Origin of the sequence: Sphingobacterium puteale (genome assembly GCF_003627955.1) — a bacterium.
GTDB lineage: Bacteria > Bacteroidota > Bacteroidia > Sphingobacteriales > Sphingobacteriaceae > Sphingobacterium > Sphingobacterium puteale.
Genome location: NZ_RBWS01000010.1, coordinates 1 through 57671, shown reverse-complemented (window position 1 = coordinate 57671; position 57671 = coordinate 1). Strand labels below are relative to the sequence as shown.

At 40.6% G+C, this 57671-nt stretch carries 54 protein-coding genes, 3 tRNA genes and 1 pseudogene (1 of these 58 running past the window's edge); 20 read left to right on the top strand and 38 right to left on the bottom strand.

Going from position 1 to position 57671, the window contains the following annotated elements; all coding sequences use genetic code 11:
* A protein-coding gene (gene glmM, locus D7322_RS14270; protein WP_121124963.1) for a phosphoglucosamine mutase crosses the window boundary here: on the bottom strand, positions 1–1176 show its 5' portion. 207 nt of this gene lie to the left of the window's left edge; the window shows 1176 of its 1383 coding nt (coding positions 1–1176); the start codon lies at positions 1174–1176; its stop codon lies beyond the left edge, outside the window.
* Positions 1177–1377: 201 nt separating this feature from the next.
* Between glmM and D7322_RS14265 the strand changes: the two genes are divergently transcribed.
* The gene (locus D7322_RS14265; protein ID WP_121124962.1) at positions 1378–1959 is read left to right on the top strand and encodes a phosphatase PAP2 family protein; all 582 of its coding nucleotides are present in this window, start codon (positions 1378–1380) and stop codon (positions 1957–1959) included.
* Positions 1959–2780 carry a ZIP family metal transporter gene (locus D7322_RS14260; protein ID WP_121124961.1) on the top strand — a complete coding sequence of 274 codons (822 nt, stop codon included), beginning with the start codon at positions 1959–1961 and terminating at the stop codon, positions 2778–2780. The genes D7322_RS14265 and D7322_RS14260 overlap by 1 nt, the downstream gene beginning before the upstream one ends.
* Here the strand turns inward: D7322_RS14260 and D7322_RS14255 are convergent, their stop codons facing one another.
* Positions 2781–3230 carry a MarR family winged helix-turn-helix transcriptional regulator gene (locus D7322_RS14255; protein WP_121124960.1) on the bottom strand — a complete coding sequence of 150 codons (450 nt, stop codon included), beginning with the start codon at positions 3228–3230 and terminating at the stop codon, positions 2781–2783.
* 131 nt (positions 3231–3361) lie between these two features.
* Here D7322_RS14255 and D7322_RS14250 point away from each other — a divergent pair, with 131 nt between their 5' ends.
* The 4 genes from D7322_RS14250 to D7322_RS14235 all read left to right on the top strand — a co-directional run bounded on the left by D7322_RS14250 (position 3362) and on the right by D7322_RS14235 (position 7722).
* Positions 3362–3601 carry a FeoA family protein gene (locus D7322_RS14250; RefSeq protein WP_121124959.1) on the top strand — a complete coding sequence of 80 codons (240 nt, stop codon included), beginning with the start codon at positions 3362–3364 and terminating at the stop codon, positions 3599–3601.
* Complete coding sequence (gene feoB / locus D7322_RS14245; protein WP_121124958.1) at positions 3601–5703, top strand: ferrous iron transport protein B; 2103 nt, start codon at positions 3601–3603, stop codon at positions 5701–5703. Before D7322_RS14250 ends, feoB begins: the two co-directional genes overlap by 1 nt.
* 59 nt (positions 5704–5762) lie before the next feature.
* Complete coding sequence (locus D7322_RS29265; protein WP_121124957.1) at positions 5763–5927, top strand: FeoB-associated Cys-rich membrane protein; 165 nt, start codon at positions 5763–5765, stop codon at positions 5925–5927.
* Between the two features lie 373 nt (positions 5928–6300).
* A complete protein-coding gene (locus D7322_RS14235) occupies positions 6301–7722 on the top strand; it encodes an amino acid permease (RefSeq protein ID WP_121124956.1) in 1422 nt (473 codons plus the stop codon).
* Between the two features lie 115 nt (positions 7723–7837).
* Here D7322_RS14235 and D7322_RS14230 read toward each other — a convergent pair whose 3' ends face one another.
* The 5 genes from D7322_RS14230 to mnmA form a co-directional block, all read right to left on the bottom strand.
* Positions 7838–8407: a GNAT family N-acetyltransferase gene (locus D7322_RS14230; protein WP_121124955.1), complete on the bottom strand. Its 570-nt coding sequence runs from the start codon at positions 8405–8407 to the stop codon at positions 7838–7840.
* A gap of 53 nt (positions 8408–8460) precedes the next feature.
* Positions 8461–9525: a PA0069 family radical SAM protein gene (locus D7322_RS14225; protein ID WP_121124954.1), complete on the bottom strand. Its 1065-nt coding sequence runs from the start codon at positions 9523–9525 to the stop codon at positions 8461–8463.
* Between the two features lie 100 nt (positions 9526–9625).
* On the bottom strand, positions 9626–10816 hold the full coding sequence (locus tag D7322_RS14220) for an ATP-binding protein (protein ID WP_121124953.1): 1191 nt from the start codon (positions 10814–10816) through the stop codon (positions 9626–9628).
* A gap of 144 nt (positions 10817–10960) precedes the next feature.
* The gene (locus tag D7322_RS14215; protein WP_121124952.1) at positions 10961–11626 is read right to left on the bottom strand and encodes a hypothetical protein; all 666 of its coding nucleotides are present in this window, start codon (positions 11624–11626) and stop codon (positions 10961–10963) included.
* Between the two features lie 866 nt (positions 11627–12492).
* Positions 12493–13584: a tRNA 2-thiouridine(34) synthase MnmA gene (gene mnmA, locus D7322_RS14210; protein WP_046672147.1), complete on the bottom strand. Its 1092-nt coding sequence runs from the start codon at positions 13582–13584 to the stop codon at positions 12493–12495.
* Positions 13585–13771: 187 nt separating this feature from the next.
* Between mnmA and D7322_RS14205 the strand changes: the two genes are divergently transcribed.
* Positions 13772–13844: transfer RNA gene (locus D7322_RS14205), tRNA-Phe, on the top strand.
* A 42-nt stretch (positions 13845–13886) separates the two neighbouring features.
* Positions 13887–13959, top strand: a tRNA-Phe gene (locus tag D7322_RS14200).
* A gap of 112 nt (positions 13960–14071) precedes the next feature.
* On the opposite strand, the gene D7322_RS14195 is transcribed toward D7322_RS14200, so the two are convergent.
* The 9 genes from D7322_RS14195 to fucP all read right to left on the bottom strand — a co-directional run bounded on the left by D7322_RS14195 (position 14072) and on the right by fucP (position 24097).
* The gene (locus D7322_RS14195) at positions 14072–15220 is read right to left on the bottom strand and encodes a glycoside hydrolase family 172 protein (RefSeq protein ID WP_121124951.1); all 1149 of its coding nucleotides are present in this window, start codon (positions 15218–15220) and stop codon (positions 14072–14074) included.
* A 511-nt stretch (positions 15221–15731) separates the two neighbouring features.
* On the bottom strand, positions 15732–16523 hold the full coding sequence (locus D7322_RS14190) for an L-fucose dehydrogenase (RefSeq protein WP_121124950.1): 792 nt from the start codon (positions 16521–16523) through the stop codon (positions 15732–15734).
* A gap of 179 nt (positions 16524–16702) precedes the next feature.
* A complete protein-coding gene (locus D7322_RS14185) occupies positions 16703–17530 on the bottom strand; it encodes an amidohydrolase family protein (protein WP_121124949.1) in 828 nt (275 codons plus the stop codon).
* Positions 17531–17555: 25 nt separating this feature from the next.
* Complete coding sequence (locus tag D7322_RS14180; RefSeq protein ID WP_104383188.1) at positions 17556–18413, bottom strand: fumarylacetoacetate hydrolase family protein; 858 nt, start codon at positions 18411–18413, stop codon at positions 17556–17558.
* Positions 18414–18450: 37 nt separating this feature from the next.
* On the bottom strand, positions 18451–19215 hold the full coding sequence (locus D7322_RS14175) for an SDR family NAD(P)-dependent oxidoreductase (RefSeq protein ID WP_121124948.1): 765 nt from the start codon (positions 19213–19215) through the stop codon (positions 18451–18453).
* A 2-nt stretch (positions 19216–19217) separates the two neighbouring features.
* Positions 19218–20531, bottom strand: coding sequence for an alpha-L-fucosidase (locus D7322_RS14170; protein WP_121124946.1), 1314 nt, complete (start codon positions 20529–20531; stop codon positions 19218–19220).
* Between the two features lie 109 nt (positions 20532–20640).
* On the bottom strand, positions 20641–22299 hold the full coding sequence (locus D7322_RS14165; protein ID WP_121124945.1) for a UxaA family hydrolase: 1659 nt from the start codon (positions 22297–22299) through the stop codon (positions 20641–20643).
* A gap of 3 nt (positions 22300–22302) precedes the next feature.
* Positions 22303–22635 carry an L-rhamnose mutarotase gene (locus D7322_RS14160; RefSeq protein ID WP_121124943.1) on the bottom strand — a complete coding sequence of 111 codons (333 nt, stop codon included), beginning with the start codon at positions 22633–22635 and terminating at the stop codon, positions 22303–22305.
* A 196-nt stretch (positions 22636–22831) separates the two neighbouring features.
* Positions 22832–24097 (bottom strand): L-fucose:H+ symporter permease, encoded by a 1266-nt coding sequence (fucP, locus tag D7322_RS14155; RefSeq protein ID WP_121124941.1) that lies wholly within the window; start codon positions 24095–24097, stop codon positions 22832–22834.
* Positions 24098–24240: 143 nt separating this feature from the next.
* Between fucP and D7322_RS14150 the strand changes: the two genes are divergently transcribed.
* On the top strand, positions 24241–25104 hold the full coding sequence (locus D7322_RS14150; protein WP_121124939.1) for an AraC family transcriptional regulator: 864 nt from the start codon (positions 24241–24243) through the stop codon (positions 25102–25104).
* On the opposite strand, the gene D7322_RS14145 is transcribed toward D7322_RS14150, so the two are convergent.
* The 8 genes from D7322_RS14145 to D7322_RS14110 all read right to left on the bottom strand — a co-directional run bounded on the left by D7322_RS14145 (position 25093) and on the right by D7322_RS14110 (position 32919).
* Positions 25093–26061 carry an NAD(P)H-quinone oxidoreductase gene (locus D7322_RS14145; protein WP_121124937.1) on the bottom strand — a complete coding sequence of 323 codons (969 nt, stop codon included), beginning with the start codon at positions 26059–26061 and terminating at the stop codon, positions 25093–25095. The two genes, D7322_RS14150 and D7322_RS14145, sit on opposite strands and share 12 nt — an antisense overlap.
* A gap of 140 nt (positions 26062–26201) precedes the next feature.
* A complete protein-coding gene (locus tag D7322_RS14140) occupies positions 26202–28955 on the bottom strand; it encodes a TonB-dependent receptor (protein ID WP_121124936.1) in 2754 nt (917 codons plus the stop codon).
* Between the two features lie 134 nt (positions 28956–29089).
* Positions 29090–29617, bottom strand: coding sequence for a ferritin (locus D7322_RS14135; protein ID WP_108637070.1), 528 nt, complete (start codon positions 29615–29617; stop codon positions 29090–29092).
* 378 nt (positions 29618–29995) lie between these two features.
* A complete protein-coding gene (locus D7322_RS14130) occupies positions 29996–30400 on the bottom strand; it encodes a DUF6686 family protein (RefSeq protein WP_245971345.1) in 405 nt (134 codons plus the stop codon).
* A gap of 242 nt (positions 30401–30642) precedes the next feature.
* A complete protein-coding gene (gene hpf / locus D7322_RS14125; protein WP_108637072.1) occupies positions 30643–31002 on the bottom strand; it encodes a ribosome hibernation-promoting factor, HPF/YfiA family in 360 nt (119 codons plus the stop codon).
* Between the two features lie 14 nt (positions 31003–31016).
* Positions 31017–31898 (bottom strand): tyrosine-type recombinase/integrase, encoded by an 882-nt coding sequence (locus D7322_RS14120; RefSeq protein WP_121124933.1) that lies wholly within the window; start codon positions 31896–31898, stop codon positions 31017–31019.
* 103 nt (positions 31899–32001) lie between these two features.
* Positions 32002–32196 carry a 30S ribosomal protein S21 gene (gene rpsU, locus D7322_RS14115; RefSeq protein ID WP_046672133.1) on the bottom strand — a complete coding sequence of 65 codons (195 nt, stop codon included), beginning with the start codon at positions 32194–32196 and terminating at the stop codon, positions 32002–32004.
* Positions 32197–32286: 90 nt separating this feature from the next.
* Positions 32287–32919 carry an HAD family hydrolase gene (locus D7322_RS14110; RefSeq protein ID WP_183078708.1) on the bottom strand — a complete coding sequence of 211 codons (633 nt, stop codon included), beginning with the start codon at positions 32917–32919 and terminating at the stop codon, positions 32287–32289.
* A gap of 89 nt (positions 32920–33008) precedes the next feature.
* Between D7322_RS14110 and D7322_RS14105 the strand changes: the two genes are divergently transcribed.
* Positions 33009–33082: transfer RNA gene (locus tag D7322_RS14105), tRNA-Ile, on the top strand.
* A gap of 176 nt (positions 33083–33258) precedes the next feature.
* Here the strand turns inward: D7322_RS14105 and D7322_RS14100 are convergent.
* The 7 genes from D7322_RS14100 to D7322_RS14070 all read right to left on the bottom strand — a co-directional run bounded on the left by D7322_RS14100 (position 33259) and on the right by D7322_RS14070 (position 40477).
* Positions 33259–36903 carry a M1 family aminopeptidase gene (locus D7322_RS14100; RefSeq protein ID WP_121124930.1) on the bottom strand — a complete coding sequence of 1215 codons (3645 nt, stop codon included), beginning with the start codon at positions 36901–36903 and terminating at the stop codon, positions 33259–33261.
* A complete protein-coding gene (locus D7322_RS14095; RefSeq protein WP_121124928.1) occupies positions 36896–37780 on the bottom strand; it encodes an ABC transporter ATP-binding protein in 885 nt (294 codons plus the stop codon). Before D7322_RS14095 ends, D7322_RS14100 begins: the two co-directional genes overlap by 8 nt.
* 187 nt (positions 37781–37967) lie before the next feature.
* Entirely contained in the window at positions 37968–38480 is a 513-nt protein-coding gene (locus D7322_RS14090) for a GNAT family N-acetyltransferase (RefSeq protein ID WP_121124926.1), read from the bottom strand.
* Positions 38481–38648: 168 nt separating this feature from the next.
* The gene (locus D7322_RS14085) at positions 38649–39041 is read right to left on the bottom strand and encodes a VOC family protein (RefSeq protein WP_108637078.1); all 393 of its coding nucleotides are present in this window, start codon (positions 39039–39041) and stop codon (positions 38649–38651) included.
* Positions 39042–39063: 22 nt separating this feature from the next.
* Complete coding sequence (locus D7322_RS14080) at positions 39064–39513, bottom strand: SRPBCC family protein (protein ID WP_121124924.1); 450 nt, start codon at positions 39511–39513, stop codon at positions 39064–39066.
* A 100-nt stretch (positions 39514–39613) separates the two neighbouring features.
* Positions 39614–40033, bottom strand: a complete 420-nt coding sequence (locus D7322_RS14075) for a DoxX family protein (protein WP_121124923.1) — start codon at positions 40031–40033, stop codon at positions 39614–39616.
* 21 nt (positions 40034–40054) lie between these two features.
* Positions 40055–40477, bottom strand: a complete 423-nt coding sequence (locus D7322_RS14070) for an SRPBCC family protein (RefSeq protein ID WP_121124921.1) — start codon at positions 40475–40477, stop codon at positions 40055–40057.
* A gap of 137 nt (positions 40478–40614) precedes the next feature.
* Between D7322_RS14070 and D7322_RS14065 the strand changes: the two genes are divergently transcribed.
* A complete protein-coding gene (locus tag D7322_RS14065; protein WP_121124919.1) occupies positions 40615–41583 on the top strand; it encodes a GlxA family transcriptional regulator in 969 nt (322 codons plus the stop codon).
* Positions 41584–41681: 98 nt separating this feature from the next.
* Here the strand turns inward: D7322_RS14065 and D7322_RS14060 are convergent.
* Positions 41682–43439 (bottom strand): annotated as a pseudogene (locus D7322_RS14060) (DUF885 domain-containing protein).
* Between the two features lie 260 nt (positions 43440–43699).
* On the opposite strand from D7322_RS14060, the gene D7322_RS14055 reads away from it, so the two are divergent.
* The 3 genes from D7322_RS14055 to D7322_RS14045 are packed head-to-tail and all read left to right on the top strand — an operon-like array spanning position 43700 to position 45838.
* Entirely contained in the window at positions 43700–44173 is a 474-nt protein-coding gene (locus tag D7322_RS14055; protein WP_121124917.1) for a carboxymuconolactone decarboxylase family protein, read from the top strand.
* Between the two features lie 50 nt (positions 44174–44223).
* Complete coding sequence (locus D7322_RS14050) at positions 44224–44562, top strand: YciI family protein (protein WP_121124915.1); 339 nt, start codon at positions 44224–44226, stop codon at positions 44560–44562.
* Positions 44563–44608: 46 nt separating this feature from the next.
* The gene (locus D7322_RS14045) at positions 44609–45838 is read left to right on the top strand and encodes an RNA polymerase sigma factor (RefSeq protein WP_245971344.1); all 1230 of its coding nucleotides are present in this window, start codon (positions 44609–44611) and stop codon (positions 45836–45838) included.
* Positions 45839–45892: 54 nt separating this feature from the next.
* Here the strand turns inward: D7322_RS14045 and D7322_RS14040 are convergent, their stop codons facing one another.
* Positions 45893–46456 carry a hypothetical protein gene (locus tag D7322_RS14040; RefSeq protein ID WP_147430425.1) on the bottom strand — a complete coding sequence of 188 codons (564 nt, stop codon included), beginning with the start codon at positions 46454–46456 and terminating at the stop codon, positions 45893–45895.
* The gene (locus tag D7322_RS14035; RefSeq protein WP_147430424.1) at positions 46437–46970 is read right to left on the bottom strand and encodes a hypothetical protein; all 534 of its coding nucleotides are present in this window, start codon (positions 46968–46970) and stop codon (positions 46437–46439) included. The genes D7322_RS14040 and D7322_RS14035 overlap by 20 nt, the downstream gene beginning before the upstream one ends.
* Before the next feature lie 198 nt (positions 46971–47168).
* Here D7322_RS14035 and D7322_RS14030 point away from each other — a divergent pair, with 198 nt between their 5' ends.
* The 3 genes from D7322_RS14030 (at position 47169) to D7322_RS14020 (ending at position 49875) form a co-directional block, all read left to right on the top strand.
* Positions 47169–47981: a hypothetical protein gene (locus tag D7322_RS14030; protein ID WP_121124909.1), complete on the top strand. Its 813-nt coding sequence runs from the start codon at positions 47169–47171 to the stop codon at positions 47979–47981.
* 166 nt (positions 47982–48147) lie between these two features.
* On the top strand, positions 48148–49236 hold the full coding sequence (locus D7322_RS14025) for a DUF6688 domain-containing protein (protein WP_121124907.1): 1089 nt from the start codon (positions 48148–48150) through the stop codon (positions 49234–49236).
* A gap of 72 nt (positions 49237–49308) precedes the next feature.
* Complete coding sequence (locus tag D7322_RS14020; RefSeq protein WP_121125102.1) at positions 49309–49875, top strand: AAA family ATPase; 567 nt, start codon at positions 49309–49311, stop codon at positions 49873–49875.
* Here the strand turns inward: D7322_RS14020 and D7322_RS14015 are convergent.
* Together D7322_RS14015 and D7322_RS14010 are read right to left on the bottom strand one after the other, a co-directional pair.
* Complete coding sequence (locus D7322_RS14015) at positions 49869–50447, bottom strand: TMEM175 family protein (protein ID WP_108637092.1); 579 nt, start codon at positions 50445–50447, stop codon at positions 49869–49871. The genes D7322_RS14020 and D7322_RS14015 overlap by 7 nt on opposite strands.
* The gene (locus D7322_RS14010; RefSeq protein ID WP_121124906.1) at positions 50440–51159 is read right to left on the bottom strand and encodes an outer membrane beta-barrel protein; all 720 of its coding nucleotides are present in this window, start codon (positions 51157–51159) and stop codon (positions 50440–50442) included. Before D7322_RS14010 ends, D7322_RS14015 begins: the two co-directional genes overlap by 8 nt.
* 219 nt (positions 51160–51378) lie before the next feature.
* Here D7322_RS14010 and D7322_RS14005 point away from each other — a divergent pair, with 219 nt between their 5' ends.
* From D7322_RS14005 to D7322_RS13995, 3 genes are all read left to right on the top strand, one after another.
* Entirely contained in the window at positions 51379–51801 is a 423-nt protein-coding gene (locus tag D7322_RS14005) for an OsmC family protein (RefSeq protein WP_121124903.1), read from the top strand.
* Positions 51802–52119 carry a hypothetical protein gene (locus D7322_RS14000; RefSeq protein ID WP_121124901.1) on the top strand — a complete coding sequence of 106 codons (318 nt, stop codon included), beginning with the start codon at positions 51802–51804 and terminating at the stop codon, positions 52117–52119.
* 100 nt (positions 52120–52219) lie between these two features.
* The gene (locus tag D7322_RS13995) at positions 52220–53098 is read left to right on the top strand and encodes a pirin family protein (protein WP_121124899.1); all 879 of its coding nucleotides are present in this window, start codon (positions 52220–52222) and stop codon (positions 53096–53098) included.
* A gap of 184 nt (positions 53099–53282) precedes the next feature.
* Here the strand turns inward: D7322_RS13995 and D7322_RS13990 are convergent, their stop codons facing one another.
* Together D7322_RS13990 and D7322_RS28770 are read right to left on the bottom strand one after the other, a co-directional pair.
* Positions 53283–57149, bottom strand: coding sequence for a TIM-barrel domain-containing protein (locus D7322_RS13990; RefSeq protein ID WP_121124898.1), 3867 nt, complete (start codon positions 57147–57149; stop codon positions 53283–53285).
* A gap of 329 nt (positions 57150–57478) precedes the next feature.
* Positions 57479–57671 (bottom strand): hypothetical protein (locus tag D7322_RS28770; protein ID WP_220700078.1); only part of this gene is annotated, 193 nt, incomplete at its 5' end.

Sequence of the window (57671 nt, the reverse complement as noted above, 5' to 3'; positions counted from 1 at the left end):
ATTGTCAATATCCAGTTCCGGTGTTAACGTAATCTTATTTTTGGACATAAAATATTGTGGCAATGATGCACGGTACTCGGAGGCTTTCTTACCCAATTTAGCCAAATGTGTCAAGAAAATAGCCACCCCCACTAAGGCATCACGACCATAATGTGAAGCTGGGTAAATTACGCCACCATTACCTTCACCACCGATTACGGCATCCACCTCTTTCATCTTGGTGACCACATTGACTTCACCGACAGCGGCAGCGTAATATTCACCGCCATGAGCCTTAGTCACATCACGCAAAGCACGTGTAGAAGATAGATTGGATACCGTGTTTCCTTTTTTATGCTGCAGAAGGTAATCCGCCACGGCAACAAGTGTATATTCTTCACCGAATAGTTCGCCATCTTCCATCATAAATACCAAACGATCCACATCCGGATCTACAGCAATGCCCAGATCAGCTTTATTTTCGATGACAGCAACAGATAAATCTGTCAAATGTTCTTTTAAGGGCTCCGGATTATGCGGGAAATTACCATTGGGCTCACAGTGAATTTTATAAATTGTCTGTACCCCCAACGCATCCAACAAGGCCGGAATAAATGTTCCACCCGTGCTGTTCACCGCATCCAGAGCAACTTTAAAGTTGGCTGCTTTGATGGCCTCTTTATCAACATATTCCAATGCCAATACAGCGTCAACATGTTTTTGTAAGTATGAATAGTCTTTGTGTACCGATCCGAGTTCCTCGACGGCAGAAAAATCAAAATCCAGGGATTCTCCAAGTGCCAATACTTCCTGCCCCTCAGCATCAGATATAAATTCGCCTTTTGCATTTAACAGTTTAAGCGCATTCCATTGTCCCGGATTATGCGAGGCTGTCAGAATAATCCCACCAGCTGCGTTTTCCATAGGAACTGCAATCTCGACCGTAGGAGTCGTCGATAATCCCAAATCAATCACATCGACACCGATACTCTGCAGGGTACCGATAACCAGATTACTGACCATTTCGCCTGAAACACGGGCATCTCTTCCGACTACAATTTTCTTTATGCCACTTTGCTTTACAATGATCGTTCCGTATGCAGCTGTAAATTTAACAATATCTATTGGCGTAAGTCCTTCTCCCGCACGACCGCCTATCGTACCACGTATTCCTGAGATTGATTTAATTAAAGTCATTTCCTTTGAATTGATTAACGTGTAAATTTAGCATTATGCCAATAAAATCTCGAATTAAAATTATAATTATTGAATATTTAGCGTATCTTTGTTGCAACAAAGTTGTTTTTAAAAGAAACAATCGTTTGCAATGAAATTATTTTTACTTTTGAAAAGCGAGTTTTTAAAAGTTTGGGAATTTCATTGTAATCAACAACATTTATGATTCAACAATTAGTACACATCGATCAAGAGATTTTTCTTGCCATCAACCAGGGCTTGAGTAACCCCGTGTTCGATTGGCTGTTGCCTATATTGCGTAATCCATACACTTGGGCTCCTTTATATCTTTTTCTGATCATTTTTTTCATCAAAACGTATGGAAAAACGGGTATACTGATTGTAGCGATGACCTTGGTTACCTTTGGTATATCCGACGGTATCTCATCTCACTTGATCAAAAAGAATGTTAAGAGAATCAGGCCTTGCAACGATGTGGAGTTTAAAGAGAATATCAATATCCGGGTACGCTGTGGCTCCGGGTTTAGCTTTACTTCCTCTCATGCGGCCAATCACTTTTCTTTGGCTTTCTTCTGGATCGTGCTATTTCGTAGAAGATGGAAATATGTGCTATGGCTGTGTGTTGCATGGGCATTTCTGATTTCGGTCTCGCAAATCTATGTTGGCGTCCATTACCCCTTTGACATACTCTGTGGCTCCGCGCTGGGAATCCTTGTTGGATTGGCTACGGGTTACCTGTTTAAGCGGTTCGTACCTAGCTTTTTTAAAACTGAACAAGTATAATGAATTCAATTTTATTGATTTTAATTTTATTCATACCTGCATTTGCAAGTGGAATCGCTGTTTTTTTCGTCCAGAAAAAAGGAACAAATTTTCTAAAATTGATCCTTTCTTTTAGTGGGGCTTACCTATTTTCCATTACGGTACTGCATTTAATTCCGCATGTTTATCAGTCAACGAATACTTCACCCGAGGTATTGGGCATCTATGTACTCGGTGGCTTTTTGTTCCAGTTATTCCTTGAGCAATTTTCTCAGGGGATTGAACACGGACATATCCATACGGAGCATGGACATCATAGCCATCGTTTTCCGATCGGTATTATGTTTAGCTTATGCCTTCATGCTTTCTTGGAGGGGATGCCTCTGGCTGCCACACATCAGACCGAACTCGCGTTAGGGATTTCGATCCATCACATTCCCGCAGCGTTTGCCTTAGGCAGTATTCTCATCAGTACGCACCTGAAAAAAAATACCATTATCATTACGCTTGCCCTATTTGCAGCGATGACGCCTTTTGGATTTCTGTTGAGCAAGGCGATCAGTGCTGGCGAAGTCGGTAATATCCAGCAGTATTTTGATAAGATTATGGCCGTTGTAATCGGTATATTTCTACATATATCCACGACCATATTGTTTGAATCCGGATCTATAGACCATCACAAATTCAACAAGAAGAAGATGATTGCGGTGATTGCCGGCGTGGCCATTGCCCTGGCAAGCTTTGCTTTCGTTGGCGAACACGATCATGCACATGGCCCTGGAGAAAGCCACCAAGAAGAAATGCATGACCATGACCATGATCATCATGAGCATGCACATTAATTAGCCCCTTAATTTATCTAATAAAGCACTGAGCTGGATGGCTTCTTTTTCAGTGATCCTATTGGGTAAAATATCCGTCATCAGCATAGGCTCCTCGAGATTTTCAAGAATCTTCAGGCCCTTATCGGTGATGAACAGATCAACAGCACGTTTATCTCCGCCGGATTGACAGCGAGAGACGAGTCCTTTGGTGACCATGCGATCTATCATCCGGGAAATATCCGGCGTGGTGCTCAGCATCCTTGATTTGATCAGGTTGTTGGTGGCCGGTTTTGGGTATTGACCTCGTAGGATACGTAAGACATTAAATTGTTTCAAAGTGATCCCCTCTTTGGCTGCCCTTTGTTCAAGTTCATTATTGAGCCAATTGTACGTGTAAAGGATGTTTACGGTACAACGATGCCATTCATTGCTGAATTTGCTTACTTTGATTTCCTCCTCGATTTTCATTTTGGTTGATAATTAATCCCTTTTTAATCGTAAAGATAGCTGTTTTTTACGCTAAATACATAACTATGACATTAGAATCATTCTAAATGGTAGAAAATCTGTATATTTGGAGGATACAAAAAAACAGGTAGATGCGTCATAAAAATAGCTTAGATCAGCTAAAAAAAGGGGAAAAAGCGGTGATTATTGATTTTGATTCGCACGATATTCCAGCTAAATTTTTCGAATTAGGCTTTGTGCCCGGTACTGAAGTAGAAGTGAAACATATCGCACCGCTCGATGGTCCTATATGTTTAAATATTATTGCGAACAACGCTTTGATTGCCATTCGCAAATCAGAAGCTAAAGTCATCCTTATTGATCAGAAATAATGAATAACCCGATTATTGCACTTTTGGGTAATCCAAACGTGGGTAAAACTTCCCTTTTTAACCGGATTACAAAATTAAATCAGAAAGTAGGAAACTATCCCGGTATCACCGTAGAAAAACGTGAGGGCCAGGTGAAAGCCAACAACAAGATCTATCGTATCATTGACCTTCCGGGAACTTATACCTTGTTCCCAAGTTCAATGGATGAAGAAGTCGTCTTCAACACCCTGGTCAATAAAGAAAGTAGCTTTAGACCAAATCTTGTCGTCGTCGTTGCCGAACCGACAAACCTGAAAAGATCCATCATCCTTTATCAGCAAGCGCGCGAACTCGGGCTGCCGGCCATCTTTGTGATCAATATGATCGATGAGGCCAAAGAAAAAGGAATAAGCATAGATATCGCAAAACTTGAACAGCTACTCAATACAAAAGTATACGAAACGAATGCACGCACCGGACAGGGCATAGATCAGCTGATCAAAAACTTTGATGTGGTACCACCGATGTATATCAGCAAATTCCAGTTGCCGACAATAGCAAATGAAGCATTGGAAGAAACCAAAAGGCTGTTTCCGTTGGATACGGAATACCATACCTGGCAATATTTGGCTAAAGGTGAAGTTTCGTTTCTCTCCAAAGAAAAAAATCAGGCTATTCAGCAAATTCGCGATAGACATCAGTTAAAAGCCGAGAAACTACAAAAAGAAGAAGCCATCCTACGGAGCAAATCCCTAGATGATAGCTTATCCGAAATTTATACCAAGGACGATGCGTCCAACAAAAATAAGACAAATGCCATCGATAGAATATTACTTCATCCGATCTTCGGTTATCTGATTTTCTTTGGCATCCTTTTCCTGATTTTTCAGGCGATCTACACCTGGTCAGGGCCAGCCATGGACTTTATTGATGGACTTTTTGGTGATCTTGCGGCTTATACGCAGACCGCACTTCCCGCGGGTCCACTCACGGATCTGTTAAGCAATGGTATTATCAAGGGCATTGGTGGTATCGTCATCTTTATTCCACAGATTGTTATTCTGTATATTTTCATTTCCATTATGGAAGAAACGGGCTATATGAGCCGTGTGGTTTTCCTGATGGACCGTTGGCTCAGGCCTTTCGGGCTAAATGGAAAATCCGTCATCCCGTTGATTTCAGGCGTTGCCTGTGCGGTACCGGCAGTCATGTCGGCGCGTAATATCGAAAATGCCAAGGAACGGCTGGTCACGATACTGGTCACGCCGTTTATGACTTGTTCCGCCCGTCTCCCCATCTACATCGTATTGATCGGATTGGTAATCCCGGACACTAAATATGCCGGATTCCAATTGCAGGGTATGGTTTTATTTGTCATGTATCTCCTGGGAATATTTGCCGCATTGTTTTCAGCGATACTCTTGACGAAAGTCATTAAGTCCAAACACAAGTCTTTTTTAATATTTGAGCTTCCGACTTATAAATCTCCAGACTGGAAAAATGTCGTCCTTAACGTTTGGGAGAAAACGGCAAGTTTTGTCTTTGGCGCCGGTAAGATTATCTTGGCGATCTCTGTTATCCTTTGGGCTCTGGGCAGCTTTGGTCCAAACGACAAATTCGCAAAAGCCGAAGAATATGTAAAGCAAAATAACCCCAATCTTTCAGGGGAAGACCTCGACCATGAGATCTCTTCCTATCGTCTGGAACACTCCTTCCTTGGCTATCTTGGCATGGCAATTGAACCTGTTGTGGAGCCCTTGGGCTATGACTGGAAAATGGGAATCGGTTTGATCTCCTCATTTGCAGCGAGGGAAGTTTTTGTGGGAACAATGGCAACCGTATATAGCCTTGGCGATGAAGTGGATATTGAAGATGAAGCTACGAAGACAACAGTATTAAGCAAAATGCGGAACGAAATTAACCGTAATACGGGCTTACCGGCCTATAATTTTGCTTCCGGAATATCGCTGCTTTTATTCTATGCTTTTGCCATGCAATGTATGAGTACAATAGCAGCCGTGAAACGGGAAACCGGATCTTGGAAATGGACATTAATTCAAGTTGGTTTTATGACAGGTCTGGCTTATTTCAGTGCCCTGATTGCTTACCAGCTCTTAAAATAAATTAACGTGTTGTGTGAGTCCCGTCACCTGGACATTCACAACCTTAAAAATTAAAGATCATGGATAATTTAACAGTACAGTATCTCATCGTTGGAATTTTAGTATTAACGGCTGTATGGTATGTCGTTAGAAATGTCCGCAAATCACTGAAAGGTAAATCAAGTTGCTCCAAAGGTTGCGGATGCAGCTGCGGAACAGTGGAAAAACCTCAAAAAGCAAATTAATTTATCTTTTACTGTATCATTTGCAAACAAAATTTCGTTCTAAGGTAGAGTGGCCAAAAATCACACTAGCTACGAATAAAAGAAACGCTACCATTCTTATGGTAGCGTTTTGCATTAAAGTAATGTCCTTCAACAACATAAATCAAGATTACTTACCGGTTTAACAAAAAGGGATGCCTAAGGTGCATAAAATACCTAAGGGTTTTATTAACTTTATGCGCTTAGGTCAAAATACCATGGCAACAACATGAATAATTTGTGGTACTTTGCAGCTAAGTTGCTTTGCATCATGATTCCGCGTTGGACAGCAGCGATGTAACCGTTGAAGACCAGACCGGCCAACACTAAATAAGTAACCGTATTAACCATACAGATGGAGAAACAGGATAATAAGGATTCGAAACAATTAAAAAGGGGGCTACAAAATAGACATATTCAGCTGATCGCCCTCGGCGGCGCCATTGGAACAGGATTGTTTCTGGGAATCGGAAAAGCCGCTACATTAGCGGGGCCAGCAGTAATCCTTGGTTATGCCTTTGCCGGAATAATTGCGTTTTTCATTATGCGCCAGTTGGGAGAAATGGTGGTCGAAGAACCAGTTTCCGGAAGCTTTAGTTACTTCGCCAATAAATATTGGGGACCTTTCGCCGGTTATGCATCGGGCTGGAATTACTGGGTACTTTACATTTTGGTGAGCATGGCCGAATTGACGGCAATCGGTGTATATGTCCAGTTCTGGTGGCCAGAAATCCCACTATGGGGATCGAGCTTATTTTTCTTTTTTGCTATTAACGCATTGAATCTTGCTTCCGTAAAAATTTATGGCGAGACCGAATTTTGGTTTTCAATTATCAAGGTTGTGGCTATTATAGCCATGATTGTCTTCGGTGTCTATCTCCTTGTCAGCGGTACCGGCGGCGAGCAGGCAAGCCTGAGCAACCTGACCTCCCACGGCGGCTTCTTTCCGAAAGGCTGGTTTAACCAGGTCGGAGATGGAAGTTATGAAGGATTGCTATCCGCCATGGCATTGATCATGTTTTCTTTTGGCGGACTTGAATTAGTAGGTATTACCGCTGCCGAAGCCGAACATCCCGAAAAAAACATTCCCAAAGCGACCAATCAGGTCATCTATCGGATCCTGATCTTTTACGTCGGGGCTTTGATTATCTTATTTTCACTTACACCCTGGACAAATATCACAGCCGATACCAGTCCATTTGTTCTGGTCTTTGACAAACTCAATGGTTTTGAGTTCACCTTATTCGGAAAAACATTCTATTTCACAAAAATTATAGCAAATGCACTCAACCTAATTGTACTCACTGCGGCTTTATCCGTATACAATAGCAGCGTTTACAGTAATAGTAGAATGCTCTTTGGCCTCGCTGAGCAGGGTAATGCACCTAAGTTTTTATCCAAACTCAACAAAAACCATGCGCCTATCAATGCGATTCTAGTTTCGGCTGTGTTTGCCGCAATCTGTGTTTTCATTAATTATGTCGCGCCAAAGAATGCTTTGGAGATCCTGATGTCACTGGTTGTATCTTCCTTGATCATCAACTGGTTGATGATCTCTATCACACATTTGTATTTTAGGAAAAACAAGCTCGATGCCCATGTAAAAACGAAATTCCCTTCGTTTCTCTATCCATTGAGTAATTATATCTGTCTGATCTTTCTGATCGCTGTGTTGGGTATCATGTGGGTAACAGGCATGAAACTGCCGGTTGAACTGATCCCGGTCTGGTTATTATTGTTATACATCAGTTACGTACTGATAAAAAGAAAAAAATAGGAATTGTAAATCAATTTTATCAAACTCATAATTCTGGCGCCAACGATCTCCGTACAAAATAAAGCGCCTGATTCTTAAACGAATCAGGCGCGTTTGCAAAGAATGAGTTAAATAATCAATCATTATCGTTCTTTAATATGCCTCGATCCAAGTAGTCCTGATCTAAAATTGCATATTCATAATTATCACACCAACCATCTTTTAAAGGCAAAATCTTTCTCCGATGGGCCTCCCTAATCATACCTGCCTTTTCCATTATCTTATAAGACGCGATATTTTCTACCGCACAGCCAGCTTCTATCCGATGGAGATTAAGTTGTCTGAATCCAAATTCAATTATTCGTTTTAAGGCCTCTGTCGCATATCCCTTATTCCACATTTCCGGAACTAACTTAAACCATACTTCCGAATTTCTATATTTTACCTTGACAATACTGATATCAATCAGACCGACAAATTCCGCCCCAGCAATAGTTTCTATATAAAAAGTATAGTTCTTTCTATCCGCAGATTCTTTTTCCTGTTCCGACCAGGTTTTTACCATTTCGGCGGTATCTACGATCCCATTAGGATGCCCGCTCGGATTAAATAAGGCCGTTTCGGGGCACATTAATAAATAATGAATATTTTCCAAATCTTCATTTTTCACTGTTCTTAACCGGAGTCGTTCTGATATAATTTCCATTTTTTAAAATTACACAAATAGCGTAATTTTCAGTGCTCATTTGACAATAATATCTAAAACAGGCCCAGCTGCATTCCCGCATCGGGCAAGCGGAAAAGATCCCTTCTTAGGGGCGGAAGCACCCCGTTATTCATATATTTCCTCACAGAAAGCTTAAATAAATGCTGCAGGCTCTCGGCCATATTACCATCCCCTTTTATGCGTCGTCCAAAATCAGTGTCATTAATCTTTCCGCCATGACAAGCTTCGATCCAATGCAATACCTTTTCAGCACGATCGGGATAATTCTGATACAACCAATCTTTAAAGATGCCACCGATCTGTCCATTGAGTCTAACAATCGTATAAGAGGCCGTCATTGCTCCCGCGTCTGCTCCCGAACGAATCAAATCTGAAATCTCGTCGCTATTGATTCCAGGAACAATAGGCGCTATCATCAGCATCACAGGCACACCTATCCCCGTCAATCCCTCAATGAGTTTTAAACGGGCCGAAGCTGTAGCGGTCCTGGGCTCCATCTTTTGACGTACCTCCTCCCGCAGGGAATTAATGGTCACGGCAACCGATACCAGATTTAGCGCTGCAAGCTCACGCAAGATGTCAAAATCCCTTCGCATCAATACATTCTTGCTGATAATGGAAACGGGATTCCTGTATTTAAGCATCAATTCTAAAAGCGAGCGTGTGATCCCCAATTTTCGTTCGATAGGTTGGTAGCAATCGGTATTGCCGGATAACATAATCAAATCAGGCTGATAACTAGACTTGCGGAATTCATGCTCCAGTAGCTGCGCCGCATTATGCTTGACTAGAATTTTGCGCTCAAAATCCAGTCCTGCACTAAAGCCCCAGTATTCATGCGAATTGCGGGCATAGCAGTAAATACAACCATGCTCGCAGCCCTGATAGGGATTTATAGACCTTTCAAAGCGCAGGTCCGGACTATTGGATTTGGAGATAATGGACTTCGGATGCGTCGGAATAAACTGTGTTTTTTCGGCTCCAAGAAATTCTTCGTCCAAACCTTCAATATGTTCCTGAACATATTGATTGGAAAAAAATTTGTTATTGGGATTGATCTGTGCCCCCCTGCCCTTAAAATATTCTGACGGATTCATAAGTTAAAATTACTAAAATTATTAGTAATTTTAACAAAAATATGTCATCTTATTTTCCCATTTGAAAGAAGTTCATAAAATGGTAAATGCGTTAGAAGAATCAGTACATAAAACCAAAAAGCCAAACAGGTATCACATTACTAAAACCAATTTCTATTCCATCTTTGGCAAGATAGGCATCAGAAATACCTGTGATCTGCTTTTTCGTTTTGTTTTTCCCTCCGACTTCGAAAGTATAACGTTTATCAACTAAAAAATCAGCTACAGGGGACAGATTGATCTCATGGAGCCCCATAAACTGATTTAAGAAAAATGTTTCCCGCACATTGCCCACATTCGTATTTTCTTTAGCTAGCGCATACATAAGATTACTATTATTAAGATATAGTTTTTCGGGTTTAGTTAATACCCCTATTCTTGAATTATCTTTATACAGCTCATTAACAAGTCCAGCACGCCCCAATATTTTGATACCATGCACTAAAATATTACGAGAAACTCCCACAATTTCGCTCAGCTTCGTAATATTTGGAGTAAACGGGGCGCTAGTTGCTATACTAATAAGGAGTTTTTTTAATTTAATAAGCGTCTCATAGTTTAAATCTTCTACCGCATTGATATCTATCTCTATGATCAGGTTGATGGTATTTTGCAGTTTCTGATAGTAAGCTTTTTCATTTTCTTTATAATATGGATAAGCTCCATACTTAAGGTAATTTTCGAAATGCGGTAATGGCTTTATCTCTTTTAAGATATCTGCAGCTAGTTTATCATGATTTTCGATAATATCTATCAACGAATAGGCTGAGAACATTTTACCCGTTTCAAACATCAGAAATTCTCGAAAAGAAAGCTCTTTCAAATAATATGTTATTGCTCTCCTGCTCAAATCTGATTCTGACTTATATATCTCGAGCATGGATGATGAAGTAAAAATAACATTCAGATCTGGAAAGTTATCATAGATCAACTTGATCTCCCTAGACCAATTGGGATATTTATGCACCTCATCCAGCAATAAATGAGTACCACCAAATTGAACAAATTCTTTGGCTAACGAATAAAGTTTGTTGTCAAAAAAATAAATATGATCCAGACTAATATACAGTGTAGATTGCAAAGGCATATATAGCCTAGCTAACTGCAACAGTAAAGTAGTTTTTCCCGAACCTCTTGCCCCCTTAATAGCCACCAATCGATTTTTTAAATCAATTTCTTGTAGTAGATAACGTTGTATTTTCAAGGGAACCCCAAGCATCTTAGCTTGAAACTCTAACAACAGCTCTTCCATAATTGCTCAAAATAAAAGCAAATATAACCATAAATTGCTCAAATAAAAAGCAATTTCAGTCGATTATTGCTTTTTATTTGAGCAATCTAACAAAAAAACTACCGCTATCAACATCTTACCAGAACTCAACAAGCTAAAAAACGGTTATGGATACAATCTCGGCCACTTATCCATGTTCCAGATATAGATAAGATGAGCTGCTTCAATTACTCGTTGTAAATGCCGATGGAAGTCATTCAGATAATCATCACCCCTACTATCATCTGCACAGGTATAGTCCATACTCACCACCAACCACCAATAAAGTGCATCCCGTACATGTGGCAGATTATATGTTTCCCATAACTGATAAAACACCTTTAGTGGATTATAATGCCCTTCTTTATCAAGGTAGATTAGATTATAAGATTCCCACTGAAACTGTTCTGGGTTATGAGAATTATTAAAATACCCTATCGCACTGTTTATCTCATCTTTATCAGGCATAAAGGTTTTACCATGCGTCTCATAGCAATGTCGAAGTTCGGAATCTGGCATCCAGTAACTTTTATCCAATCGACAAATCATAAAGATACCTTCAATCAAAATCTCTATAAATTCGTAGCGAATAAATGTTCTTAATGTCTGCTCATTATTCATTCTATAAGATGGTCTGATCGCAGCCTCTTGCCACTCATCGAGATGCTCTCTCCAAGCTGGGAAATTCTCCCAACCAAAGAAAAGATTAATTACATTAAATGGATTACCGATCTCCTGCGGATGCAATCTCCGCGGAAAATAATCATAGGGTGTAGGGTTTGCAAATGGCATAGCTAAACAATTATTTTTTTCTCCACTAAACTACTATTCACAAACTCTCTATTCAATGCATATAGAATCTCCATAAGTTTGTTTATCCTAGATTCAAGATCCTCAAAACACTTAATATTGTAATATTGATTTTTAGTTTGAAGCGCATGAAACAGAGCATCTTCCAATGTCATTCTTTGATAATGAAACCAACTGTTAGCTTTGTAGAAATTACGAAGTGCTTTTCTAAGAATCAGGAAAAAAGTTAAAATCTGTATTCATAATAATTCATATTAAATTTATAATCAAAATCTTAAGATAATTACAATACTAAAACCTTACGTTTAGACAAAGCGGTGGCTGCAGATACTACTACAGTATCCGTTTCTAAAGTCTTTTTTATATGGTTGTTTGTTTAGTCTTTAATTGGTTGTTGGTTTCATCAAAACCTTCAAATGCACTTTGGCATCATCCTCGTTACCATAATCGTATAATAGCACGCCCAGTAAGTCCAATTTTGAGGACAATCACTCTCGATTAGTAAATCTTTGTCGAGTATTATTATATATTATCTATACAAATGTACCAATAAAATTATTATATAAAAATAAATTGTAAATATTTTCTATACAAATAGAAAGAAATATAAAACAGATACTCACCTTTGATCCACCTGATAAAGATTACGATACCATCTTGGTATCGCTTTTGCCCTCTATCTTGAAAAAAGAAGTAGTTATGCTCTACTTCTTAATTCGGTTGACTTAAATCCCGCCGGAATAATAGCCGCCCACAATCTCAGAAATTATTAATGACAAAAAAATCCCTACACTGTAGCTACAGTATAGGGATTAAAATTCTTATGCTGAATTTTGGTTCAGTTTTTACTATTTCATTAAGAAACCACCTCCTAAGAGATCATTTCCTTCGTAGAATACAGCCGACTGTCCGGGTGCGATACCTTTTACATTATGCACAAAATCTATACGTACTTTATCGCCCTCTTGTGAGATTGTCGACAAGGCACCCGAGTCTTTATAACGTACCTTTGAGATAGCCTCCATCGGTTGGTCGAGTCCTGCATATTTGACGAAGTTTACATTGCGTACATAAGCATGTGATTTTTCAAGCTCATGCTCCTCACCCAATACCACCGTGTTGCTTTCAGGAAGAATTTCGATCACAAACATGGGTTTACCCAAAGCAATGCCCAAACCTTTACGTTGGCCGATGGTAAAATACGGGTAACCAATATGTTTACCGACCACTGTTCCGTCTGAAAGGATAAAGTTACCCGGACCGATTTGCTGATCTAATGTAGGTACTTTATGTCTCAGAAATGCACGGTAGTCATTGTCTGGCACAAAACAGATTTCGTAGCTTTCCGATTTATTGGCAAGCTCTTTCTGTCCCATGTCAAGCGCCATTTGACGGATTTCCTTTTTCGTGAACGATCCCAATGGAAACTGTGTACGAGCTAGATTTTCCTGCGATACCCCCCATAGGACATAGGATTGATCCTTATTTTCATCTTTACCCTTTGATATGACATAACGGCCATTGTCGTGCATACGAATATTGGCGTAATGTCCCGTAGCGATAAATTCACAATCCAATTTATCAGCACGCTTCATCAAAGCCTCCCATTTGATGTGGGTATTACAAAGAACACATGGATTGGGTGTACGCCCAGCAATGTATTCCTCTACAAAATTGTCAATTACAAAGTCTCCAAACTCATCGCGTATATCTAATATATAATGAGGGAAACCATAGTTTACGGCTAATGTACGAGCGTCATTGATACTGTCGAGGCTACAACATCCAGTCTCTTTAGACGAACCACCTGCGGATGCATAATCCCAAGTCTTCATCGTGATACCTATGACCTCATATCCTTGTTCGTGGAGCATGACAGAAGCAACGGAGCTATCGACCCCTCCACTCATTGCAACTAAAACTCTTCCTCTTTTACTCATCGCTATTTATTGAAATGCAAAGATACAGCTTATTCCTTTTTCTCTATGTTAGTTTCTTGTAATTTTATCTCGATCAAAATCAACACTTTCGAAAAAAGAGGAAAAATAATCTACATAAAAATTTTAGAATTCAAATTATCACACTATATTTGCATCGCAATAGGGGAACAAACCCATAGCAGAAAGCGGTGCCATAGCTCAGCTGGTAGAGCAAAGGACTGAAAATCCTTGTGTCCCTGGTTCGAACCCAGGTGGCACCACGCTTCAATCTGATGATCACAGATTTAAATAAAAGGTCAACTGGTGCCATAGCTCAGCTGGTAGAGCAAAGGACTGAAAATCCTTGTGTCCCTGGTTCGAACCCAGGTGGCACCACAGAAAAAGCCTGTTCATTTGAGCAGGCTTTTTTTGTTTAAACAGCTTTATACCCAAAATTCTTTGGGTCAAGTCGGACTCCTTATCATTACCCTGGCAGAAGGAGGGCAACTCAGTTGATTTCTATCCCATTCTTTCCTGGAAGCGGCTTAAATTTCCCATGGGGTTCTGTTTGGTACCAGTAGGCTACCGAAATAATATCAGATTTCTGTGGTAGATATCGGTCTTCAGAGCGCCAGCCCAGATCTTGAACGGTCACCTTTAAGTCGCCATCAAAACGTACAGGGTCAAGAATATGCCATCGATACATACCAAATCGCTGCTGAGAATCATATATCCCATCTGGCCGAATGACCTGATGTAGCCCAGCATAAGGGGTAGTAAATTCCTGATAACGTCGGGTTTCTTTATTTTCAAAATTGTATGATCCACAAAAATAATCTTCCAGCCCTGTCGTCACAATCGTCGCAAACTCTTTATCGCCATCGAGAAAGAACTTGACTTCACCTTCGCCCCACCAGCCAGTGTTGTTAACTCCCACAGCTAAATAGGTTCCCACATAATGTCCCTTGCCTTTGACACCATCCAAAATGGTGTGTAAAGAACCTTCGGTGGGATGGGATCTCCGATACTGCGCATGAAAATAGGCCTCATCATTTGCGACCTCGGTCTCGGCATAATTGACCTGATAATAGAGCACCATAGGGTGAATGCTCACGTTCTCCATCGTTATTTTACATTTTTTTCGAAAAGGCATTTGCCAATACGAGTTAAATGCACTCCCCGGATTGACGGTCATGGCCAAAGAATTTAAGGGCGCATATTTATTCCAGCCCATCCCAAAAAAGGCACCGACAGGAGCTTCAATTGAAGGCTCAGTCTCCCCATCCCAATAAAACCGGATAATGGATTGGCTCCAGTTTCCTGTAGGTGTCATCCAGATGTGCTGAATAATTCCCGAGCCATCTATTTCAGCCAGCGTAAATGTCTCACCAGCACCAATATGAACATACGGATTAACTTTCCAACCTACCCCCAATTCACGGGCAGCCCTAGATGCATTTGCCTGGTTACGCGCTCCCTCCTTTTCATTTGGGACAGCCATTCCCCCTTTACCTTTCCCACCGCTAAAGTTCTCAGGGCTGATCGACCTGGTTTTAGCATTAGACAGTTTGGATAGATTACTTAATCCACTTGAATTTTGAGCAAAAGATGTATAACCGAATAGGACTATACACCATACAAACATGAATCTTTTCATATGCAGTAATTAATTATTTTTTGAGTGTCTATTTTCAACGGCTTAAATGAAATTTATCAGTTAGATGGGAGTTTTCCATAAAAAACCACATCCAATTGGGTCCTAAAATTGAAATATTAAATATGGACAGCGGATCATCCATTTCATCGTTATCTGGAATTTATTTCTTACAATCAGTTATGCAGGATCTGTTTAACTTTCTTAGCTAAATCGTTTAAACAAAAAAGTAAAAAATGAAAAGGCTCTCTAGCTTGTCTTAAGTTTATATGTATCAGTTATACAAGTATAGACTTAATCAATTAAATAAGTAAATAAAAAATTGTATCTTTTTTGTTAACACCAAAATTATCAACATGTTAACCACAAAACATACGATTCACTTATTTTCTTAGTATCAGCAATCGGCCTCTTTTTTATGGTATAGAAAAAGCCGGAAGCGTAGTTCTTCCGGCTTGACGGGCAGGGCCCTATTTTTTTAGCACAGATAGTGCCTCTTTTCAATTTTCGCCTATTATTGCTCCGCGATAATGGAACGATCCAGATGCACATAACCGCCATCCACATGGATCAATTGTCCTGTTGTATGGCTTGACTTTTCAGATAGTAAGAATACGGTTGTATCCGCGATTTCTTCTGCAGTCGTCATGCGATGTTCCAGTGGAATACGGTCAGTAATTTTTTTCAATATTTCCTCCGGATTTGGTAAGGTCTGGATCCAGGTATCGTATTGTGGCGTTGCGCATTCGGCAACAACAATAGCGTTTACACGGATGGAAAAAGGCAACAGTTCTACCGCCCATTCACGTGTCAGTGCATTTCGTCCACCATTAGAAGCGGCATAAGCCGAAGTATTGCCCTGTCCGGTTTCTCCTGTTTTGGAAGAAATATTGACGATACTACCTTTAGATACTTTCAGCGCGTCAAGGGCATGATGCGCCATTAAGTAATAATGGATCAGGTTTTTATGCAGTGATGCTACAAATTTTTCGTAGTTACCAGAAGCTAAGCCTACCCCATCATTTTGTCCTGCATTATTCACCAAACCATCGATACGACCATAGACCTCCAGTGTCTTTTGTACTGCTTTTTCACAATCTTCAGGTTTGGACAATTCAGCCTCAATACACAAAGCATCAATACCGAACTGTTTCACTTCTTCCCTTACTTTCTCGTTGTCGGCCTGCTTACGTCCAACAATGACAGGAATAGCTTGCTCTTTGGCCAATGCATGCACGACAGCACGCCCGATCCCTTTCGCGCCCCCCGTAACAATAACAACTTTATCTTTTAAATGAAGATCCATAATAATTTTATTGAATTGTGTGTTTCATTGATGCTTCGAACCTGTCCGCATCAATAAACTCGTTTCACTGGTTATTGATTAAAACCTCTGTCGACAACGTCGAGCTACTTATTCCCGTTATTTGGCTGTCTAAAAAATCAGCATGCATTCTTTCCCTTTCATGCATACTGATTTCTTTCTTATAAATTATATACACGTATAGCATTCTCAGCCCAAAACGCATTTTTTTCCGATGCTGTAAAGCTGCCCAGTTTATCCTCCACTATTGCAATACTTTCCTCATAGGAAGCCGCCAAAAGGCATACCGGCCAGTCCGACCCGAACATAATCCTGTCTTTTCCAAAACGTTGAAAAATATGGTCGAGATATTGTGTAAAATCATCCAATTTCCATCCGGTCCAATCTGCTTCCGTTGCCAGTCCGGACACTTTACATACGACATTTGGGAAGGCAGCAAGCTTATCGATAAACGCGGCCCAGTCATCAAACTCTTTTGATTTAATGGGCGGTTTGGCGATATGATCCAGCACAAACTGCAGGTTCGGATTCTGCTGTACACATTGTAATGTAGCCGCGTAATGACGCGGACGGATCAATAAATCGTAGGTGTAACCAAAAGCGGCCAGCGCTTTCAAGCCCTTCAATACAGCGGGCCGAATCAAAAAATCCGGATCCAACTCCCCCTCAACGACATGACGGAAACCTTTGATTACCGGCAATTCTTTATAGCTGATCAACTGTTGCTCAATATCTTCGGCCTGAAGGTCGATCCAACCGACAACACCCTTGATAAAAGGGTAACTTTTGGATAGCTGCACCAAGTAGTTTGTCTCCGCGTCAGACTGATCGGCCTGAACGGCCACACTACCTGCGAATCCATTTCGTTCCAAAACAAACTGCATATCCAGGGGCGTAAAATCCCGTTGGATAGCCTGCATTTCGTCGGTAATCCAACTGTCTCTAACGGGATCGTATTGCCAAAAATGCTGATGGGTATCTATACGCATAATAAAACCTAAAATATTAGCTAAATTAATTTTTGGAATAAGCAACCACAGTCTGACGCGACTCGCCGAGGCCATCTGCTCCCAATTCGATCACATCACCTGCTTTTAAATAAATTGGCGGATTGAAACCAAGGCCCACACCAGCTGGTGTTCCCGTTGAAATCACGTCACCCGGCAATAGGGTCATAAATTTGGAGACGTACGATACAACGTGGGCAATCGAAAAAATTAAATCCTTGGTATTTCCATCCTGATAGGTTTTTCCGTTCACTTTCAACCAGATGCGCACATTATTGATATCCTTAATTTCTTCTTTGGTTGCCATAAACGGCCCCATCGGAGCGAAGGTATCACAACCTTTTCCTTTATCCCAGGTGCCGCCACGTTCCAACTGGTACTCGCGCTCAGAAACGTCATTGTGCAAGACATAACCCGCCACATAATCCAGCGCCTCATGTTCCTCCACATAAGAAGCTTTTTTACCGATCACAATACAGAACTCCACTTCCCAATCTGTCTTTACAGAATCTTTAGGAATCATTACGTTGTCGTATGGTCCTATTAAAGAAGTCGTAGATTTCATAAAAATAATAGGTTCAGCAGGAATTGGGGCATTGGTTTCCTTTGCATGATCCATATAGTTCAATCCGATGCAGACAATTTTGGACGGACGGGCAAAAGGTGCTCCGATACGTTCTTCCTGAGGTATTTCAATAAGCTTACCTGCATTTGCTTTGACGAATTCTTCCAAACGAGCCAAGCCATCCTCTGCAAAGAACTGCTCATTGTAATCACCACCAAATGCACTTACATCGTAATTTACGCCGTCAATCTGAACTCCGATTTTCTCTTTGCCGAAGGCTCCAAAACGTATTAATTTCATATTTTTATAGATTTGAGATTTGTATGGTATCTAACATTTAATTATTCAATTTAATAAAACCACCATCAATAGGATAGTCATTGCCGGTAATAAAACCTGCATCATCACTACAAAGGAAAAGTGCTAATTTAGCAATTTCTTCCGGCTGTGCCATACGGCCTATCGGTTGGCTTGCAGACAACTTTTCAAACATTTCCTCTTCTTTACCGGGATAGTTCTTCGCTATAAATCCATCCACAAAAGGGGTGTGTACACGGGCTGGCGAGATACTGTTGCACCGAATGCCATAAGCCATATAATCCCGTGCTACAGACATGGACATTGCATAGATCGCACCTTTACTCATGGAATAGGCGAAACGATCCGTAATCCCAACCCATGCCGCGATTGAAGCCAGATTTAGGATAGCCCCTGCTCCCTGTGCCTTCATGATCGGCACAACCGCATATAATGCATTATATGCACCCTTCACATTCACATTAAAAACGCGTTCAAAGTCTTCGGATTTACAATTTTCTAAATTACCAACGTGGGCAATGCCAGCATTATTCACTAAAATATCAATTTTTCCGATATTTTGAGCTATTGTGCCAATTTCTTGTTGATCGGTCACATTACAACGATTGAACACAGCCTGTCCTCCCAGAGCCAAAATTTCCTCCACTACAGCATTCCCACCTTCCTCATTTAAGTCCAGAATATGGACTTTTGCTCCTTCCACAGCAAATTGCACACTGATAGCTCGGCCAATTCCACTACCACCGCCTGTAATAACAGCTACTTTCTGTTCTAATTTTCCCATTGTTATTTAATTGTTAGCGTTAAAACCAGATCTGCCTCATCGTTTGACGCAGGCAAATCCAATCGTAAACTATGATCTATATTACTGAATTTAATATCCTTATTGCCAATAAATGTCTTCACCTTCTTCACCTGATAAGGTAGCTTGGCAATAACTAATTCTTTTTTCCCGGGTTTAAGGATATGCAGGAATACCTGATTTCCTTTTCGCGTCAATGCATAATCATCTGTAGGTGCGACTCCCCCGGCTTCGGTTCCATAAATGGTCTCACCATAAACAGCTAACCATTTTCCGAGATCTTTTAAGCGATCTTGTTGATAGTCCTGGATCTCGCCATTCGGCATCGGCCCTACATTCAGCAACAGGTTTGAGCCATGTCCGGCCGCCTTGACCAAGTAGGTCAAGACCTCTCTGAACGATTTACGTGTCCTGTCTTTCAGTTCAAAACCCCAGGATCCGGCAATCGTGCCACATACCTCTTTGGGCAATTTGCCGACATCATGTGCGCTTGTTCCAAATCCGGTGGTGTTCTCCCCTGGCAGGTCTCGTTCAAACATCTGAAAGTCCTCTCCTTCAAATGGAGCCAGATGGTGATTGTTACCCACCAAACATTGCGGCTGCAACTTGTGGATCAATTCATAAATTTCGCTTAGATGCCAATCCTCCTTTGGTTTGTCCCAATGTCCATCAAACCAGATTCCGTCAATTTGCCCATATTGCGTAAGCAGCTCGGTCAACTGACTTTTCATAAACTGCACATAATGATTCCAATCGCCTTTTGTGGAATCACGCCCTGCAATACCACTACCTGTTTTACCTGCCGGCAAATAATCATTCCGATGCCAATCCAGTAATGAATAATAAAACATGACTTTTATCCCTTCTGCACGGCAGGCCGCCACCAGTTCCTTCACGATATCACGTTTAAACGGGGACTTTTTTACAATGTTGTAATCGGATGTTTGACTATTCCACATCGAAAAGCCGTCATGGTGCCTGGTTGTAAAAGTAATGTACTTGGCACCCGATTGCTTAAATAATTTTGCCCATTGTTTTGCATCAAAAGAAATGGGGTTAAAAAATTTAGGCAGCAACGCATACTCATCCAGGCTAATATTCTGATTGTTCATGACCCATTCGCCATCCCCCAACACACTATATACCCCCCAATGGATAAAGACTCCGAATCGAGATTGTTCAAACCATTCCCTATTTTTTTGGTTTTCAGGGCTTGGTTGATAATGTTGCTGGCTATAACCATAGGAAATGGATCCAATGAGCAGGGCCAGGCTACAGATGACATGTTTTAGTTTCATATGGAATTATTTATGATTTAAAGGCCATATGGAATATCCGGACCATTTTATATGCTGTCTGTGCTTTTTTAAGACATGGATATTTCATTATGCTTGATAATTTGGTTATTTACAAAGAAACACCCCTTCGCCAAGGAATAAAATCATCCTGTCCCAACAAGACTGCTTTAGGTTTAATTTCACCTGAAGCAACTTCAATCACATAATCAAGGATGCGATGCGCAGCCTGTTCAATGCTCTCCGTACCTTCGATAATGGTACCACAATTGAGATCTATGATATCTGGCATTTTTTCAAAAGTTTTGGTATTGGTCGATAGTTTTACCACAGGGGTAATGGGGTTTCCTGTCGGTGTGCCCAGGCCTGTTGTAAATAATACAATATTCGCTCCTGCAGCAACTTCCGCAGTGGTACTCTCGACATCATTCCCCGGTGTACATAGTAGGTTTAGCCCTGCACCATTAGCAAGTTCGGGATAATCAATTACGGCTGCTACCGGTGAGGTACCTCCTTTTTTTGCCGCTCCTGCAGATTTGATCGCATCCGTAATCAGGCCATCCCGGATATTGCCCGGAGAGGGATTCATATAGAAGCCCGAACCATCTGCTTCCGCCTTAGCGTTATAGGTGCGCATTAAGCTCATAAATTTCTCCGCAGTAGCTTCATCCACACAACGGTCACTAAGTTCCTGCTCCACGCCACATAGTTCCGGAAATTCAGCTAAAATGACCGAACCGCCCAAAGTTACCAGAATATCGGAAACAAAACCCAGTGCCGGATTGGCAGAGATCCCTGAGAAGCCGTCTGAGCCACCACATTCCAAGCCAATACATAATTTATCCAACGTGGCTGGTTTGCGCTCATTTTTATCCGCCTGCATCATGCCCGCAAAGGTCGCTTTGATCGCCTTTTGCATCAGTTCTTTCTCCGTACCCTCTTTTTGCTGTTCAAAAATGTATAAAGGCCTGTCGAACCCCGGATTTCTTTTCTCGATTTCAGCCTTTAGAATGGAGGCTTGCGCATGTTGACAACCTAAGCTCAATACAGTCGCTCCCGCGACGTTTGGATGGGTTATATAACCGGCCAGCAAGCCACAGAGGGCGTCGGAATCCATACGTGTACCCCCGCAGCCCATTTCATGATTCAGAAACTTGATACCGTCAACGTTTTTAAACAAACGTTCTTGTTCATTTGAAGTTGGATTGGCCAATAAGTCCTGCCCGAGAATCTGGTTCACATCTGCTCCGGATTTGTATAAATCTATTAAGTCTTCTACTTCGGCGATATAATTATTGGCTTTCACTTTATAGCCCAGCTTTTCTTCGAAAGCCGCTTTAAGCGTCAGGACATTCCGGTTTTCACAAAATACCAATGGAATGACCAACCAATAATTCGCTGTCCCCACCGTACCATTTGAGCGGTGGAACCCATTGAATGTTTTGTCTTTAAATGCGGTGACATCTGGTTTGACCCAAGCGGTCTTGCGGTCTCCCATTCTAAAGTCTTCGGATGCATGACGTAGATTTTCCGTTGTAATCAATTCACCAGCACTTAAATCCGCATTCAGCTTGCCGACCAAAACGCCGTACATCAATATTTCGGCATCTCGTTTCATCGGCTGAATGGTAAACTTATGTTTGGCCGCAACGGCTTGTTTCAAAGTAAACTCGCTGCCTTCGAAAACAATTGTCGTTCCTTCGGCCAAGTCCTGTAAAGCAACCAGGACATTATCCATCGGATGGATCTGTAAATAGCGTTGTATGGCCATAATTTAAACTAATTCAAATATTTTATTCATCAATACCCATTTCTCACCGGGTTTGGCTCCCGGGATCGCAGCCTGATATTTCCACATCAGTTGCTCCCACTCCTGTACCTTTTCATTGGCCGCATCCATAGCTGATTTCTTTTCAAATGAAAAATTCGCACCAACTTCCATGTTCATAAATAGTCTATTCTCAAAACGATAGATCTCCATCTGCGTTACGCCGGCATCCAAGATCGATTGCTTGATCTCTGGCCACACCGCACGGTGATAGTCCTCGTACTCTTTGATCAATTGTGGATCATTGACAAGATCCAATGCCATGACATATTTTTTCATCTATATAAATTTGTTTTTTTTCTCGATGAAGCGATCAGATTTATCATCGAGTGTATTTTTTAAGCGCATTCATAATTTTCCTTCGTTGTATCCATGAACTGATTTATTCATTAAATTAGTATGCTAAGGTATTCATGAACTCACTTCGTTCGGTTCACTCGGTTTGATTAAACCATGATGGTTTCATTGTTCGTTATTAATGTGATTTAAGATTTTCTGTTTCGGCGATACGCACGTTCCTATTTTGAAAAGCAAAGGCCAACACCACAATAAAACAGACTAAAGGCACAAAATAACCGTATTGAAAATGGCCTGTTTTATCCGATATAAAACCCAAAAGCGGCGGCAATAAAGCCCCGCCTACAATAGACATAACGATTAAGCTGGATGCAGATTTAGTATCTGCGCCAATACCTTGTACACCAAAGGCAAAGATGGTCGGGAACATAATGGACATAAAAAATGCGATTCCGATCAAGGCATATAATGTTTGTATCCCCGTTCCAAAAATAACGAACAGCGATAACACGATCGTAACAAACGAGTAGATGATCAACAACTTGGACGCAGACACAAAACGCATAAAGAAAGTACCGATAAATCGACCCAACATAAATGCAAGTCCGGCAAAACCAGCGTAGTCTGCCCCATCTTTACCTGATATTCCCGCTACTTCGGTCGCATATAATACCAGAAAGCTCAAAATACAGACCTGTGCACCAACATAAAAAAACTGTGCAATAACAGCCCATCTTACATTTTTATGCTTCAACGCGTGAAAAAAGCCAGCTTTTCCCTCTTCCTCATCATCTTTGATATCCGGTAATTTGGTAAAGAAAAATAAAGCAGCGATCAATAAGATCAATACCCCTAAAACAAGGTAAGGCATTTTTACGGAAGCAGTTTCTGACTGAATATAAGCCATTTTTGCCTGTTCAGCCATTTGCGCTAGTTCTTCCTGCGATTTAGGTTCGTGCGACAAAATAAATTTCCCGCCGAATATAGGTGCCAGAAAGGCCGCAAGTCCATTGAATGACTGCGCAAAATTTAACCTTTGGGCTGAGGTTGAAGGGTCACCCAGTATCGCCACATAGGGATTGGCAGCGGTCTCTAAGATCGTCAAGCCACAGGCAACAACGAATAGCGCGCCCAAAAAGAATACATAACTGATCGTATTCGCTGCCGGAACGAATAAAAAGCAGCCCAGTGCAAAGAAAAGCAGTCCGATCAGAATGCCCGCCTTATAACCATAACGCTTCATAATAATTCCCGCTGGGATCGCCATCACAAAATAGGCGATAAATACCGCTGAATCAACCAGAGATGCCTGGAAATGCGATAAACTAAAAGCATTCCGCAAATGTGGAATCAAGATCGGATCAAGGTTATGGATAAATCCCCAAAAGAAGAACAAGGAGGTCACCAAAATCAAGGCAAATGTGTAACTCTTTTTGTTAGTCATATATTCAAATGGTTATAAGTAGTTATTTTATGTAAAATAAGCCTAAAAAACTTAGACAATATTCAAGTATATTATCAATTTATTAAGCTATATTACCATATCCAAACAGAAATAAGTAACTTTAATGCATATATTTCATAGTCATGAAAGCACAGTTACTGCATTTAGACAACGACCTTACCCATTCATTCAATGCGAGAAGAGACGATACACCGCAATATCACAATATTTGGCACTATCACGAAGAGCTCGAACTGATTTATTTTGCTGAAGGATCTGGCACACAATTTATTGGCGACAGTGTACGACGTTTTGAATCCGGAGATATCACTTTGGTAGGTTCCAATCTTCCCCATTATTGGTTGTTTGATGAGATTTACCTACGGGAAGATCGTCCCCAGGCCGCAGATATACGGGTACTGCATTTTAAGGAAAACTTCTGGGGGAATGAATTCACCAACCTGCCGGAAAACAAAAATATCAAAGACTTGATGCGGATTTCGAAACGGGGGATTGCACTTTCCAGCTCTTGCCGGACGGACACGATAGCACATATTGATGCCATATTAGATAGTGTGGGCACCGCCCGTCTTATTCACCTGCTCCAGCTTCTTATGACCATTGCCGCAGAAGAACAACATGACCTATTAACCAGCACAAGCTTTACGATTCAGTCACAGGACCAAGATGCGGACCGTATGCGCATTGCCATGCATTATATCGGTGAAAATTATCGGGACCAAATCCGTCTACAGCAACTAGCCTCATTGACAGGTATGACACCTAATTCATTTTGTCGTTATTTTAAATCACAGCTCGGGAAAACACTTTTTCAGTTTCTCATTGAAATGCGTGTAAAGACCGCATGTAATCTCCTGATGGAAAACAAGCAGACAATCAAACAAATCTGCTTCGAATCCGGATTTCAAAACTTTTCAAGTTTCCACAAATATTTCAAGAATATCACGGGCACAACGCCCCTCAATTATCAAAAATCAAAAAGTTAAGACGACTTTGCCCAGCAAGACGGAATCTTCCATTAAACGATGCGCCTCCGGTGCCTCCTCAAATGGAAGAACATGATACAGGACCGGTTTAAAATCTCCGGAAACAATCTTAGGCCACACCTTAGCCCAGATCTCATTACGTAATAGTTCTTTAAATTGACGGTCCCTTGCTCTAAGGGTACTTCCGGTCAATGTAATCCGCTTTTGCATCAATTTAAGCAAGTTCAATTCCACTTTTGCGCCTTGCATGGCATTGATATAAACCAGATGCCCATCAGGGTTCAGGAGGGCTATATTTTTTTCAAAATAAGCACCGCCAATACTATCCAAGATTACATCAACCCCCAGATCGGCCAATGCCAGCTGAAAGTCCTCGCTTTTATAGTTGATTACTTTCGATGCACCAAGAGATTGACAAAAATCGCCCTTTTCCTCCGAACTAACGGTCGTATAGACTTCTGCCCCGAATAAGACTCCCAATTGAATCGCGGTGCTCCCGATCCCGCCGGCTCCGCCATGAACCAAAAAATGGTCACCCGCCTGGAGCTTTCCCCGACGAAAAACATTATCCCATACCGTGAAAACGGTTTCCGGAAGTGCCGCCGCCGCTTCAAAAGTCAGATTAGGCGGAATAGGAAGACAATGTCCTTGATATACGGAAACGTAATTTGCATACCCACCACCGGCAACCAAAGCACACACTGGATCACCAATATTCCAGCTGTCGACCAAACGCCCCTTTTCGACAATAACACCCGCCACCTCGAGTCCCGGAATTCGCGGATCGACACCTGCAGGAGCGGGGTAGTTTCCCTTTCGCTGGAAAACGTCCGGCCTGTTCACCCCTGCCGCCTTGACTGCTATCAGCACATCTAAATCACCTACCCGCGGTTGTTCAAGTTCCTCAACCTGCAATACGTCCGGGCCGCCCGGTTGGGTTATAACTACTGCTTTCATCTGTGAATACTTATTTATTATGTTTTATCTATGCTCGTCTAAAGAGTCTATTTTTTGGTTCAAGTATCCAATGGGCCGATCCATTGTTTAAATCTCCTATCACCTACTCTGAATACCGATATCTTTATCTGCGTGTTTAATCAGGATTTCTTTGGATATTTTTGTAACCTTATATTGAGTGAGAGCATAAAATAACGGGCCAGGCGATTATTTTGAACATCCAATATATCGTTTCCGACAACAGCACGGGAGATTCCCGTATTCTGATTCATCAAATCGAACCCCTGAAACCGCAGCATCCCCAAGTTATTGCGTCCAAAAGTGTATTCCAGATAAGCATTGATGATCGTTGGATTGATATTGCTCCATGAACTTGAATACCCCGCGTTAAACTTTTGGGACATCTCCAGCCCCATGGTAAAATGCTTGCCCATATACGCTTTTGACCCAAGGCCCACAATTCCTGAATGCGCCGTAATATTATCCCGAACGGGCCAATCAAAAGTCGCCCGGTTCAGCGAATAATTTCCATTGAGCTCTGCCTCAAAAATATCGTTCCAGGCATAGCGAAATTGAATTGCCTGTGTGAATAAAAAATGTCCACCAAAGCTTTTCTTGTCATTGACATACGATATATTATTGTAGTAATCAGCATTCCCGTTAAGGCTCATCTGTAAGTTATCCGAAAACAAAGAAGCTGTAAAAAGATAGTAGCTCTTGAGATCAAAATAGCCCTCAGTATTACGGTATGTTGTTTTTTGTACTGTTGAATTAGGCTCAATAGTACGATTTGCCACAATTTTATCATTGACGAGATTATAAGCAAGACTAGCTTCAAGATATTGCCCCTTCCGCGTCATGGATTTGCGGTATTTTGATACAATGCTATGTGCAAATTCAGATTTCAGATCCTTGTTCCCAATAACAATATTCTGGGTATTGGTATTATCCACTACAGGTTGTATCTGATAAAAACTAGGCTGGTTATTTCTCCCATAATAATCGATGGCAAGATCCTCGTCTTTCGTAAACTTCCATTTTAGCCCAGCCGAAGGAACCAGATTGACATTCGGGTAGGAAGTTCGTATGTTTTCATTTGTTAAAGCCCCGTTTAATTCTGATGCCTGTACCGCAAAACCCAAATTTATCTTAACATTTTTTCCTATATCCTGACGGTATACCATCCCCACCTTATTGTTAGCAAAAGAATAATCGTATTTTAAACTTAATGAATCTATCTTAGATTGAAGTATATTGTCGAAAGTCGAACGACTGGCATCAATTTTTGTGTAATCAAAATCGTAATTGATCTCCAAAACACCACCAAGGTCCACAGGCTCAACAAGTGACAAGCGGCTTTGGATATTTTTACTTTCGTTATTGGATCGGATCATTTGATTTAGATAAGTATTTGTGACCTTAGGCGGAGTCAGGCTGCTATCTACTGCTGTATTATTATCACCTAATACCTCATCTTTATCCAAGGAGTTAAAGTCTGAATGAAAAGTATACAATATTTTTCGGCCCGGTTTGTCAAAACTACGGACATAAAATAGATCAAGCGCTGCTGCAGGACTCTCGGTACTATTCGCCGCACCATAGATCCCCGTACTGCTCAATCTATTGTTTTTTATCCGTCTATCTTTTAACGTGCGGCTTGTGGAATTGGTCCAGGAGAGTTTTGGAGAGATCTTCAATTGATCTTTAGGCGACAGCTTCATATCAAAGTCCCAGTCCATCTTGTGTGTCCGGTCAACCGACTTTATTTTGTAATCCTCATAGTTACTGATTGCTGTGCTATTTCCTTTTCCAGATCCATAGATAGATTGCAAAAAAGAATTTCCTACCGTATTATTATTACGCTGTGTAAAAGAGTATTTTCCACTGGCGTTCACCTTTTTGGAAAGTGGACTTGAAAAACTTGCCCCGATAGAACTTATCTTATTAACACCATCGGTGGGATCAGCAAAATCTGCCAGTTCGCCCATTTCCCGTTCCCGCTCCCCTCCATTCGGAGAACCGAAAGAAAAGAGATTGGTATTTGTATTATTCATCGAAGACACCATGGAATATTCCTTTCCATTATCAAATCTATTCACCCCGATACTTCCCAGATAGCGCTCTGCGGTTCCTCCGCCCAATGTCGCCTGCCCAAAGGTGATTTTTTTCTTATCTTCTTTAAGAACAATATTCAGTACTTTCTCAGACTCCGTACTTTTGATCCCTTTGGCCGTTGCTTCATCACCATAAAAATCAATGACCTGCACACTCTTCACGAAATCCGCCGGAAGGTTTCGTGTAGCCGTAAGCACATCGCCACCAAAGAATTTTTTACCATCAACTTTTACCGAAGATATCGCTTTCCCAAAAGCATAGACTGACCCGTCTCTGGATACTTGCACGTTGGGCAAGGCTTTGAGCGCCTCCTCTAAAAGTGCCCTTCGATCGAACTGAAAAGCGTCCAGATTAAACTGCACGGTGTCTTGCTTATAGACAATAGGTTTGTATTTTTGGATAACGATTTCTTTGAGCAAGGATACATGCGGAAACATGGTCAATTTTCCCACATCCAATTTGGCTGTGCTACTATTGTATAGTGGATAACTTCTTTCGAGAATACTCAAACCTATCTGGCTACAACTTATGCGAATGTCGTTGCCCAGAACACGTCCAAAGCGGAAATAGCCGGTAGCTGAAGTTGACGAAAATAAGGTATCCCGGGAACTCGTCAAATGCACGCTAACACCTTTCAGCGGGTTGCCGGCAGTATCTACAACAATTCCATAAACTTCTTTTTTTGTCGCCTGACCAAAAGTGCTTTTAGGCAGAAAAAATAAGCTTATAATGGATAACAAAAGTATAAACCGGATTATATCCCCGCCCCTTAGTTTCATCAAACAGACTTTGCAATAATACAATTCAATATAAGAATTCTTAAGGTATTAACGTAAAAAGTTGTGATTTTGTATAAAAAAAAACGAGTTGTCAGGAAAACAACTCGTTCTTTCAACTAATTTTTTATAATCAGTTACTCACCAGCAAAGGTAACCTTCACAAGATGTTTGTCAATTTCCCAACGGCCTGTACCATCTTCACCAATGACATCAAATAATTCCAGGATACGTCGCGCAACAAATTCCTCCTCTACCTGCTCTTCAAGGAACCATTGTACAAAGTTGAAGGTTACATAATCCTTCGCTTTGGCACATTTATCAGCAATATTATTAAATTGCTCTGTTACAAACATTTCCTGTTCCAAAGTCTGCTCAAATACACCACGGAATGATTCAAAATCTTGTGGGATACCTGTAATCTCCGGAGAGATCGCACGTCCACCACGATTGTTGATGTAGTTGAAAAGTTTCAACATGTGCTCACGCTCTTCGTTAGACTGCTTTGCAAAAAACTCAGCAGCGTTTTCCAAACCTTGATCATCACACCATGAAGACATCGCCAGATAGAGAGCTGAAGAGTGTGCTTCTACTTTGATCTGTGCATTTAGTATATTTTCGATCTCTTCTTTCAAAGAAGATTTTAATTTCAATAAATCTTTCATATTTACCTTAAGTTTAATTTCTAAAACAATGTCAAGTGATATACATTATCACCGGATTACATTACAAAGATACATCGGATTTGGAAAATCTGTATAAATAATCTGCAATACAAATTCAGTCTAAATTAGACAGGAAAACCGCAACTTGTTTAGAATCAATACAATTACAAATACCGCTCATAGATACTTTCAATAACCCATAAATTTAAATAATGATAGCCCTGTTACCCAAAAAAACGTCGATTTTTAATAAGTATAGCAGAACACGAAATGGATACTTATTTAATTTTAATTTAAATAAGCAAACCATATAACAGAAAAAGCGGTGTATCTTTTGTTTAGACACACCGCTTTTTCTGTTATTTTATTATAATGTACTTATGCCAAGACGGCAAAAGGTGATACTTGTAGACAGGTTCTGATGACCGAATTTAATTCCATCATAAACTTAGCACCATCCAACAGCTCGCGAAGTTGAAGTACATCCTCTACAGCAAGAATGAAGCATCTTTCTGTACGAAAAGGCATCACAATCTCAAAATCAGATGAACGTGTGGTATCATTGATCATGTGTTCTACATCAATTGCATCCATACGCTTTTTGAATTTCAAAAAGTCTGACACCGAAAAAGATGTCGTTTCGTTATTATACTCCAACCAGAAGCAATTTTTACGGCTACATTGATATACCGTACCAGCTGTAGTGGAAAATACTTCTTCAACGTGTGCTAATGGACAAACCAATTTTGACATTTCTATTACCTTCTCTATTAAACTGCTCAAAAATAAATATTATTTATAATCAATCCAAGTAAAACCGATAATTATTTTGATTTAATATAAATAAGCTTCACCGCCCAATATTACTGACAAGTTGCGAATCTCCCCAAACAAGCTAAAAAATATGCAAGCCGAAGAAGCGAGCAGCGCTTGAATACTTAAAAAGCCGGGACAGCTCGATGGTTCCCATAAAAAAGGAGGTCAGCTTAAACTGACCTCCTTCCTTATAAGTATGTAATATTTTTTTAATCGTATTCTTCCTCTTCTTCTTCCTCTACGGAAAGTACTTCTTTGCGATTGCTAATAACTGTATTTTTTGTCTTTGTTTTATATTTGTTAATCTGTCTACGCAAGGATTCTACAGCGATATCTGTCGCCTCCTCAAAACTCTTCGCCTGCCCTTTTGCGAAAAGTTGGCTTCCGGGGATGTTCAGTTTAATCTCTGAAATCTTATTTGCCTCGTCATCGACATTTTCCAATCGCAGGTAGCATTCACCACCGATAATTGAATCCAAAAACTGCTCTAATTTTCCTGTCTTCTTTTTAATGAATTCGATTAACTTTTGATCTGCATTAAATCGAATGGATTGCACAGTAATGTTCATTTTTCCTCCTTTTTTTAAGCTTTTGGATGAGCTTGTTTATAAATAGACTTCAATCGTTCTGCTGAGTTGTGCGTGTACACCTGCGTCGCCGCAAGTCCCGCATGTCCCAACAGCTCTTTAATTGCATTTAAATCTGCCCCGTTATCCAATAGGGCCGTTGCGTACGTATGCCTCAAAATATGAGGACTCCGCTTACCTTGTGTGGAAATCAGTGTTAAATAATGATGCACAATATCATAGATGAGCTTGGCATACGCTGGTTTACCTTCTTTCGTAACAATCAGTAAGCTGTTATTAGTACCAACAAATTGCGACGCCTTTTGTTGCAAATAGTTTTTCAATTCTTTTACCAAAAGATCATTTATCGGAACAAGGCGTTCTTTGCTCCTTTTACCTAATATAAGGATATTTTTATTAAAAAAATCTATATCCTGCTCCTTAATTTTCAACAGTTCGGCCAGACGGATTCCCGTCCCAAAAAGTAGCTCCATCACCAGATAATTCCGGCACGACTCAAAATCATGCTGCTCCTGTTCCAGATGGTCTAGCAGACGAACCAGTTTTTCTTTCTCCACAACGACAGGTAGTTTTTTTGCAGTCTTTAAGGCCTTAATAAGTGTCATCGGATTTTTATCCAGGCATTCCTCACGCTGAAGAAATTTAAAATAGGTCCGCAACGAAGACATGCTTCGATTGACAGAACTCGCATTCTTACCGGACTCCATCATCTTCGCAAAGTAATGCCGTAAATCCCTGTAAACAACATCCGATAACATGAGTCCCTCCGCATTTAAAAAAGACCAAAACATCTCCAGCTCGTGCCGATAGGCAACAACCGTATGTTCTGAATATCTTTTTTCAATCTGCAAATACCGAATAAACTCCTTTTCCAACATAATTTCCCTCGCTATACTATCCTTAAATTACAAACTTAAAAGCACAAAAAAAAGGGAAAAGCAATGCTTTTCCCTTTATATTTTTAAATTCTCAGCGAATCAATTAGTTAGCCACATCTTGATTCAAAGATTGTTTGTAAATCGCTTTTTTCACTTGAATGCGACGAGTTACAGATCTCTTTTCATAAGCTTGACGTGAACGCAACTCTCTTAAAACGCCAGTTTTCTCGAATTTCTTCTTGAAACGTTTTAATGCTCTATCTAAAGATTCTCCTTCTTTTACATTTACGATAATCATGCGTTGTATATACCTCCTTTCGTCGCTTTTAAAATTTAAAGTGGGACAAAGGTACGATATTTACGTTGAATAAGAAAAGAAAAATAAATTTTATATTAACCCAAATTCCTCCAAGATCATTTTCAAGGGTTTCTCCTTGGTACACAATGCCGTATGCCAGCCTAATTGTTCAGCTGTAGCCAAATGCTGCGGACTATCGTCAATAAACAACGTCTCCGCGGGATTTAAATCCTGCTCCGCCATAACCAATTCGAAAATCTCGGCGTCCGGTTTACGCATGCCCACCAAATGCGAATAATAGGTTTTTTCAAAAAATCCTTCATTATCGGCAACAGCATATTTTTCATGAATAGCATTCATACAGTACGCATAATGAATCGCATTATTATTGCTCAACAAAAAAGTACGATACTCTTCTTTCAATTGCAATAACAACGCATGATGTCCCTCCGGGACGCCGATCAATAAACTGTTCCATGCTCCATCAATTTGCGCGTCAGTCAAGGCAGGATTTTTGGTAATCGCACGAATCCCATCCCGGAATTGCGCAGCACTAATTTTTCCCTTGTCAAAATCGTCAAAAAGTGCACTTTGGCCATGATGCCCAAAAACTTCGTCAACATTTTCTATACCTAACTGAGTAAAAGCAACTTTCAACTTCATAAAGTCGATCATGAAGATTACATTTCCATAATCAAGAACAATATTTTTAATTTTTTCCATCGAATTATTTTGAAATACCAATACAAATATCGATAATTGCATCGTCAAAACGGCATAACCAATGCTGAAATTGACAAAACAAACGACCTGCTCCTATAGCTCAGTCGGTTAGAGTAGAAGACTCATAATCTTTTGGTCCCTGGTTCGAGCCCAGGTGGGAGCACAAAACAAAAAGTCGCTTTCCTATATGGAAAAGCGACTTTTTTGCGTTTAATTCCCACTCTTCACCTATTATTCGCCGGATAGTACCTATTACAGTCTACACAGTTTTACAATCTGTTATGGCCGTTTTATAATTCGTTAGAACAATGCCCGGGATAACAACAAATCTGGACTTCGTTAGATATCTTTTCTATTATCATCTGAATCAATATCAATCAGTTTGTTGTACGGATCCACACCGACCTGCGTAGGTTTTTGATCGACAACTAATGTCAACGTATTATTGATCTGATCAATACGATGTTTTTTGAGGTAAATTTCCAGTGGTTTTCCATTTTTCTTATCCGCCGCTTTTGAAAAAATACCAATCTCAATATAGTCTCTCAGTGGTAAGGATTTCAATGTCACCCGATCTGATTTTTTAAATAATAACGGTTTGCTACCTTGATCATTGTAACTCTTTTTCCCATTGGCATCCACGCGATACTTAGCCACTTCAAATTGAATATCCACTTGATATTTTCCATTTTTCAGCTTTTTAGTACTCACCTTCTCCACTTTATTGTTGTACAGGGTGATTGTCTCAAACATATCTTTGATCAGATAACGAAGTGAATCAGGTGTCGCTTTGCGAAAGTAATCCACAAATTCCAAGGATGTTGTATAGGGTGGATTTTGGAAAGCTGTGCTGTCCAGATAGGCTTTTGCTGTCTGGTTGAAAACATGTTCACCCAGATAGTCACTCAGCGCATATAAGACCAAAGAACCTTTTTGATAATGAATATACATTTGGTTTTCGTTGTACATCAATGGTCTCTCGCCTAATTTTTCTGCACTTCTCCCCTTTAGATAACCATCCAGTGCATCTTTGAGAAATTTGCGCATCTGTCCTTTTCCATACCTCTTTTCCAGTACTTTCAAAGAGGAATATTCAGACATACTTTCTGACATCAGTGTGGCACCCTGCGTATTGGCGCCGACAACTTGATGTGCCCACCACTGATGCGCTATTTCATGCGCGGTCACAGCATAGGGATAATCCACCGCATCGTCTTCTTTCTCATCCACATCCGCAATAAAACCTATCGCCTCCGAAAAAGGAATGGTATTGGCAAAAGACTGCGCAAACGTTCCGGCTGTTCGGGGAAATTCAACAATTCGAAGTTGCCGATGTTGATAAGGACTATATTGGCTAGTAAAATAGGCCAAGGAAGCCTTGCTCGAGGCCATCATCCGATCAAGATTATAGGTATGCCCTTTGTGGTAATAGATTTCCAAATTAACACCATTCCATTGATCCTTTTTCACCTCATATCGAGCGGAATTAAAAGCAAAGAAATTCAGGATCGCTGAATCCATTTTATACTGGTAGTATTTTCTTCCATTTTTCTCCCATTTTTTGGTCAAGTATCCCGGAGCAATGGCCAATTGATCCGTATCGGTACTCACTGTTGCCTCAAACCTAATCCAGTCTGCGTCATTTGAAATATAGTTATTCTTTCGCGCATTGGAATCAGTGGGCGAAGCCATACGATCCCGATAAGGTAGTCCATATTTTTTACGGATATCATTATCCACCAGCTCGCCCCGGTCTAAATAGCCGATATTCGGAAACAACATATTGTTAATGAAAGTTCCATTGCCTTTAACGGGAGACTTCTCGTTCACCCAAGTATTGGCGGGGCTAACTGTAGTAAAATTTAAGACGATAGAATCCCCCGGCGCCATTGGCTTGACCAACTTATAGATATTGAAATTGTAAATATCATCGGCAGAAATCAGCTTATTAGGAACATCAAAAGAGAAGGTATAGTCATAATCATTATAATTGACAAAAATGGAGTCTATGGCAACAGTAGTTTTATTCTTCAGCACATAAGAAGCCTGTGCTTTAAAGCTACGCGTCGAAGGATAGATATCCATATTGAACTTGATGTCAACAACACGGGGCTGAGGCCGAAATTGATATTTTTTGTACTTCTTTTCCCATTCCACGGACTGCTTTTCATGATCAAGACTTGTATAATAAGGATTTTTAATATGGTTCTCATAATATATACCCCCACCGATCCCTAAAAAACCAATTAAACTCAGGAGAAGAACTGTTATACTGCTCGGGCTTAAGCGAGCTTTCAAGATCGCCAAACGTTCCTTCATGCCGGAGAATCCGCCTCTACGCCAAAGTAAAAGAGCTATCGTAAGAAAAAACACCGCAAATAGCAACCAATAGGCCCGATAAGTTAAAAAGGGTAAGATATAGCCAAAACCGTCCATATCTGAATAGTCAAGCCCCGGCCCCTGGTTAAACTGATAAATCGCCTGCTCTACGCCTACCATCGATAAAAATGGCAATCCGATAAATAAGGTTAACAGGATAAAAAAACCAGCCAGATAATTTTTGAAGAGCGTATGTACGAAGGTGGCTACAAATAGCCATACGATATTTGCCAACATACCATACACCATCAGGTGCATGATGTATTGCCCGATTTCGAAATGATAATAATGATGATAGACCTGAAATGCCATACAGGTGAGCATTACCACCGTGAGCAAGGTCAGTTGCATCAAGATGATCGCGATTATCTTGGACCCCATAAGCGCCCAATTCGGAACTGGCGTCACATCCAATAGTCCGCCCATGCGTGTAATACTACCTCGATGAACCAATAAACCAGTGAAGAGGAAAGTCAGGATCAACAAAAAGAATTTAAAGGTCGTTCCAGGTATCATCAGCATTTTCCAGGTAACGGGGTAAGTCGAGGTACCAAAAATCGCACCGATTGTACTAGCCATCAAAAGGATAAACAGCACACCGACCAGGGTTAGGATCAAAAAAACCGGATTTTTAACAATATATCGATAGTCATACCGCGCCAGTGTCCAAGTCGTTTTCAAATAGTGGACGGTTGAAAAGTCGTAGCTTACTTTCGGTAGATTGAGCCGAAAAACACTGTCAAAATTATTCTTTGTCAGGCGTTTTCCTTTCTTGCCTGTTTTTACTGAAATGGAATCCTGTGAGAAAGAAAATAACAGGTAAAATCCGCCAATAAACAATGCTGCCACAGCGAGCCATATCAGACGATTATAGATAATTGCCCCCAGAAAAGGAAGATTGTTTGTGTTCTTTTCTTCAGGAGACCAATATTGTGTGTAGTAAGAAATGGCGCTATCACCAAAGGGATCTATCAATGCCCCGAGATAGCGATTATCGGCGTTTGTTGTCAGATTCTGGACAAGTACCTGTACAATAATAAGCACCAGCACCGCAACAAAACCTACATATACGTTACGGGTAAAAGTGACCAATACAAAAATAATAGCGCTAAGGATAACCAGATTGGGAATAACCTGAATAAGATAGGTCTGGAAGTAGGCTAAAATATGTACGGGACCCAACAAGGCTGGATTAATCCCCGGAACAAACTGTGCAACAACTATACCTAAGGTCGATGCCAGTACGATGACGAGTACGACAGCTATCGATCCAAAAAACTTGCCCAATAGATAATCTGTTTTGGTAAACGGATAACTAAAAAGAATGGTATGTACATTATACTGAAAATCCCGATAAACACAGGCCCCCACAATCGAGGGAATTAAGAAATAGATAATGGAAGACATTCCGTTTATCATCTCATTAATAGCCCAAGGCGAATTTCTGATGGTATTGGATGAAGTCGTCGCCGTGACGCCATCAAATATCCCTAGTGAGGACAACATGATGAACAACGACAGGGCAAAGAATAAAGCCATATAAATATAGACGGCGGCACTCTTAAACCAACGTGTAAACTCAAAATTAAAAATCGGACTAAACATGGCGCTGGTCAGTTTTTAGTGCAACAAAATAGACATCTTCCAGTTGCCCTTGTGCATTTACGAAGGATTCATCTGGCTGCACATCACTATAAACCCGGATATTGAGTGTATTATCCTGATTATAGTTTGTAGAAATGACGTTATACTTCTGTGTATACTCATCCAATTGATCGCGGCTAATGATCCGTACCCAGATCTTGCCTTCCAATTGTTCTATTGTCTCCTTTGGCGTACCGCGCAATAGTATTTTACCCCCATTGAGAATAGCAAGTTCATGGCATAATTCGCGGACATCATCCACAATATGAGTCGAGAAGATAACCGTATGATTGGTTCCGATCTCCCGCAATACATTTAAAAAACGGTGTCTTTCAGCAGGATCCAGTCCCGCAGTAGGTTCGTCAACAATAATCAGTTTGGGATCGTTCAGCAATAACTGGGCAATACCGAAGCGTTGTTTCATTCCTCCCGAATAACCACTCACACTCTTGTTACGGACATCCCAGAGGTTGGTTACTTCCAGCACACGCTTGATGATAGCCTGCCGATCAGCACCTGTCTTAATCCCTTTGAGTTTCGCGAAATAGTGTAATAAATCTATCGCCGAAAGGTTCGGATAAACACCAAATTCCTGTGGTAAGTAACCCAAAACTTTTCGCAGTTCCATTTGCTTTCCAAGAACATCAATATCACCAAAAGTAATGCGACCATAATCGGGCTTCTGAAGAGTAGCTATAGTGCGCATCAAGGATGATTTTCCTGCCCCATTTGGTCCGAGGAGACCAAACATTCCCGGCTTTATTTCTAAGTTTACTTCGTCTAGTGCCTTTACACCATTAGGATAGGTTTTACTGAGATTTTCTATTGATAAATTCATAAATAAGTTTAACTGTTAATAATTCGTTAGTATACTGCAACGACAATTTGTTACAACAATATAACAAAATTTCACAAGAAAACAGGCAGATCTACCTATTTTTCAATGAAATATCAACTAAAAACAGTTATTGCCCGTACAGCTCAATCGAGGTATGAAAACCGTATAGGCAAATTGGAATGGCCGCTTAGAGCTTTAACTCAAATAGACTTACCGTGGCTTTATCATAATGCGCGGGCAGACCGGATGTATCAGAAAGTTTCTTTAATCCAAGAAATTCGAAACCACATCTGGTATAATGTTCAATAAGTCCCTTATTTTCCCCCACTGTATCCAGGCGAACAAAGTTCTTATTATTTGCAATGGCATATTCAACCGCCCAATGCACAATGTATCGAACGAGATTCTGGCCTCTAAAATCGGGGTTTGTGGCAATGCGATGAATATAAACCGCCGGGTCTTCATTTCTTTCTTCCCAGATATCAGGGTCATCGAATGTGGTCGCCCAGACACAGGCAATATCCCGACCGGCAACCATTTTCCATTGCCTATGCACTTTCAGTTCCTGCTCAATAAGCTTCCGGTCAAATTCAGGCCAAGAAACAACGGATTTTGCTTTTTGAAAATCTGTCGCAAACTTATAAAACTTAAAAATCGAATCAATATCCTGCGGGGTACTATTCCGTATCTGTAGTTCCATTATTATCACTAAATTACTGTTATCAACTTTGCCTGAAGCATACACAAAATTACACTTCTGCGAATAATGGTAATGGATACAGATCATTTCTATATTAGGGTATCAGTTTCTGGTGCCATTTGCCCAAATTGCCACAATAATAGCTGTTGGCTACAACGGAATAAACTTTCATCCCAAGATCCCCAATATCCATTTTACGTCAAAAATATCTGTCACTTCCACCAATTGATCCGTCTCGTTGTTACCTAATACGGGTTGACCAGCCCCTGCCGCCAGCTTAGCGACGAGCCGTCCACGGTCAGCCACATTCGTACAAGGTAAAAACACCGAAAGATAGTTGCCAATTTTTCGACCATCATCGTGTACCAGATCCGAACCATAGATGACCACACTGGGAGAAATAAGAGAGGCACTTACAATAGGTAGCTCTGAATACCCATTTATTTTTTTATCTAGCCTGTCAAAATCCAGGCTCCCGCCAAAACATGACTGATAAAACGTAAGCGCCTTTCTACAATCCCCCGAAAATGTGATAAAAACCCCGCTTCTTAACCGTTCCATATCCTAAACAAATTGAATTAAACTATGCATCCGGTATGACGGGCTCCACAAGTTTTTTCATTTTTTCCAACGATTCCTGCCATCCCAGGTAACACATTTCGGCGGGGATAACGTCAGGAATTCCTGTTTGTTCTATTTTAAGTTCAGTACCGCAGCTGACTGCACGCAGCGAAACTGTCGTTGTCATTTCTCCTGGTAAATTGGGATCATCAAAGCGGTCAACATATTTGATAAATTCATTGGGTATGATTTCCAAATATTCACCGCCAAATGAATGACCATTGCCCGTACCAAAATTGATAAATGTCATCTTAAACTGACCGCCTACTTTAAAATCCATCTGCTGTACAGTACAGACAAATCCATAAGGCGGTAACCAAGTGGCATGCGCTACCGGATCCGCGAATGCACGGAATACTTTTTCAGGGCTGGCCTGAATAATCCGATGTAAAGAAACACTATTTGTTTTCATCTCGTTTGATTGTTTATAATGTAAATAGATAATACTACCTTTTTGTTCTTTTTAATAAATTCTCAATAAACCGATCCTTTCGGATGGGAGCACTGTCATATTAAGATATCGCTGATGCGCCTGTGTATGTATCCTGCTGTGCTGCACGGCTTGCACCAGCTAGCTTTGACCGATAGACATAAGATAACATCAGTATACCCAATACAATAAGCGGCAATAACATATAGGTTATATTTTTATCCACACAAGCGTGGCTGATAAAGGCAAATAGTAAACTGAATGTCAATCCTGCATAAGCCCATTCTTTTAATTTAGCCGGAAACTGCGGAATGGCAATGGCTATGACGCCAAGAACTTTACAGATAATAAGGGCATAAGCGAAATAATCCGGATAACCCAAGGGCTTCGTTCCTGCGTTCATATATTGCGGTGCAAATAGTAATGTGCCCAGTGGCATAACGCCTTCCCAGATAACAATTAATATTGTCGCTATCCAGAAGATAATTTTATTTTTTTTCATGATGTTGGTATTTTATAGAGATTAATTTGTTGATTCAACGTGTTTTACAAAATTATTAAGAATAGCTTGCCAACCTTGCTTCTGAAATTCAGGATCATTCATCTGCTCCGCATCAAAGGTGGTGCTCATAATTGTCTTTCCACCTCTTTCAGAAAATAATGTGCTTACTTTCCGACCATCTGACATGGTATAGGCGATTTCCTGATACAATTCTACCTTATCATAAGTCCCCTCAAAATCGAACACAAAACTTCCATCCTTTGCTTCCATCCGATTTTTAAAAGTACCATTCACACGCAAATCGTTTTGACTGCTTGGACAATGCCAGCTTGGATCCGCGGCATTCCATTGCATGATATCCGCTGGCGCATTCCATTGCTGCCACACTTTTTCCACCGGTGCATTTACTGTGGCTTCCACGTTGATTTTTGTTTGTCTTTCCATGATTTCTTTTTATTTGTTTATAATGATATAGCAAAGATGCAAAGGATTTTAAAGGCCGACGTATTGTAAAACCGACAACTTTAGGGGTGGATTACGACAAAAACAATTTGTACCTTTATCTCATAAACCCAAAAGATATGCAAATCTCTGTTTTTGTTCCCAAATATGGTACTATCGAAGGTATTACGCCAGCATTTAGAACCTTTCATACGGCCAATGAATTTTTATCGGCTTTTGGAAAAAAACCGATATTCAATGTTGAATATGTAGGCCTTAGTGAATATGTACCAGCCAATAGCGGCGAGTACACCATAAAAACAAATCGCTTACTGCAAAATGTTGACCGCACCGATCTACTGATCATACCGCCTACTTTTGGTGATATTGACACCGGAATAAGGGACAATGCCGAAGCCATACCTTATTTTAGAAAACTTCACTTAAAAGGCACCCGCTTGGCTAGCCTATGCGTGGGAGCTTTTCTTCTGGCAGAAACAGGGCTCTTAAATGGAAAAAAATGCTCGACTCATTGGGCTTATATCAGCGAGTTCAAGGAAAAATACCCCGAAATAGAAATCGAAGATGGCGCCGTTATCACCGAAAACGACAATATATATAGCAGTGGCGGTGCCAGCAGTCTGTGGAATTTGATACTATATCTTGTCGAAAAATTTTCCGACCGTGAAACGGCAGTTATGATCGCCAAATATTTTGCATTGGATATCAGCCGTGACAGTCAGTCCCAATTTGCGATATTCCGCGGCCAACGCAATCACGAAGATCTGGATATCCAGAAAGCACAGGACTACATTGAACTGAAGTATGAGGAAAAAATTACGGTCGAAGATTTAGCCAATTTTGTTAATATTGGCCGTCGAACTTTCGAACGAAGGTTTAAAGAAGCAACAAATAATACGCCCGTGGAATATATCCAGCGTGTACGCATAGAGGCAGCGAAGAAATTTTTTGAAGCTTCAAGGAAGAACGTTTCCCAAGTGATGTATGATGTGGGCTATACCGACACTAAAGCTTTTCGCGATATCTTCAAGAAAATAACGGGCCTTACACCCATAGAGTATCGAAACAAGTTTGCTAAAGTCGCTTAAGAGAGAAAGATTCATTAACAAAAAGTAGCTGTATAGCATAGCAATAAAATCAGAAAGCCACCCGATATCAGGTGGCTTTCCAATACAGTTTCTTATACCTATTTTTTTAGCATCATTTCCCGGATATATTTTACGGGCGAATTACCAAAGCTCAGAAATTTCTCATTGAAGGCTTTCAGTTTAAATTGAGCACCTTCCTCCTTTTTCACAGCTTCTCTTAAATCGTAGATTTCTTTATATCCTGTAAAATAGGATGTCAGCTGCACACTGCTAACGGATACTCTTTTCCACTTTCCAACGGCTTCGGCCTGTTGTTGAAACGCTTCGTCAACCAATAAATGCATTGCATCCTTTTCGCTCATATTCTTCACATGAACACTATAATCCAATATTGCATTACACACGGTACGCAGATGCCATTTATACCACATCAACCACATTTCAGGAGCATTGTCACCATAGCCATTTTCCAGCATCATCTGCTCGGTATATACGGCCCAGCCTTCGATCATCGCACCATTCCCCAAAACACTCTTGATTAAGCTCGGTGATTGATTGGCATAGACCAATTGCGTATAATGTCCGGGAATAGCTTCGTGGATATTCAAAATCTGCAAAATATAGTGATTGTATTCCCGCAGATAGCTTTCTGAAGCTTCTTTGGACTATCCTGCAAGACTACCGACATTGTAGTATGTATTTCCACCTTTATCGTAGGGCCCCGGAGCACTGATAGAGGCTCCGGCCACACCGGCCATGTAGGCAGGTTCTTTCCGCACAATCAAAGGCTTACTATCATCAATATATAAAAGATTCTTCTTCTTCACAAATTCCACCAGTTTTGGAATCTGTGCTTCAATAGCAGACTGAAAATCGGCCGCTTTGACGTGATTAACAGACAAGGTATCAATCATCTTGCGGATCAGGACCAAACTATCTGTCGGCTGCACGGCCTTTCCAAAATACTTTGGCCATAGCTCCTTACTGATTTTATGCATTTCGGTATGCAAATAACGCTTACGTGCTATTGCTGCATCGTAGATCTCCGCAGCTGTAGATCCTGATTGGATATCAAATTTAAACTTTTGATCATATAGTTCCTGCCCCAATCTAAAACCTCGCGGAGACGGATTGGATGTTTCCTTTAAATAGGTTACAAATCCCTTTATTGCTTTTACAGCTTGATCGGCTTTCGTTTGAATAGCTGCCTTTTCAGTTGCCGGAAGATTGGATTTTTTTAGAGAATCACGCAGATCGGTTTCAAATACAGATAATCCACCCAAATTTTGCTGTATGGCCAAATCTGTCAATACCAAAGCTGGACTCTTGATCTGCCCTTTCGCGGCTTCATAATAGGCTGGAATTTTCGCTATGCGCTGTTCAATAGCGTGAAGGCGGTCGTGCAGTGGAGCATAGTTCTCAGCCAGCATAAAGGCGATGGTTCCGCTTACATTATAGGCAGATGGGTTCCATTCATACGCCCGCTCCTTTTCGATCGACCACACATTGGATTCCAGATAATTCTGGATCAAATGGTAATCCGTTTGTTGCGAGAGATTCAGATCATGCAGATCAAAGCTTTTTAACTGATCGAGCTGCTGTTTTGAAAATTCCAAGCGTAATGCCCTACTTTTAGCATCAGGAATCGTCAATAACGAATCGTATCGATGAAAACCTACCTGTGTGGCCCATTCCGGATTTTCTTTCCAGAGCTGCTCGATGAATCTATCTTCGTAAGCTTTAAAACTTGCATTGGAGGTCGTATCCGCAACGGCTTTTTTAGAACTGGAGCTCGACCCGCAGGACGCCAGGATTCCAAAACTCAGGATAGAAAACGTATATGTTATCAGTTTCATTGGAGTAATTTGACTAAAAATAGCAATTGTTGTTGATTGTTGATCAATCACCTCAAGGATTTTACAATTCATATCGCTGCAACTTTCCAATCTATAGCTAAGTATGGAATTGGTCGATTTTATTAGAAAAAACAAAACATAAATAGCTAATAATCAAAATATTAAAAACAAATAAAAAAATATTTAGCGCCTTATGTCCAATTTCTTTAATTTCAATCATTATTGTAGTGTAAAACAGTTACACTTAAAACAATAATAAAATGAAACAACGAATCAATTTTTTCGCAAAAGGCCAAAATGCGATGAAAGCTATGTTTGGATTGGGAGCTTATCTAGGTAAATGTACCATCGAACAAGAGCTTTTGCATCTGATTTATTTTAGAGTATCACAGATCAATGGCTGTGCTTATTGCCTGGATATGCATTCAAAAGATTTGCTTGCCACAGGTGAAAATCCACAACGTCTATTTTTATTGGATGCTTGGCGTGAAGCACCGCTTTATAGTGCACGTGAACGTGCAGCGTTGGTCTGGGCTGAAGCAGTAACGAAAATAACCAATGGAGATGTACCCGACGAAGTTTACGCCATTGCAGATCAGGAATTTTCTGAAGAGGAACTCATCGACCTGACTTTGGCCATAACCACAATCAATGCATACAACCGTTTTAATATTTCTTTCCGCACGGAAGCCGGCGGATACAAAGTGGGCCAACATAAAGTACAGACAGCATAACAAAGCTAAAACGAGATAAGTCAATTTATTTAACAAATTAAACGCGAAGCATGAAGGATTTCATCTTATTATTTCGGCAGGCCGGCAGTGAACCGCCGCTTTTGAACGAAGAAGAAATTGCCAGAATAAACAAAAAATGGGAGGATTGGATCGGTGGTATTGAAGCACAGGGAAAATTATCTGACCATGGCTCACGCCTTGAAAAAAGTGGAAAAGTATTAAAACCGGGCGGGATTATTACAGATGGTCCGTTTGTGGAGATCAGGGAAAGCCTCGGGGGTTTTATAGTCATCTCCGCAGAAAACCTTGAAGAAGCAACAACATTGGCGCATGGTTGTCCCATTTTGGAATCTAGCGGCAGCGTTGAAATTAGGGCACTTTTGGTTTAAAAAAATTTTATGGGCAGTTGTACGCTATACAACTGCCCTATTATGTATGATGGAATCTAATTTTCTAAAACAGCTTTTTCAACAAGAATTCACCAAGATCGTCGCTGTGATTTCAAAACGTTTTGGGCTACAACACATTGAAATGGCCGAAGATATTGTCAGTGAGACTTTTTTGCTGGCTACGGAATCATGGCAAACGAAAGGTTTGCCCGCAAATCCAAATGCCTGGCTGTATTCTGTAGCTAAACAGAAAACCTTAAGTCACTTTAGAAGGAATAAAATTTTTGAAGACAAAGTGGTTCCGGAAATACATCAAAATCAGATTGCCGCGGATTATACCGATGAATTTAGTTTCACCCAGGAAAACATCAAAGATAGTCAGTTAAAGATGCTGTTTGCCATCTGCACACCTGCAATTGCCAGTGAAGCCCAGATAGGTCTTGCACTGCGGATTCTATGCGGTTTTGGGATTGAAGAAATTGCCGAAGCCTTTCTTTCAAACAAGGAAACCATCAACAAACGGTTGTTTCGGGCAAAAGAAAAGCTTCGCACAGAAAAGATCCAGCTCGAATTGCCTTCCGAAAAGGAAATCGTGAAAAGACTGGATAACGTATTGCATATTATTTACCTTTTGTTTAACGAAGGGTACTACTCCAAGACCCAGAATGAGATTCTAAGAAAGGACCTGTGCGTTGAGGCCCTACGCCTGGCTCTCATGTTATCTACTTACGAAAAGACAAATGTCCCCAAAACGAATGCGCTCATCGCGTTAATCTGTTTTCACTCCTCACGCTTCGATGCCCGACACAGTATCGATGGAGAGTTCATTTTGTATGAACAACAAAATGAGAAACTTTGGAACCAAGCCTTAATCAATCAGGGAATTTATTTTTTGAATCTCTCGGCGGATGGCGATCAATTGACCTCCTACCATATCGAAGCAAAAATTGCGCAGTGGCATTGTGCAAAAGCAGATACCGTAGAAAAATGGGAACAAATCCTTCAGCTATACGATCGTTTGCTGGCGGTGAATTATTCGCCGGGTGCAGCACTCAACAGAACCTTTGCCTTATACAAAGCTAAAGGTCCAAAAACTGCACTGACCGAGGCAAAAAAACTAAATCTGACGGATAACCACTTTTATTATGCGCTCTTGGGAGAGCTTTACAAGGATATGGATCGACAAAAAGCAATCGCGAACTTTCAGCGTGCACAAGCACTGGCAAAAAGCTCCCTGGAACGGGAAACTATCCAACGCAAGATCAATATGCTGTAAAGTTCGCGATCCGTTACACTTTGTCGGCTTTTATAATCAGCTAATTCTTCTGCCTTAGCTGATCATGGATCCCTTTTTTGAGTTTTGCCAATAAGTCATAAACAGTTCGTAAAGTTCGCTGGGTTCGATCGCTATCACAGAAGCCGAGTACATAATATTTAGCTGTTGTGAAGCCTCATCATAAGCCATTTTCCATAACATCGCTGAAAGCCGGTCTTTATAATTGGAAGCATTGCCTAAAGTGACAACCACTAAAGTATCTCCGCCTACTTTCTGTAAGTTAATTGCTGTGACATCATCCCAATTACCGGCACCGAAAGCTTTTGCCATTGGCGTAGTTTTTCCGGAGAAATGACTTTTGTTCAATGAAATCTGCGCAGATTTGTCCCGAAGACTTAATAAGCCATTCACCAAAAGACCTAACATTATAAGCAATATTCCACCCGAAAATACCGCAGGTTTCACTTTTAATTCACCGTCAAAGATTCCGATACAGTACAAAAAGAGCAATAAAAGAACGATACAAATCACGCCTGACAGACTTAGAAGCTTAGTAGTTTTGCTTCTATTTCTATATAAGTTTACTTCCTGATCCATCTTAATTGCCCCAGTTGACATTAAGGTTATGCTTTTCGGCGTATGCTTTTCCTAGAACATATACCTCATCAAATGTTTTATCAATCCCGGGCATGTAATCTTGTTGTATTTTTTGTAGCAATACCTGCTTTTCTTCAGTAGATCCCTTTTTATCACAAAGTTTAGCATAAGCAGTATACTCATTTTTATAGACCGGCAGCACCTTTTCAAATAAGGCGATAGATTTTTCTTTTAATGCTTTTGCATCATCATCCGAAACATGGAGTGCATTGATGTCTTTTAATGCTTTCTCTACTGTTTGGATCTTTATGTCCACGGTTTTTTGCGCTTCATCACCTGCGTTCTTACTCGAGGGGATATCGGCAAATTCAACAGTCTCCTGTTCGAGGCGTTTACCAAAACGGTCTGGAGCAAAATCGGCTATAAGATTAGTATTTAGAACAACTTTTCCGAAAAAATTTTCTGGGCTTGGAGCTTGGCAAGCAGTGAAAAATAGACTCGCCGACATGAAAATAATAAATAGTAAGTGCTTCATAAAAAATTTTATTTTGTCCGAAATTAATTAATATTAGTTAAACCGGCAAACCATCCCATTCTTCACTATTGCGTCCATAATAGCTAAAAAAACGTATACCGCACGCATCCCGATATTATCTTTTGCATTTCACTTGACCAACACGCTAAATTTTAATAATTTAGCAATTATAGAACAACAGATTAAAAACCGCTGATTATGGGCTTTGATATTAGTTACCATCCTATTTCTGAAGAACAGATTAACGCCTGGTATTTTGAATCGATTGCAAATCCTGAAAAAATAGAAACGCTGGCATACGAGTATCAAATTGATGATTTCTATAAAACAAAATATCAGGACACCATAAACGCCGGTCGGGAAACAGATCAGAATGATTATTTCGACAAAACACATGGTTTCTTTATCGCCGTCGTTCAAGGTTTTTTTGAGACCTATTTCTATGTTCGTGGCGGCGCATTATCTTTCTCAATGAATAAATTATTAGATTCCTATTATAAAAAATGGGAAGAATTTATTCCAATAACTTCGCTCACAAAAAAAGTACAAAATAGGCTTATTGAGAATTATTGCTCCGGTGTATATATTTCGGCCGATCAGGTCATTCGACTGTTGGAAGACTATCACCATAATCCTGAAATTAGATCGGAATTGGATCAATTATTTTCTGAGGGACGCATCACGATTTTCTTAAAGGCATTGAATTATGCCAAAGAGCGTGGTCTAGGCCTCCTGGAAGCTACGGAAGTTGTGGAACCTCAGCCTTTTGATCTGAATGAGTCTAAAAGTTATTCTAATCTCTTTAACTGCGACAAAGAAGGTCCATTGCTTTATCAAACCACAGCATTCGAACAGATCAAAGATATCGAACAGCGTAATGGTCTCCCTGAAAATGAGATCCTACCCAATTTGAAAGTTGAAAAAGCACACGTAGATCCTGCGGAAACAGATACGGAGAATTCACATGAAATCAGCAAAAAGAAAAACTTTTGGAAACGTTTATTTGGTTAAATCCGGGCACACAGAGACAATGTTACAAATCCCGCCGACACATTCAGCCGACAATGAAATCGTCAGCTCCAGGATCGTCTTCGCGATGAAGAGAACTTTGATCGCCTTGAACGTGAATTAAAAACAATGATTTACCCCCTTTCCCCCACTAATAATACTTGCTGCCATGTCCATTGTTTTATTCATTATCATTGTTTTTTTTGTGGGATTAAATTATATACTTCGTTCCACTGTTAAAAAACAACATAAAAAGATATCTTCCGTTGAATATATTGTTGTTATTGGCTACATACTATCCTTAGCTTTATTTGGAGCAGGTCTGTTGACCCATTCGAGTCAATATCATGAGGCTGTCGATCCCGTTGATGGCGCCTGCTACCTACCTTTTGGTGGGAAACATGCCCTATCGCTGTCTATCTATTTTGTTGCTTTCAATGTTGCTGTAAACGCCGTTTGGATAAAAGGTCGACAAATACCACCAATCCCCTTAGTCCTTGCCCTTATTATTTTGATGTTGGGATGTATAATCAGTATCTTTGTGCTGACTCAGGTAAGCTATCACGATACATCAACCTTAAGCATCTATGTCGGGAATGAAGGCACCTTTTACTTTATTTTTACACCGCTTTTCTGTTTTTGTTTTGGCATAGGTTTTATCTGGAAGATCATCCAGGAGGAGAAGACAACAGCGATCCACAGAAACTATCAAAATCCTATACTGAACAAGATCAATAGGCAACTTTCGTCCAAGATGGACTATCCGGTATGGGCGCTGATCTTACTTGTTCCTTTCTTTGTCATCATAACTGCTATTCTTATCCTATTTGGCCAGGATAGTGACTCAATGGCCAAAGTGTTCACCGAGACCACTACCTGGGCTTTTTCTCAGAAAATGCATCCACCTATTTTAGACCATCGGGGACATTACCTCTGTACCGTGGCTGCAAAAGGTGATCCAACAGTTGTAAAACCATTACGTTTAGGCAATCGGCATGGAAATACGATCATCGTTAACCGTCAACTGCTGGTGGCTAATGCCTTTGAGGAGATCTTAAGCGACTTATGTCCAAAATTGCATCGTTATATACGTTATTTTTACGACAGATACGGATACAACATCTCCACCAGAATCAACTCGGTCGGGGCATCAAACCTAACCTACAGGTTAATGAAACCACTGGAATATACTTTTCTCTTCTTCCTTTATCTATTTTATGTAGAGCCCGAGAAGAAAATCGCCAAACAATACACATAATCATTTCAATCTTTACATCCTTCGAATAAGTACCTATATTCGATGCATTGGAGGACCATGACATTTTTTTATATGGATCAAGAAAATTATTTTATTGTCCTAACCGGGGGACCCGGTGTCGGCAAAACTACATTACTCAACAAATTAAAAAAAGAAGGCTATAGAACAGTGCCCGAAGAAGCACGTCGAATCATTCAGGAACAGGTAGCAAAAAACGGCAATGGCTTACCTTGGAAGAATAAGCAACATTATGCCTCATTAATGTTGGCAGCGTCCAATGCTCGTTACCTTCTCGAAATCAAAGAAAACACCCAACGCCAACAGTATGTCTTTTTTGACCGGGGTATTCCAGATACACTCGCCTATATCGACATGGAAAAGTTAACTGTTGCGGCTCCTTTACTTGAAGAAGCCAAAAGATACCGTTATCATAAAAAAATATTTATTCTTCCGCCATGGCAGGAAATTTATGAAACCGATCATGAGCGAAAGCAGACTTGGGAAGAAGCCGAAGCTACATTCTATCAGATGAAAAGTGTCTATGAACGGCTTGGATATATGGTCATAGAAGTACCTAAAACATCCGTCGAACTACGCTATCAATTTATATGCGAATCGCTCGGATTAGCTACTCACTGATCTTTCATTAAGGTTTCGATGCGACGATCCGGAATTAACCACATGATGGCTACTGTACCATACATCAACAGACTAACGTACGGATTTATAAAAGATATACCGATCCCAAGAAAATACAAGGCTGTAGAAATGTTCTCCTTGGTCTTCGATTTGACGGCACGTTTCAAAGCTGACTCTTCCCCTTCCGTCTGGACCGCAAAATATTCAACAATGTTGTAGGCTACGGAACACATGATCAATACAACGCCATAGGCAATAATGGGATCACGTTCAAAATGGGATTCACCAATCCAGTTGGTTGTCAAAGGCATCAAGGAGAGCCAAAATAAAAGGTGTAAATTTCCCCATAATACTTTCCCATTGACTTTCTGAACAATCTGAAAAAGATGATGGTGATTATTCCAATACAACCCAACATAGACAAAGCTGACTACATAGGAGACGATTTTGGGAAACAGGGGTTTTAAACTAGCAAAAGTGTAACCTTCAGGTACTTTTAATTCGAGTACCATAATGGTAATGATGATGGCCAATACGCCATCACTAAATGCTTCCAGCCGGCTTTTAGTCATTGTTATAAATCGGTGTTAAAAACTGATATTGCAGCCCCAGGCGAAACACATTCAATCGTGCCGGTCCTGGGTTATTGCCATCTACTCCATCACGATAATCCTTTAAACCCCAAGAATAGCCTGCAAAAATCGTATAACGGTCGTAATTGACATTAAACTGTAATCGCGGGCGAATATCAACATCAATTACTTTACCTCTATCCCGTTCAAAACTTGTCTTATTGCCACTCTTATCTTCGATACTTCCGTTTTCCTTGATGTTCAAAGTCTTCGCTACATCAACACCGAATTGCATATCCATTGTCATCGGTTCAAAATAAACACGATAGCCGACGAAGGGATTAAAATTCAAAAATTGTTGGTTGAGCTTGGTCAGCCCACGACTGCCATTTGCGAATTCATTGCCTTCCAGGTCAACCTTGGTCTGTAAACGTTCAAAAGCAGCTTCTACACCTAAAAGAAAGTTATTTGCAAAGACATAACGGTAGTTCACTGCACCACCCAGATTAATTCCATACTTTTTACCATAAGGATTATTGGTATAATAATCCTGCTGACCAGAGCCATTTAAAGTGCTTTTAGCGATGCTTCCAGACCCCGTAAAATTAGAGACACCGGAAGTTACACCGACACGAAGTTCATGGGTTTGTGAAAAAGCCGCAAACGGTACGGCACAGGCTATACATGCAAAAAGTAAAAATCTCTTCATCATAAAAATATAAAACAATCTAAAATTAAGAAAATTTAGGCGATTGAGCCGATATTGCCACTTTATTTTTCAAACAATTATTTTTTGTTCCATCATGCAGTATATTGAGTCAAATTCAGGTAGCCAAATAAGTCCCTCTTTTCCATATTTCTTGAACTACATCAATGGAATTGAATCAAATGGACTTTAATTTTGTTGTATCAAATCAAAGGAATACATCGTATGAAATATATCTTAGAGAATCCTGTCAGCGGCCATATTGGCCAGCAAAAATATAAAACGACCATCCACTGGCGCAATGGTGAACTGATTACCGATGAACCTGAAAAATTGGGTGGAAAAGATCTCGGGCCTGACCCATACACCCTATTGGTCTCTTCCCTCGTTTCCTGTACATTAGCAACTTTGCGGATGTATATTGACAGAAAAGAACTTCACATCGACGAAATACAAGTCACGGCCAATTTATATCTACGAATTGAAAAAGAGCAAGTAGTGACCTATTTTGACCGAGAAATTTCATTCGGACAGGCGATCGAAGAAAACACGGTATTACGTTTACGGCAAATTGCCGATGAATGTCCGATTTCAAAGATATTAAAAGGCAATTCCGTTGTGAATACAATCATGAAAACAAACAATTAAATGAAGAATTTAATCATTATTTTGTTCGGAAAAAACGAGGAAATCCTCCACACACTACAGCGGATCATAACGGGTACAAGTGGCTGGCAAGCGGTCATTCAGCAAGATCTCTCCACTTGTAAGAAATACCTCTCCAGTTACCCTGTCGACATCCTGCTGCTGAGCTCTGGTTTATCAACACTAGAAGAAACCGAAATCATGGACCATCTTTCTTATTTAGACCATCCGATTGGTTTGATAAAACATTATGGAGGTGGAAGTGGGCTTTTGAAAAATGAAATTTATAGTTTATTCCCTGATTTGATTCCCAGCAAATAAATGAATTTACAAAGAATGGTCTGTTTTTTTGGGTTATTAAACCAGTTCAATGAAAAATACTCCTTAGCAGACTAATTTTGAATATATAAATCGTAAGATCATGAATAAACAAAACTTTATAAAAAAGGGACTTTTAGGTTCCGGAATATTTGCATCAAGTGCTGAGTCAGCAGATGTCATGAAGAATGAAATCGATGAAATAGAACCTTTGGAAACATTGGATGCCAATGCAGTGCAATACAAGTCCGATCAACTGGAAAACCATAGTGTACTACACAAAGCAACGAGCCGGGGTTATGCGGATCATGGCTGGTTGCAGAGTAACCATACCTTTAGTTTTGCCAATTACCATAATCCCGAACGTATGCATTTCGGTGTACTCCGGGTACTGAATGATGATATTGTTGCCAAAGGCAGGGGTTTCGGATTGCATCCGCACGACAATATGGAAATTATCAGTATTCCCCTGGAAGGGGATCTGGAGCATGAGGACAGTATGGGCAATCAGGCCATCATCCGAAAGGGAGATATCCAGGTGATGAGCGCAGGAACAGGTATCATGCATAGTGAGTATAATAAAAACACCGATCAGTTTGTTAAATTTCTGCAGATCTGGGTCTACCCGAACCAACGCAATGTAGCACCTCGGTACGATCAGATAACCTTGGACAAATCACAAAGACACAATAAGTTTCAACAGATCCTTTCACCTGATCCGGCAGACGAAGGAGTATGGATACATCAGGATGCGTGGTTTCATATGGGTAATTTTGACAAAGGTGCTGAAGCAAATTACAAAGTTATGAAAGCTGGAAATGGCGTTTATATTTTCGTCATAAGCGGAAGTGTCAACGTAGCGGGACAAGAGCTGGAAACGAGAGATGGCTTCGGTATCTGGGATATTTCGGAAATTAAACTTATGGCCACTTCGCCCGATACTGAGATCCTCCTGATGGATCTTAACATGATATTAAATTAATTCACTGTCATCCTGAAGCGACAGATAAGCGAGATATGATTAAAATATGGCATCACTTTATTGCTTTTACCGCCGGCTAAATCCAGCGGTATTCGTAAGCCGGATGCTCGTATTCCTGATCGGATTACCATTGTAAAAGGGGAATGTTAACATTCCCCTTTTTATCGTCGTTACAAAATCTACTTTAAAAACTGATCGAATTGAGTTTTTTATCGACTAGAATACCGTCTATCGCTTTTAAATTGAAGTTAACGTTACGTTTGGCTTTCAATTTGATCTTAAATAGCACTTCGGAGCCATTCAGTGTTTCCTTATTGCCCAAATTCACAAAAGTAGGATACAAAGCTTTACTGCCGTTTGTATGCAGACGGTCATTAGTATAGTTATTCATTTCCTTTAGGTGTAGCGGATCTATTCCGACAAACTCAAAATCGCCCTGATTATAAGGCAATGCGAAGCTAAGCGCATTCACCGCTTTAAGGTTTTCTCCGCTCACTGTGATTTCAACGATATCACCAGATTTCAAAGCTGTCTTGGATGCCGTCAACTTCAGCTTACCGGCAACTTTTTCCTCTTTGCCCGGTTTGGACCCGCCTTCGATCGACACGGCAATATTTGAGATATCATAGGCATCAATCAAATTATTTTTATTGACATCACCATTACCCACATAGCCTTCAAAATCCCCATCCCCCATTCTTAATCCGGTATAGTTAATATAAGAAGTCAGATCATTATGGTCGATCAGGCGATCGTTGTTAATATCGCCAGGTAAATAACTAGTCGATCCGGGCACCTTAAAGACATAGAGCTCACGGCCTGAACCGAAGCCGCCGACAGCCTCCGAAACCGAAATTTTAATAAAACGTGCGACAGGATGCTGACCAAAACTAAAGCCCTTCATTTCGCCATCACGTTTCCACTCAAAGCTTCCGACCTCAGACCAGGTATCTTTATCATTGCTATAAAATACTTTACCTTTTAAAATGATGCCGTTGCCACCATCCGTCCGGGGAAGGTACTCAAACTTGTCCAGCTGATTGACGGATTTCAGATCTAGCGTAATATCAAACGGAACCGCAGTTTGCCCCCACTTGGTATGCCACATATCCCCTTCATCGTAGTTGAACAGTTTATTGATGCCGTTGCCTCCTTGATTGTCTACAGAGGTCTCTGCTTTAATACCTTCGATCGCAAACTCCAGCGGATTAGCTTTTGTTTTTGCACTAAATGTACTCCAATCAGAAGCACCCGCTTTATTAACGGATCGAATTTTAAAGTTATATTCAGTTTCTGCATCCAGCCCTTCAAATAACAATTGATTATCTTCAATGGTCGAGTATATCAGATCATTAAACGCAATCTCATAATAGTCTGCATTGGTGACCTTCTCCCATGTCGGTGTTAATGTGTAGGCTTGGGTATTATTCTCCGTTACTTTGGCACGAGGAGGCGTAAGCGCACCCGTCTGTGCCAAATGCGCGTCATTAGGCGTGAATCTGAACCCATCAACTTGTATTTCTAGCGCTGTTGATGACACATCCTGCTTACCGATACGTACTAAAACCATCGGATTTTTGATTAGCTTGACCTTTTCAAATTCGGATCCCTTTGTTGCAAACTGATTCAGATCAGGCTGTGCATCGTAGAAGTAGGCATTTTCCAGGTTCTTAAATTCAGCCAGTGAATGTGCCGTCTGAAGTTTTATTCCTTTTTTATTCACTTTAGCGGTTACCTTCTTCGGGGCAGCGGTTACATTAAAACGGACTTCTGTCGCTTTCTCTTTTTCGAATCCCTCAAATTCCCCTTCTGATGGCGCTACTGTGAACAGCACTTTGTCTTCTTTCTGTATGGAAGAAATCTTTGTATTGACGCCTTTTCCATAACGATAAGCTTCTGTTTTTCCATCGTCATCATATTCCGTGAATTCAGAATTTCCAAACGGATATACCTCGTAAATACGCTGATCCTTTTTGATCTCCTGTACATTATTATTTGGATTCGTAACAGGAATAATGGCTCCATTTTTAACAAAAACCGGTAGTTTCCAAATTGGTACATCAAAATTATTGATGATACGTCCGCCTGTATATTTTTCACCGGTAAAGTAATCTATCCATGCTCCATCAGGTAAATAGATACCGTTTCGGATGTCATTGCCCTTCTCATCCACGCGCGTCTCCTGATAGATCGGTGCCACCAAAAAATTAGGCCCATACAAATACTGATATTGTGTCGCCTTTCCAAGTGTGTACTGATTTGCCTGTTCCAAAAACATCGCACGAATCATCGGCAGACCATCGACAGCCTGTCTAGCTATACTATAGCTATAAGGAACCAATTGGGATTTCAGCTTCAGGTAAAGACGGTTGATGGAAGTTGCTGGTTCGCCCAAAGCATGTGGATACTTTTCGTTGGATCCCCATCCGTCCATATTCAATTCCATTGGTGTCCAAGTTTTCCATTGAAAGTCCCGAATGTTCACCTTAAAGTTTTTTCCACCAAAGATTCCATCCATGTCTGAGGTAATATTTGGCTGTCCGGAAAGACCAGAACCGATATAGGTCGGAATATGGAATCGGATATATTCCCAAACCCCACCGGTCTGATCGCCCGACCAAATACCGGCATAGCGTTGTGTTCCTGCCCATCCATCCAATGAAATAATAAACGGTCGTGCATTATTACCATAATAAGGCATGGTATGCCCAACGTCAGCAACACCGTTTAAGCCAAAGGAATAACCGGGCCCTACCCAAGCGACATCCGTCTTTAGAACCCGGACACCTGCATCACGTACTTCTTTGACAATATCTCTTTGCAGCAATGCACTGATGCTGTCTTTAGGATGCAGGTCAGACTGCGTCCATAAGCCAATTTCCACGCCGTTTTTACGAGCATAATCACCAAATTCCTTTAGGTTATTAATATTTCCGTCCAATGTCCCGGTCTGACCATATCCCGCGCCATAGCCGTCATTGGGCAGAATCCATCCCAAAGGCATATCATGCGCTTTATAGCGATCTATAACGGCACGGGCCGAAAATTGGTAATTCCCTTTTTCGCCATTCAGTGATTCTTTTATACCGCCATTTTCCTTTTGGCTTTCTTTATAGCGTTTTCCATCTTCAAACAGAATTCCCTTTTCATCCTCTTTCCAAAAATCTCTATTATATGCATTCAAGTGACCTTCATATAAGCCAAATTTTGGCAGAAGTATGGGATTACCAGTTAACTGATAAAAATCTTTAAGTAAGGGTACCGTACCATTATTGATCATAAAAAACACATCCAGATAATCGGTGTCATGGGATAATTTTACAGTACCTTTTGTTTTAGCCCCAAATGCGTAATTCCCTTTTTTGAACGTATGCCACATAAAGCCATAACCGTTCGTTGACCAAAAATAAGGTGTAGGAGATGCTACACCGCCATCAGTCCAGCTATTTTGGTTTTCAATTGCGATCGCTCTACCTTTATGGGAGAACCGCCCATTTTGTACACCACCGCCGAAAAAGTATTCATCCTTATTTTCTTTCAGCGTTAAGGTCACTTGTTTGGATTCAAAAGCAATAGGTTTTAAACTCTCGACGACAACCTTATTTGTGATACGGTTGAGGATACTAAATTGAGAAGAATGTTTATCTATGGAGAATACAATATCTTTGGTTGTGATCTTAGCTTTACTGCCATCGTCTTCTACTTCCAGCTCATTCACCGCCTTACGTGGCTGTTCGACAAGGATCTTTGCCTCAGGTTTTGCTTCCGGATCGCGGATAATACCACCATGTATATCCTGAAACATTCTGAAAATATGATTTCCATAAAAATCCAATGTCAGCCTTTGGTTATTTTCATATACAATTTCCACTGTTGTTGGATTAATTTTCTGTACAGCAATAATCCTGCTAACAGTGGCGCTTTGTTCCACCTTATAATTAGCAGCTGGGCGGATCATCGCACCGATCTTATTCGATTGAAAAATAAACGGAGAAGCCAATCCCACCAATAAACTAACTTGCGCTTTTGTACTCCAAAAAGATATCTTCATGTGTATCATTTATAATATTAAATCGCATTGCTATATCTCCATGAGAAAGCGGCGAAATGCTGTTAAATTAACATAACAATAATACAATAGTAAATCCAAGTAAAAAAGAGCTTGCGAAATGCAAACGATTGTCCAATAATAATGTTGCAGGAGTCAAGTGATTTTAGCCGACCCTTCCTCCAGCGGTACTGCTTCCAAGAAGACGGTTCCCTGACCGAGTTATAGTCTTTATTTATTCACCTCCCGGCTCTGGGGTAAAGGCTTATCAACAGAATTTGGGCCATGGTTTACCCGGCTGCTGAGTGTGCACGGTACGTGACCGTGCGGTGTCAGGAGCTCCGAGCCGTTTCCCGGAGTTTGCTCGGCCCGCCGCTTCTTGATAGCGAACATGGAGCGGGGGCATAGTACCGGCAAAGGGAGGAAATGGACCGGAGGATAAATAAAGGTCCTTGGGGAGCACCCAAACGAAAGAAGCCCTTGACTGTTTCCAGCAAGGGCTTCCGTGTAAAAAAAGGCACCGAC

Bases quoted from the DNA above. Each gene is read 5' to 3' on its own strand.
- D7322_RS14070 (WP_121124921.1), bottom strand. From the start codon at position 40,477: ATGGAAAGACAAACAAAAATCAACGTGGAAGCCACAGTAAATGCACCG.
- D7322_RS14170 (WP_121124946.1), bottom strand. From the start codon at position 20,531: ATGAAACTAAAACATGTCATCTGTAGCCTGGCCCTGCTCATTGGATCC.
- D7322_RS14120 (WP_121124933.1), bottom strand. From the start codon at position 31,898: ATGTTGGAAAAGGAGTTTATTCGGTATTTGCAGATTGAAAAAAGATAT.
- rpsU (WP_046672133.1), bottom strand. From the start codon at position 32,196: ATGATTATCGTAAATGTAAAAGAAGGAGAATCTTTAGATAGAGCATTA.
- D7322_RS13990 (WP_121124898.1), bottom strand. From the start codon at position 57,149: ATGAAGATATCTTTTTGGAGTACAAAAGCGCAAGTTAGTTTATTGGTG.
- D7322_RS14230 (WP_121124955.1), bottom strand. From the start codon at position 8,407: ATGGAAATTATATCAGAACGACTCCGGTTAAGAACAGTGAAAAATGAA.
- D7322_RS14065 (WP_121124919.1), top strand. From the start codon at position 40,615: ATGCAAATCTCTGTTTTTGTTCCCAAATATGGTACTATCGAAGGTATT.
- D7322_RS14050 (WP_121124915.1), top strand. From the start codon at position 44,224: ATGAAGGATTTCATCTTATTATTTCGGCAGGCCGGCAGTGAACCGCCG.
- D7322_RS14250 (WP_121124959.1), top strand. From the start codon at position 3,362: ATGCGTCATAAAAATAGCTTAGATCAGCTAAAAAAAGGGGAAAAAGCG.
- D7322_RS14150 (WP_121124939.1), top strand. From the start codon at position 24,241: ATGAAAGCACAGTTACTGCATTTAGACAACGACCTTACCCATTCATTC.
- D7322_RS14020 (WP_121125102.1), top strand. From the start codon at position 49,309: ATGGATCAAGAAAATTATTTTATTGTCCTAACCGGGGGACCCGGTGTC.
- D7322_RS14085 (WP_108637078.1), bottom strand. From the start codon at position 39,041: ATGGAACGGTTAAGAAGCGGGGTTTTTATCACATTTTCGGGGGATTGT.
- D7322_RS14260 (WP_121124961.1), top strand. From the start codon at position 1,959: ATGAATTCAATTTTATTGATTTTAATTTTATTCATACCTGCATTTGCA.
- D7322_RS14145 (WP_121124937.1), bottom strand. From the start codon at position 26,061: ATGAAAGCAGTAGTTATAACCCAACCGGGCGGCCCGGACGTATTGCAG.
- D7322_RS14255 (WP_121124960.1), bottom strand. From the start codon at position 3,230: ATGAAAATCGAGGAGGAAATCAAAGTAAGCAAATTCAGCAATGAATGG.
- D7322_RS14095 (WP_121124928.1), bottom strand. From the start codon at position 37,780: ATGAATTTATCAATAGAAAATCTCAGTAAAACCTATCCTAATGGTGTA.
- D7322_RS14185 (WP_121124949.1), bottom strand. From the start codon at position 17,530: ATGCGTATAGATACCCATCAGCATTTTTGGCAATACGATCCCGTTAGA.
- D7322_RS14010 (WP_121124906.1), bottom strand. From the start codon at position 51,159: ATGATGAAGAGATTTTTACTTTTTGCATGTATAGCCTGTGCCGTACCG.
- D7322_RS14175 (WP_121124948.1), bottom strand. From the start codon at position 19,215: ATGGGAAAATTAGAACAGAAAGTAGCTGTTATTACAGGCGGTGGTAGT.
- D7322_RS14180 (WP_104383188.1), bottom strand. From the start codon at position 18,413: ATGAAATTAATACGTTTTGGAGCCTTCGGCAAAGAGAAAATCGGAGTT.
- D7322_RS14220 (WP_121124953.1), bottom strand. From the start codon at position 10,816: ATGGAAGAGCTGTTGTTAGAGTTTCAAGCTAAGATGCTTGGGGTTCCC.
- D7322_RS14100 (WP_121124930.1), bottom strand. From the start codon at position 36,903: ATGTTTAGTCCGATTTTTAATTTTGAGTTTACACGTTGGTTTAAGAGT.
- fucP (WP_121124941.1), bottom strand. From the start codon at position 24,097: ATGACTAACAAAAAGAGTTACACATTTGCCTTGATTTTGGTGACCTCC.
- D7322_RS14195 (WP_121124951.1), bottom strand. From the start codon at position 15,220: ATGAAAAGATTCATGTTTGTATGGTGTATAGTCCTATTCGGTTATACA.
- feoB (WP_121124958.1), top strand. From the start codon at position 3,601: ATGAATAACCCGATTATTGCACTTTTGGGTAATCCAAACGTGGGTAAA.
- D7322_RS14035 (WP_147430424.1), bottom strand. From the start codon at position 46,970: ATGAAGCACTTACTATTTATTATTTTCATGTCGGCGAGTCTATTTTTC.
- D7322_RS14215 (WP_121124952.1), bottom strand. From the start codon at position 11,626: ATGCCATTTGCAAACCCTACACCCTATGATTATTTTCCGCGGAGATTG.
- D7322_RS14075 (WP_121124923.1), bottom strand. From the start codon at position 40,033: ATGAAAAAAAATAAAATTATCTTCTGGATAGCGACAATATTAATTGTT.
- D7322_RS14165 (WP_121124945.1), bottom strand. From the start codon at position 22,299: ATGGCCATACAACGCTATTTACAGATCCATCCGATGGATAATGTCCTG.
- D7322_RS14190 (WP_121124950.1), bottom strand. From the start codon at position 16,523: ATGGATCTTCATTTAAAAGATAAAGTTGTTATTGTTACGGGGGGCGCG.
- hpf (WP_108637072.1), bottom strand. From the start codon at position 31,002: ATGAACATTACTGTGCAATCCATTCGATTTAATGCAGATCAAAAGTTA.
- D7322_RS14040 (WP_147430425.1), bottom strand. From the start codon at position 46,456: ATGTCAACTGGGGCAATTAAGATGGATCAGGAAGTAAACTTATATAGA.
- D7322_RS14015 (WP_108637092.1), bottom strand. From the start codon at position 50,447: ATGACTAAAAGCCGGCTGGAAGCATTTAGTGATGGCGTATTGGCCATC.
- D7322_RS14000 (WP_121124901.1), top strand. From the start codon at position 51,802: ATGAAGAATTTAATCATTATTTTGTTCGGAAAAAACGAGGAAATCCTC.
- D7322_RS14110 (WP_183078708.1), bottom strand. From the start codon at position 32,919: ATGGAAAAAATTAAAAATATTGTTCTTGATTATGGAAATGTAATCTTC.
- D7322_RS14080 (WP_121124924.1), bottom strand. From the start codon at position 39,513: ATGAAAACAAATAGTGTTTCTTTACATCGGATTATTCAGGCCAGCCCT.
- D7322_RS13995 (WP_121124899.1), top strand. From the start codon at position 52,220: ATGAATAAACAAAACTTTATAAAAAAGGGACTTTTAGGTTCCGGAATA.
- D7322_RS14025 (WP_121124907.1), top strand. From the start codon at position 48,148: ATGTCCATTGTTTTATTCATTATCATTGTTTTTTTTGTGGGATTAAAT.
- D7322_RS14160 (WP_121124943.1), bottom strand. From the start codon at position 22,635: ATGAAAAAATATGTCATGGCATTGGATCTTGTCAATGATCCACAATTG.
- D7322_RS14045 (WP_245971344.1), top strand. From the start codon at position 44,609: ATGATGGAATCTAATTTTCTAAAACAGCTTTTTCAACAAGAATTCACC.
- D7322_RS29265 (WP_121124957.1), top strand. From the start codon at position 5,763: ATGGATAATTTAACAGTACAGTATCTCATCGTTGGAATTTTAGTATTA.
- D7322_RS14265 (WP_121124962.1), top strand. From the start codon at position 1,378: ATGATTCAACAATTAGTACACATCGATCAAGAGATTTTTCTTGCCATC.
- D7322_RS14005 (WP_121124903.1), top strand. From the start codon at position 51,379: ATGAAATATATCTTAGAGAATCCTGTCAGCGGCCATATTGGCCAGCAA.
- D7322_RS14135 (WP_108637070.1), bottom strand. From the start codon at position 29,617: ATGAAAGATTTATTGAAATTAAAATCTTCTTTGAAAGAAGAGATCGAA.
- D7322_RS14090 (WP_121124926.1), bottom strand. From the start codon at position 38,480: ATGGAACTACAGATACGGAATAGTACCCCGCAGGATATTGATTCGATT.
- D7322_RS14140 (WP_121124936.1), bottom strand. From the start codon at position 28,955: ATGAAACTAAGGGGCGGGGATATAATCCGGTTTATACTTTTGTTATCC.
- D7322_RS14225 (WP_121124954.1), bottom strand. From the start codon at position 9,525: ATGAATCCGTCAGAATATTTTAAGGGCAGGGGGGCACAGATCAATCCC.
- D7322_RS14235 (WP_121124956.1), top strand. From the start codon at position 6,301: ATGGAGAAACAGGATAATAAGGATTCGAAACAATTAAAAAGGGGGCTA.
- mnmA (WP_046672147.1), bottom strand. From the start codon at position 13,584: ATGAGTAAAAGAGGAAGAGTTTTAGTTGCAATGAGTGGAGGGGTCGAT.
- D7322_RS14055 (WP_121124917.1), top strand. From the start codon at position 43,700: ATGAAACAACGAATCAATTTTTTCGCAAAAGGCCAAAATGCGATGAAA.
- D7322_RS14030 (WP_121124909.1), top strand. From the start codon at position 47,169: ATGGGCTTTGATATTAGTTACCATCCTATTTCTGAAGAACAGATTAAC.